This window comes from Sphaerisporangium melleum (genome assembly GCF_014646695.1).
Taxonomy (GTDB): Bacteria; Actinomycetota; Actinomycetes; order Streptosporangiales; family Streptosporangiaceae; genus Sphaerisporangium; species Sphaerisporangium melleum.
Window position 1 is genome coordinate 1 of record NZ_BMNT01000049.1, and the last position, 57,339, is coordinate 57,339.

The following is a 57,339-nucleotide window of genomic DNA, read 5'->3' on the forward strand; positions in this document are numbered from 1 at the left end:
CGGCCAGGGCACCGCCAACGGCACCCTGATCCAGCTGTACTCCTGCCACGGCGGCAACAACCAGAAGTGGACCTGGAACAGCGGATCCGGAAACCCCAGCCCGACACCCACCCCCACCCCGACGCCCACGCCCACTCCCACCTCGCCGGGCGGGCCCGTCATCAACAACAACTACGCGGTCACCCGTGAAGGGGCCTACGGCACCAACCGCTACACCGTGTACCGGCCGTCGAACCCCGCCGCCGTCGCGGGCACCATGCCCGTGCTGGCCTTCGGCAACGGCGCCTGCGCGCACACCGACGGGAGCGAGGTGGTCCAGGCGCTGACGTTCATCGCGGCCCGCGGATTCGTCGTGGTGGACACCGCGTCGGTCGACGGCTCCGCCAACGGAGTGGCCAGCGGAAACCCGATCCCGTCGCTGCTGACCGACGCGATCACCTGGGCCCAGCAGGAGAACGCCCGCAGCGGCTCGCCGCTCTACCAGCGCCTCGATCTGTCCAAGGTCGCCACCGCCGGCCACTCCTGCGGCGGACTGGAAGCCCTGATCGCCGGCCAGGACTCGCGGGTCAAGAGCGTCATCTCGCTGGACAGCGGGCTGTTCGCCGACGGCTCGTTCGGGTACTCGCGCTCGGAGCTCAACAAGCTGCACACCCCCGTGCTGTTCATGGACGGCGGGTCCTCCGACATCGCCTACGACAACACCCGGGCCAACTACGACCTCGTCCAGGTGCCCGCCGTGCTGGCCGAGCACCCGCAGGCCGGTCACACCGGCTTCATCACCGGCTCCCAGCGGACCGATGGCATGACGACGGTGGTCCAGTTCCTGGACATGACGCTCAACGGCAACGCCACGGCCCGCTCGTACATCCTGTCGGACCTGGCCGGCAAGTCCCCCTGGTACGTCCGCACCAAGAACTTCTGATCCCGGCCACCCCACCCCGCCGGCGAGCCGCCCCAAACGGCCCGCCGGCGGCCCACCTCCCAGAGAGCCCCCTGGACGCTTACGCCATCACCGGGTGCGCCAGGTACTCCATTGCAGGCCGCGCGCCCCTCGGCTGTCCTACGCTCACACCGTGAAGGCCGTGGTGTTCGACATCGGTGAAACGCTGGTCCGCGACGATCGGCACTGGGGCTCCTGGGCCGACTGGCTCGGTATCCCCCGCCACACCCTCTCGGCGATGGTCGGCGCTGTGACCGCGCTCGGTATGGACAACGCCGAAGCCCTGCGCCTCGCCCGGCCCGGCATCGATCTGAACGCCGAGCGACGAGCGCGCGAGGCGGCCGGTCAGGGCGAGCACCTCGACGAAAGCGACCTGTACGCCGATGTCCGGCCTGGCCTGCTGGCTCTGCGGGAGATGGGGCTGCGCGTGTGCGTCGCGGGGAACCAGACCAAACGGGCGGGTGATCTCCTACGCGCCATGGATCTCCCGGCCGACGCCATCGCCACCAGCCAGGAGTGGGGGGTGGCCAAACCCGAGTTGGGGTTCTTCGAGCAGGTGGTCCGCCTCGCCGATACACCCGCCGACGAGATCCTGTACGTCGGCGACCATCCGGCCAACGACATCGCCCCGGCCAGGACGTTCGGGCTGCGAGCCTGCCTTATCCGGCGCGGCCCGTGGGGACATCTGTGGAGCGACGACCCGGCGGTACGCGCCGCGGCCGACTGGCGGATCGACAGCATCGCCGAGTTGCCCGCCCTGCTGGCGCGCGGACGGAACGGCAGTGCGTTCGGCGCGTGACAGCGGCGGTCTAGGGAGGCGCATCGCCGCGATCCGCCGGGCACGCCGCATGTCACAGGCCGACCTGGCCCAGGCGTCCGCCGTCTCGCTGAGCATGATCAGGAAGATCGAGCAGGGCGGCCGCAACCCGAGCGACGCGATCATGGACGCGATCACCAGCGCGCTCGGTGTGGATCCCGCCCACCTCCTCGGCGGTGGCAACCGCCTGGACGGGCGCGTCCACCAGTCGATCCCCACGATTCGGATGCTGATCGCCGCCCACGAGTTCCCCGACGACGGCCCGGTGCGTCCCGTCCCTCTGTTGCGCACCGCTGTAGAGGAACTCGTCGTCCTGCGGCTGAATGCTCAGTACGTTCGGCTGTCCCACACCCTGCCCGACCTCCTCGCCGAACTCATCCGCGGCCTGCACAGCGGCGGTGACCTGCCTCGCGACCTCGCCCCGCTCCTCGTCGCCACATGCCGCTCGGCCGACGCGGTCGCCTACAAGTACCGCTACCTGGACCTGTCAGCACGTCTGATCGATCTGATGCGCGCCACCGCGACAGCGGCCGGAGATCCCCTCCTACGGGCATCGACGGCCTACGTACAGACCGAGACCTTCTTCGCGGCACGCGCCTACCAGGCCGGCCTACGTGCTCTCGAAGCAGAGATCGACCGTCTCGGCCCCGGTCGCTCTCCACGCCATCTCGGCGTCCTGGGTGCCCTCCACATGCGGGCCGCCGTCATCGCCGCCCGCACCGCGGCCCCCGACGCCGCCACGCGGCACCTGGCCGAAGCGCGTCGCCTCGGCGACCTCGTCCCGGAGGGCATCTACCACGGCACCGCGTTCGGGCCGTCCTCGGTACGGATCCACGAGGTGTCGGTCGCGGTCGGCCTGGGTCGGCTACAGCCCGCGCTGGAACTGGCCGCCACCTGGACACCTCCAGACGAGATGCCGGCCGAACGCCGCAGCGGCTTCCACATCGAGGTCGCCAGGGCGCAACTGTGGGCGGGCCGCCCGGCCGCCGCCTTCCAATCTCTGCGGATGGCCCGCCGCATCGCTCCGCTGCACACACGCGAGCATCAATGGGTACGCGAGGACGTCGAGTCCCTCCTGCGGCTCCATCGTTCCCCCGGCGAGGCGCTGATCGGCTTCGCCGAGTGGGTCGGCGTGACCTGACCTTGCGTCCCAGTGCCACAACCTGTGGCAGTTGGCATGGCGGAGCCGACACACCATGGTGACCGTCCGAATTCGAGTGCGGACGGAGCGTTGTTTCACGCCCTTCCCGTGCGCGGAGAGCGAGCCCGCCACGGTGCACGACCACCACGACGGGCCCTTGATCAGGAATCGAGGTCCTGACCCGATGACCAACCCTAGCCAGACCTCCGGACCACGCCGTGAGGAGAGCACGCCGCCGGTCTTGTGGACCTGGGATGCCGAGGCCCCGTGCGGGCGGGGCGTACGCGGCGTGACCCGGGTACGGGACACGGCGCAGCGAGGGCTGATGGCGGCGCTGGACACCATGCCGGCGCGCAGCCACGGCACCATCCGCACCGCCCAGCTCGACATCCTGGCCTTCCCGTACCCGGACTACGTCTACGGCCCGGTCCTGATGGACGCCTACCGCGACGACACCGGCCGGATCGTCGTACGAACAGCAGCCCTGCGACACCCCTGACCGGCCCGCTGGCGACGAGCAACCTCGCTCCCGCCACCCCGTACAATCCGGGATGGCGGACACGCCGGCACGTGGCCCGCGTCCCCAGCGGTACGCGGGCGCCCGCCAGATCATGCACAATTAGCCGAGAGCGCCCTTAGCTCAGCTGGATAGAGCACCGGACTTCTAATCCGACGGTCGCAGGTTCGAATCCTGCAGGGCGCGCCCTCCAGACTAGGTCACCCACCCGCTGACCTGGTCTTTTACGTTGATCGGCATGTGACACCACCCGCAGCCGGATGCCACCGAAAGCAGCCCTCAGCGGGTGCTCACGGGATATACGCGGGATGAAAACAGCGACGTTTGCCCAGGTCAGAGGCACAAAAACGGAGGGCCACGGGATGACCGCAACCCTCCGAGGGTAGATCATTTCCACGCCGACAGCGCCTCGGCGATCCGCTGTTGCGATCTCCCGCTGCCCGTCGATGCACGTGCGTAGACGCGGAGCAACACGTCCACGCTGTCATGCAGGTCACCGGTTGGCGGGATCAAAGCGAAGACCCCCATCAGTCGGCATGAGGTAACCCATCCAGCGTTCTTCGGGAGCCGCGCCATTGAGTTGGCATGCTTCAACGTCGCCATATGTCTCGAAGCCGATCAAGCCGAGTCGAAACTGCACCTCGTGGAAGATGCTTGTGCCGATGGAGGCCAGCCAGTTGTCCACGCTGTGCCGCCAAGTCAACGAGGCTTCTCCGCTGCTCTCATCGAAGGGGAACCCGCCGATGCGCTCGTCCACACGTTCCAAGGCACCCATGGGAAGGTAGAAGTCGAGCCAGTCTGCACCGTCATCCTCACGGATGGCCAAGCATCCGCACACCACTCGCTGGCCGGTCGGAAGCGTGACCGTGCCCCGCAGGTGACCGAATTCGGCCAGTGCTGAAACGGTACAGGGCACCTCGTCCTGCTCGTTGGGCTCAAGATCATTGCGACCATAGCAGCCCTCGATGGCGGCAGCTCGCCAGAGGGCCGACAGCGCTACTTGAAGACGTTCATCACTGGTGTCACCGATCTTGATGGCCAGTTCGTAGAATCCGCCGAACCAGTTTTCGCTGTCGCTAAACCGCGTCGGGTCTTGCATGCTAGGGCTCCAGGCGACGTGAGGAAGGTTGCAGGGATAACCCGCCTTCGAACGATCAAGGCGACGGCGCTCCGCGCCGCCGCACGGCCCGCCGCCCGCTCCGCCTGGCCGGGCGTGCGGCGTGGACGCCGGTCCCGGCCGGCGGCGGGAACGCGGGCCGCCCGCCGCACGGAGCACCCGCCGTACCAAGCCTCACCCGCCGACCAGGGACGCGCCGCCGCTGCACATATGCGGCACGACGATCGCCATGCTTTGGTTGGCCATCGCACGGGGTTTGGGGCGATCGAAGGGCTGCGACTTCGTTCCTCAGCCCCAGCCCACCGGAAACCTGGTCACGGTCCCGCTCGTGTCTTTGAAGGTCCGTCGAGCCCCTAAGACACCTTCGCTGCATAACAAGGCCCCGGCCCGTTGCCGAAAGGCTCGCCAGGCAGGTATGGCGGCCAACTAGATCACTGTGACCCGTGTGCCCCGTTACAGCACGGACCACTTATACGCATAGAGGCAAGAGCCTGGCCATCTCTCCGCGGGTCAGGCCGGGCATGTGGCTGGAGAACGGTCCCGTCTAGCGGCGGGACTCAGGCCGCGCTGCATCTAGCGACGCGCTAACTCCAGCACCACACCGCCGCAGTAATGCTGCCCGCAGGATCGCCCCTCAAAGGGTCTATGACGTCTCGTCACGTATGACGCTGGAGCCTCCCTCAAGCAGCTCCCCAGATACCAAGCGCGGTAGCAACCACTCATGTAGTCGCTCGCATTCCCGGATGAGCTGGCTGTGCGCGGCAATTTTCTCTTCCAAGGCACCAAGTATGTCCGAAACGGCGGACTGAACGCTGAGTGGAGCCGCCACAAAGGGAAGATCACCTAGCACCTGGGTGCTAAGGCTGGGGATGGTAGAAAATTTAGCGTTGCCCTTAATCCAAGCCCGGACCTGCGGATGACGGAGATATTGCAGAACATAGCCCGAATTCACGGAATTAACGAGTCGCAGTCTTAGGCAGGAAGTGCCTAAAACCCATCCGTCATTTTCGGGACCAACCAACGCTGCTCGTCCCAAGTCGCCCGTCCGCACACACACTAGGTCCCCAGCACGGACGCGATAGCGCTGAAGGCGCTTAGCTGCCTGAGGCGACACACTCCTGGCCGCTTCACGGGTGACCCTGAACCAGCTGATCTCGCTTGGTGTCAGCACGGGGACACCTGCCTCGCCGAGGGGTAGGAGATCTGACTTGATGTTCGCGGGCCCAGCTTGGATATTCGCAACCTCCCCGAACGGGAGTTGGCGCCAGCTATCTGGAACCGGTCCGATCACTGTTTCCATCCAGTAACCTTCTTTAGCTGCTCGTGGGCGTGCGCATCAGCGGCTTGGACAGCATGCTCCGCTTCGACCAGACTGCGGAAGCGCTCAGCAAGGGTTCCACCGTTGTACGGGGCTAGCGTCCTAGAGATGTAGCGGCCCGGGCTGAGGTTGTAATCCTGCTCATGGATCTCCGTGAGGGATACCAGACGTGCCCGCTTTCCAGGCTCCGCAGAAGCAAGAAGCTGGATATCGCGGCTGCTGAGCTTACGTTGGGGCCTGTCGGCCATGTACCCGAGGTCCGTACCGTCCACCATGAGTACGTTCTGCGGCCCGGATTTGCGCAGGACCCACAGCGTCACTGGGATCCCTGTATTGACAAACAAGCCCGAAGGTAGCGCAATAATCCGCTCAACCACTCCAGCCTTGACCATAGCTGCTCTGATGTTACGTTCGGCTCCATGAGAGAATGTCGATCCATTAGGCATAATCACGGCGGCTCGCCCGCCCTGTGCCAGACGTTCATAAGCGTCACACAGCCAGGCAAAGTTGGCGTTCCTCGGCGGCACGGTCCCAAAGCGGCTCTGCCATGGGCGTTCCCCAAGTTGCAGGTTGAAGGGCGGATTCGACATGATAACCCGGTATTGGCGTTCAACACCCTCGGGCGACGGCGCGGCGTCAGGGGTGATCTCGCCCCGCCTGCCCCGGAGGGCCAAGGTCAACGATGCCATCCGGGCTGACCGGTTCCACAGCGCATGCCCACGTACCGCTCCCTCTACAACTCCCGCGACGCTCGCCAGGAGACCCCCGTTACCGCAGCATGGATCGCAAACCTCGTCATCTTTTGCGGGAGAGGTAGCTCCTAGCATGAGATCAACGACGGAACGTGGCGTGTAGTGTTCTGCGCCTTTTACGAGCCACTCGGATGCCGTCTCGACAAAGCCATCCACAAGCGCAGACCACCCGTCATCACCGGTCGGCGGCGTGAGGGCATCGAGGCTATTCAATAGATCCAAGGCGATCTGTGCCTTTCTCTCCCTGGGACCTATATAGCTAAGCTCATAGTTCTTGCGCCACAGAAACTCGTTGAGGGCTTGGAGTGCCGAGACTTCAGTAGCCCGGTCTTTGAGCGCGGCCCAACCAGGCTCATCCCGAAGTCGAAGAAGCAAAAGTTCCAGCAGCATGTCTGGCTCGCTACTTAGTTCCTGGAAACAAGGCAGTCGCAGCAACCGTGCCCAAACTCCGCTCGCCTTCTCTGCGGACTCCGATTCCTTCGATATTTCACCAGTCGCCCGAAAACGATCACCATACGTACGACCCTCGTCCTCGTTTGGACGCAGGGAGCTCCTATCGATTCTGCGCCTATCAAGCCAGCTGGCGACTTCGTCAGCACGAAAGACCTCGCGACCCTCATGTTCGACCGGTGCAGGAAAACTGTCCCGATGTCGACGACGCCAGTTGCTAACGGCTCCCGGCTTGACCCCGGCACGGCGAGCGATGTCTCCGAGAGATACAAGTGTCATACCGTCTCCTAAAAGCGGGGTGCCATGGAACCGCTACAGACGCCGTTCTTGCGGCCGAGCACTTCGGCAACACGGTCCAGATGCGGAAGACGACGCGCGACCCCAGGCTCTAGATAGCCAAGCATTCTGCAGATCTTCGCGTAGTCCGCGGCAAGATCCCGGTGGTGGATCGGCTCGTGGTGCATGATCCGGTTGCGCAAGAGGACAAGCGACAGGAGTCCGTCGTGGAGTGCACGCCGAGTCTCACGGCAGTTACGGAAGACACCGTGGACGACGGGGACCCACAGGGTACGGTCGTAGCGCCGGCTCAGGAGCGAGACCCAGAAGCCGAACGAGAGCTCAGCTACTACGTCGTCCGGGCCAGGGATGCGGCCAGCATACTGCCCTGCATTCTCCCGGGCACGGGCAACCGCCTCCCGAATTTTCCGATCGTTGTGGTCCCCTAGGGCGGTGGCCTGCCACCAGTCGGAACGCGCGAAATGGCCTTTCAGCGTGTCATGGAGAACATTGCGAAGACAGACTTCGAGGAAGTGAAGGGGGCCGTAGAACGCGGCCGCCGCCTCCACGTTCCAGTAATACAAGCGTTCCGCGCGCTCCGCGTCTGCGCCAGAGGCGAGCAGATAGGGCGCCAGACGAGGGGCCGAGAGGGTGCGACGCATCCAAGCGGGCAGCTGCGGGTTCACAGTTCCTCCGGGCAGGGGGGAGCGACAGAACGTGTGGTAACCTAGCCGTGTAAGCCCCGGGTTCGCCTCTGCTCAGCACGCCACCCGGGGCACGGCCATATCTGGGCCCAGATCTCGAACCCGCCGTACTTGACGATACGCTTACCTGGCCGCAGTTGCAAGTGCATCAGAAATACTCGGAAGTGTGAACTCTCTCCGTGGGACGGACTGCTACGAGATCAAGTTCCGGTGGGCAGCCCAGTGATGGTCTCGACGCCGTCGAGACTGACCACCTCCGAGCCGTGGATCCCGTCAATAGCGCGATCCCCTCCATGCGCGAGGTTCCTGATGACAGCAGAGTTGCTGCGATCGACGTGCTGACCTCCATCCTCAGCCAAACTCAGCCGGGTGACGGGCCCGCAGCCCTCGCGGGATATGCGCGGGATGGAGCGCCCGGCCGGCCAGTTCCCGAAGGGTTGCGGTGCAGGTCGGGCCGGGGACCGGGGTGGTGGTTGGCGTTCCACTTCTAATCCGACGGTCGCAGGTTCGAATCCTGCAGGGCGCGCCCTGCAGGCCAGGTCGTATACCCATATGACCTGGTCTTTTATGTTGATCAGCGATCATCGCCTAGATGTACTGCCCCGGGAGGTTGGTGACGCGACTGATGGGGGGCTGGCCCTTCAGCGCGGTGTGTCCGCGGTGATGGTTGTACATGTGCAGCCAGGGATCAAGGGCGGCGCGGCGTTCGGCTTCTGAGGTGTACGGGCGGGCGTAGGCCCATTCGTCGGCCAGGGTGCGGTGGAAGCGTTCGACCTTGCCGTTGGTCTGCGGGCGGTAGGGGCGGGTGCGCTTGTGGGTGATGCCCAGGCAGGTGCAGGTCTCGGCCCATAGCCGGGAGCGGTAGCAGCTGCCGTTGTCGGTCAGCACGCGTTCTATGACGATGTTGCGGGCCGCGAACCAGGTCTGGGCGCGCAGGAGGAATGCGGCGGCGGTTTCCTTGGTCTCATCGGTCAGGATCTCGGTGTAGGCCAGGCGGGAGTGGTCGTCCAGTGCGGTGTGCAGGAAGCCGTGGCCCAGGCGGGGGTTGCCGTGGGCGTTGCGTTGGGCGGTGGTGGTGGCCTGGCGGTTGCGCCGGCCGGCGGCGCGGCCGAGGACGCGGTGACCGCCACCGTCGGGGATGTTGCCCAGCTTCTTGACGTCGATGTGGACAAGCTCGCCCGGGCGGTCACGCTCGTAGCGGCGGACGGGTGAACCGCTCGCGCGGTCCAGGTGAGTCAGAGGTGGCATGCCGTAGCGGACCAGTACCCGGTGCACGGTGGAAGGGGACAGGCCCAAGCGGGCGGCGATTCGGGCGGGTCCGAGGCGATGAGTGACGCGTAGCTTGCAGATGCGCCGCTCGGTCCGCTGCACGGTACGGGCTGGGCTGCAGCGTGGCCGGGACGACCGGTCGGCCATCCCGGCCACGCCCAGTTCTTGATAGCGGCGAGCCCAGCGGGCGGCGGTGGTGTGGGAGACCTGGAAGCGTTCGGCCGCGCGGCGGATGCTCCAGCCGTCTTCGACGATGCAACGCGCGAGCCGAAGTCTGCCGGTTTCGGTCAGCGGGGCATTACGGTGGGGCATGAGGGCCTCCGGGCAATGTGAATCTTGGTCGACTCACACCACGCCAGAAGGCCCTCACCCTTTTCAAGGTCATCGACAGCGTGTCGCCGATGCTCCTTCGCTGTCACCAACGTCCATGGACAGAACACCTAGAACAGGTCTAGCCAGCGGCGGTCGCAGGGCAGAACACCGACGCGAGGGCTTGGTCGATACGCTGCGCCACAGCACCGCGCTCGGCGTCATCCATGGCCACCGTCACGGAAACCGCGAACTGCAGCCGCCCGTCCGGGGAGGTGTAGGTCGCGGCGGCGAAGCCAGGGGCGCTGCCGCCACGTGGCTGGAAGGCGGGCTTGCCCATACACGGGCCGCCCTGCGGCGGCGACGGCTGGCCCGGCACCGGATCGCTGATCACTTTGCGCAGGGAGTCCGGCAGCAGCTTGCCTTGGCTGAACGCGCGTTGGAAGGCGCTGATGTCATGCGCGGTGGAGATCACGCCGCCGGCGCCCAGCATGGTGGTGGCGTTGAGCTTGTCGGCGTCGAGCAGCTTGCCCGTCTCATCCTTGCTATAGCCGTGCCCATGCGGGCCCTTGATTCCCTCGGCGGCCTTGATCGGCAGGTAGGTGGCCCGCATGCCGAGCGGGCTGAAGATCCTCTGCTTGAGCTCGGTCGCCAGCGAATGCCCGGTCACCTTCTCGATGATCATGCCGAGCAGGATGTAATTGGTGTTGGAGTAGTTGAAGGTCCCGATCTCCGATGGCCGTTGTCGCTTGCGCGAGGCGGCCAGCAGGTCGACGGGGCGATAGGTGATCGTGGAGCCGAGCGGGTCGATCTCGGGGGTGAGGAAGTCGGGGATGCCCGAGGAGAGCTGGATCAGGTTGCGTACCGTGATCTCGTCGGCCCGTTCCACCAGATCCCTCTCGGCCACCTCGGGGAGCACCTCGCTGAGCTTGTCGTCCAGTTTCAGCTTGCCGCTCTGGACGAGTTGCAGAGCCACGGTGGCGGTCATGTTCTTGGTCTGCGAACCGATCCGGTAGCGGGCGGTGGAGGGGATCACGCCGCCCCCGCCGTCGAGCAGCCGGGAGCCGGCCGATCCCTTCCCGGCCCGCTTGCCGTTCACGTACACCTCGCCGATGGCGCCCACCACATGGCCTGACTTCACCAAGGCCTCCATCGCCTTCTGCACGTCCCCTACCCTGACCGGGGCGTTGTCCGTCGACGCGATGGCGGGCGCGGACACGCTCAGAACCAACGCCGCGCATGCCGCCGAGACGACGCGTGCGCCTGCCGATTGAGGCGAAACCATGAAGCACTCCTCCTGGAAAGCCGAAGCTCCGATGTGAAGCTCCAGTCCTAGCCAGGGAGCTGCTAGGTAGGCATAAGTGATAACCCCTGAGGGTGGGGGAGCAATCAATACCTGTGGGTCACGAATCATCAAGCGGCGACGGGTGACCGGTCCTCGCAGGACTTCTCATCCGGCCCCTCGACGATTCGATGGGGTTGGTCGCGCGCAGATGCACACAGTGCTCGGCAGGGGCTCAAGGCCCAGCGCGCGCCACGCCTTCGGGGCAGGCGTGGCGCGCGAAATCCTAAGCGGGCAGGGTGCCGGTGGCGACCACGTCGCGGTACCAGTGGGCGCTGTTCTTCCAGGTACGCTCCATCGTCTCGCGGTCCACGCGCACGATGCCGAAGCGCTTGGCGTACCCGTGCGCCCACTCGAAGTTGTCCATCAGCGACCACACGAAGTACCCGCGCACGTCGGCGCCGCGCGCGATGGCCTCGCTGACGGCGGTCAGGTGGCGGTGCAGGTAGTCGATGCGGTCCGTGTCGTGGACGCGGCCGTCGGCGGCCACCGGGTCGGGGAACGCCGCGCCGTTCTCGGTGATCATCGTGGGCATGTCCGGGTAGTCGCGGTGCAGGCGCAGCAGCAGTTCGGTCAGGCCGGTCTCGTCGATGTTCCAGCCCATCTCGGTGTACGGGCCGGGCTGCTTGACGAACTCGACGTCCTCGCACGCGATCCACGGCGAGGCGGCGCCGTCCTGGTGCCCGTCGGCGGTCTCCCGGGGGCTCGCGCCGTCCCACTGGCGTACCAGGGTGGGGTTGTAGTAGTTGACCCCGAGCACGTCCAGCGGCTGGCAGGCCGTGGCCTCGTCGCCGTCCCGTACGAACGACCAGTCCGTCACCGCGGCGGTGTCGGCGATGAGGTCGCGCGGGTAGGCGCCCTCCAGCATCGGGCCGAGGAAGGCCCGGTTGGCCAGCGCGTCCGCGCGCCGTACCGCGTCGGCGTCCCGCTCGGACACCCCGCGCACGTGGTGCAGGTTGAGGGTGACGGACATCTGCGCGTCCTTGGCGGCGGTGGAGCGCAGCGCCTGTACGGCCAGGCCGTGCCCCAGGTTGAGGTGGTGCACGGCGGCCAGCGCGGCGGCCGGCTCGGTGCGCGCCGGGGCGTGCACGCCGGAGGCGTAGCCGAGGTAGGCCGAGCACCACGGCTCGTTCAGGGTGATCCAGGTGCGCACGCGGTCGCCGAGCGTCTCGCCCATCAGCCGCGCGTAGTCCGCGAAGCGCGAGGCGGTGTCCCGGTGCGGCCAGCCGCCCGCGTCCTCCAGTTCCTGCGGCAGGTCCCAGTGGTAGAGGGTGGCCACCGGGGCGATGTTCCTGGCCAGCAGGCCGTCCACCAGGCGGGAGTAGAAGTCCACGCCCGCCCGGTTCACCGGTCCCGTGCCGCCGGGCTGCACCCGCGGCCAGGAGATGGAGAACCGGTAGGCGCCCACGCCCAGCGCGGCCAGGAGGTCGAGATCCTCCTCAAGGCGGTGGTAGTGGTCGCACGCCACATCACCGGTGTCGCCGCCCGCCACCAGGCCGGGCGTGTGGGAGAAGGTGTCCCAGATGGACGGGCCGCGGCCGTCCTCGTTCCACGCGCCCTCCACCTGGTAGGCGGCGGTGGCGGTGCCCCACAGGAAATGCTCGGGGAAATTCGTCATGCGTAGCTGGTCCTTAGCTGCTGTGCCGGGCCGCTGGAGGCGGGCCTCAGAGGGTGATCTCGATCTCTTCCGTGCCGGGGGCGGCGGTGACCCGCACGCCGGCCGGCGTCGGCTGGGCCTGCGGATGGCGGGCGTCGTGCACTCCGGCGAGCAGCAGGCTCCACGCGGCGGGCGCGCCTTCCAGGCGGCGGGCGCGCACCCGGTCGCCGGTGCGGGACACCTCGAACACGGCCGCGGCCGTGCCGTCCTGGCCGGGCACGGTGACCTCGCGGCGGTCGCCGTCGGCCATCTGGTAGGCGTTCAGGGTGACGCCGTCGGCGTAGTCGTAGTCGGGGCGGTCCTCGCGGGCGCCGGTCGCGATCACCGCGCCCGGCCGCACCAGCAGCGGCAGGCTCTCGAACCCGTGCCGCTCGGTACGCCAGCCCGGCCCGGACACCGTCTCCCCGTCGAGCAGCCGCGTCCAGACGCCCTCGGGGACGTAGTACGAAATATCGCCTTCGGCCGACAGCACCGGTGCCACCAGCAGGTCCGGCCCCAGCATGTACTGGGCGTCCAGGTAGTCGCAGGCCCGGTCCCCGGGGAACTCCAACTGCATCGCCCGCATCACCGGGATGCCCTCGGCCGCGGCCTGCACGGCCGCCCCGTACAGGTACGGCATCAGCCGCGCCTTCAGCCGCGTGAACGAGCGCAGCACGTCCACCGACTCCTCGTCGAACAGCCACGGCACCCGGTAGGACCCGCTGCCGTGCAACCGGCTGTGCGACGACAGCAGCCCGAACGCCACCCACCGCTTGAACACCGCCGGGTCGGGCCGCCCCTCGAACCCGCCGATGTCGTGGCTCCAGAACCCGAACCCGGCCATGCCCAGCGACAACCCGCCCCGCAGCGACTCGGCCATCGCCTCGAACGTCGACTCGCAGTCGCCGCCCCAGTGCACCGGCAGCCGCTGCCCGCCGACCGTGGCCGAGCGCGCGAACAGCACCACGTCGCCGGCCCCGCGCCGCTCGGCGAGCACGTCGTGGACGGTCTGGTTGTAGATCAGGCTGTAGTAGTTGTGCATGCGCTCGGGGTCGGAGCCGTCGGCGTACACGACGTCGGTCGGGATGCGCTCGCCGAAGTCGGTCTTGAACGTGTCCACCCCCATGTCGAGCAGCCCGCGCAGTTTACCCGCGTACCACTCGCGGGCGGCCGGGGAGGTGAAGTCCACCAGTGCCCGGCCCGCCTGCCAGTGGTCGTCCTGCCAGATGGTGCCGTCCGGGCGGCGGAGCAGGTGACCGGCCGCCGCGCCCTCCTCGAACAGCGCCGACGCCTGCCCGATGTAGGGGTTGATCCACAGGCAGACCTTCAGCCCCCGCTCCTTGAGCCGCCGCAGCATGCCCTCGGGGTCGGGGAACACCTCCGGGTCCCACTCGAAGTCGCACCAGCGGAACTGCCGCATCCAGAAGCAGTCGAAATGGAACACGCTCAGCGGCAGGTCCCGCTCGGCCATCCCGTCCACGAACGACGTCACCGTCGCCTCGTCGTAGTCCGTGGTGAACGAGGTGGACAGCCACAACCCGAACGACCAGGCGGGCGGCAGCGCCGGACGGCCGGTCAGCGCGGTGTAGCGGCGCAGGATGTCGGCCGGTGTCGGCCCGTGGATGATCAGGTATTCCAGGTCGTGGCTCTCGACGCTGAACTGCACCCGTGAGACCGTCTCCGAGCCCACCTCGAACGACACCCGCCCGGGATGGTTGACGAACACCCCGTAACCGCGGTTGGTGAGGTAGAACGGCACGTTCTTGTAGGCGATCTCGCTGCTGGTGCCGCCGTCCTCGTTCCAGATGTCGACGGACTGGCCGTTGCGGACCAGGGCGCCGAAGCGCTCGCCCAGGCCGTAGACCAGCTCGCCGGCGCTCAGGCGCAGCTGCTCCACCATGAAGTGGCGGGCATCGGCGTCGTGCATGATGCCCAGGCTCTTGCCGCCGCTGCGGGTCAGCTCGCGCCCGCCCGCGCTGAACGTCATCTCCCACGGGGCGTCCCTGCGCACCCGTACGGTGAGCTCGCCGCTGGTCAGAACGGCCTCCTCGCCGTCCACGGCGATCTTCACCTCGGGGTCGTCGTCGCGTACCGCGAAGGCGGGCGCGTCCGGCACGGACCCGGCGAAGTGCACCGCGCGGACGCGGATCACGTCCGGCATCGGGGAGGACAGGTCCACGCGCAGGACCGGCCCGTCGAGGGTGTTGCCGCGCCGGGTGATCTCCCGCGTGGGGGCGAGGATGCGCAGCGAGCCGGCGTCCGCGGTCACGTCGTAGGCCGCGGTGGCGTAGTCGCCCCGCACCCCTGGACGCATCCGCCAGTAGCCGTTCTTGAACTTCATGTCCATCCGTTCTTCGAGGAGGTCAGCCCTTGACGCTGCCGGCCACGAGGTCGAGCCGCCAGAAGCGCTGCAGGAACAGGAACAGCGCGACGATCGGGATGATCGACAGCAGCGAGCCGCTGATCACCAGCGTGTACAGCGCGGGCTGGGAGGCGCCGCGGTTGAGCAGCGAGTAGAGCCCCACGGTGAGCGGGAACAGGTCGTCGTTGGCGAGCATGATGTACGGCAGCAGGAAGTTGTTCCAGATCCCGATGAACTGCAGCAGGAACACCGTCACCAGCCCCGGCGTCATGATCGGCACGCCGACCGACCACAGCAGCCGGAACTCCCCGGCCCCGTCCACCCGCCCGGCCTCCAGGATCTCGTCCGGCACGGCCGCCTCGGCGTAGATGCGGCACAGGTAGATGCTGTACGGGCTGATCACGCTGGGCAGGATGACCGACCAGTAGGTGCCGACCAGGTTCATCTGCGACAGCAGCAGGTACTGCGGGATGGCCAGGGTGATGCCGGGCACCAGCACGCCGGCCAGCAGCGAGGCGAAGATCAGCCGCTGCCCGGTGAAGCGGTACTTGGCCAGCGCGTACCCGCACGCGGCCGAGACGACCACGGTCAGGAACGCGCCGCCGCCGGCGTAGATGAGGCTGTTGAGCATCCACAGCCAGAACCGGCCGCCGCCGTAGGAGCTGAGCGCCGCGATGTTCTCGGTGAACCCGCCGTTGAAGCTGGGCCAGCCCGAGAACGTGGTGAACAGCTCGTCGGAGCTCTTCGTCGAGGCGAAGATCACCCACAGCAGGGGCAGCACCGCGTACACGCCGCCGAGGGCCAGGAGCAGCGTGGGAACGATCTTCGTACGCGTTCTCATCGTTCGCTCCTCGCGCTCCGGGACCTGAAGACGGCCAGTGCGGCCAGCGACAGCAGCACCGTCGCGCCGGCCAGCAGCACCGAGCTGGCCGCGCCCAGGTAGGTGTCGTTGTCCACGAACGCCTGCTGGTAGATCCGCATCAGCGGCACCCAGTCCTGGGTGATGGTGTTGCTCATCGGCCGTAGCGTGGCCGGCTCGCTGAACACCTGCAGCATGCCGATCAGTGTGAAAACCGAGGTCATGGTGAGCGCCGGGCGCAGCAGCGGCACCTTGATCCGCAACGCGATCCGCCACTCGCTCGCGCCGTCGAGGCGGGCGGCCTCGTACAGCTCCTTGGGGATGGCCCGCAGCGTCGTGTAGAGCACCACCATGTTGAACCCGACCGAGCCCCACACGGCGATGTTGGCCACCGAGAAGAAGACCGACACGTCGCCGAAGAAGTCCGGCGCGTCCAGCCCGACCGCCTTGAAGGCCGCGCCGATCGGACTGACCGCGGGCAGGTAGATGAAGCCCCACAGGAGGCTGGCGATCACGCCCGGCACCGCGTACGGCAGGAAGATCGTGATCCGCGACGCGCGCTTGCCGCCCACCCTGGGGGCGTCCAGCAGTAGCGCGAACAGCAGGGCCAGGCCCATGGTGACGGGCACCATGATCACACCGTAGGCGAGCATGCGCTGAATGGCCTCGTACAGCGCCGTGTCCTTCACCGCATCCAGATAGTTCCCCAGGCCGACGAACACCTCGGCCCGGATGCCGAGCCCGGCGCCGCTCACGCGCATGGCGTGCAGGCTGAGCCAGACCGCGTACCCGATCGGCACCACGATGAAGACCACGAACAGGATGACGGCCGGGGCCGCCATCACGTACGGCGCGCGGGTTCTCCTCCCGGTCATCCGCCGACGACCTGGTAGCCCTGCTTCTTCAGGTCAGCGACGCTGGCCTGCTGCACCTGGGTGGCCACGGCCGCGAGGTCGGCCTTGTTCTTCACCGCGGTCGGGAGCAGGTCCTCGAACTTGCCGTAGGTGACATTGGTGTTCGGGCCCCAGCTGCTGAAGCCGCGGGCGGTCTTCGAGATCTGCGAGGCGGACTCGTAGTAGTCCGGCTGGCTCGTCATGTACTCCGGCGCGGCGTCGAGCCCGCCCGAGGTCTGGCCGAGCGTGGCGGCCGGGTACAGGCCGATCTCGACCAGCACCTTCAGGGCCTCGGGGTCGGTGCTCAGCCAGCGGGCGAACTTGGCGGCCTGCGGCTTCTGCTTCGACGTCGCGCTGACGGCGGTGGACGAGCCACCCCAGAAGCCGGTGACGTTCTCGCCCGCGCTCCACTGCGGCAGCGGGGCCATCTTCCACTTGCCCTTGCCCTTGGGGGCGACGCCCGCCAGGACGCCGGTGCCCCAGACGGCGCTGGGCCAGGCGATGATCGTGCCGTCGTTCATCTGGGCGTTCCACTGCGGGGTGTACATCGGGTCGCCGAGCACCGCGCCCGAGTTGACCAGGCCGCTCCAGAAGCCCAGCACCTTGCGGGTGGCCTCGTCGTCGATGCCGACCTTCCAGGCGCCGTTCTCGTTGGTCCACCAGTCGGCGCCGGCCTGCTGGGCGAACCCGGCCAGCCAGCCGGCGTCGCCCGGAGAGAACGTGGTCAGGTAGCGCTTGGCGTTCTTCTTGCGCACGGTCTCGGCCAGCGCGCCGAACTCCTCCCAGGTCTTCGGCACCTCCAGACCCATCTCCTCGAACAGGTCGGCGCGGTAGAAGAGCATCATCGGGCCGACGTCGGCGGGCACGGCGTACGTGGTGCCGCCGAACGAGGTCAGGTTCCAGGTGCCGTCGGGGAAGGCCGACTTGACCGGCGCGACCGCGCTGGTCAGGTCCTGCAGGGCGTTGTTGGTGATCAGCGTCGGCAGTGACTGGTACTCCGCCTGCAGCACGTCGGGCGCGTTGCCGGCCTTGACCGCGGTCAGGAACTTGGCGATCAGCTCGTCGCTGGCGGCCTGGCCGCTCAGGGTGACCTTCTGCGTGGGGTTCTTCTGGTTCCACACGTCCACCACGCGCTGGATGTTCTCCGCCCAGCTCCAGAACACCAGGTTGGCCGGGGCGTTCTCGTCGCCGGCGATGGGAGAGGCGGCCGGGGCGGCGCCGCCGGAGGTGTCGGTACCGCAACCGGCCAGGAACAGCGTGGCCGCCGACGAAACGAGGAACGTTCTTCTACGCAAGGTGATCTCCAGGTTGTGCGTGAACGCGTGGCCGCACTGCGGCGACCGCGCGGGGAGCGAGGGTGACATGACCCTCGGCGGGGGACCCGGTCAGGAGGTCGTCGGACGGGCCGGGAAGGGGCACCCGCACGGTGGCGGCGCCGTGGTTGAGCAGGAACAGGACGTCGCCGCGGCGTACGGCCTCGACGCCGGCCGGCAGGTCGGGCAGGACGCCCTCGACGCCGGCGTCGGCCAGCACCCGGCCGGCCAGCGCGGCGAGCGCGCTCTCGTCGGGCATGGTCGCGACGTACCAGGCGGAGCCGTCACCGAAGGCGTGCCGCAGCACGGCGGGCCGCCCGGCCAGGTCGCCCTCGGCGAACTCGGCCACGGTCTCGGCGCCCTCGGCGGCGACCAGCTCGGTCCAGGTGTGCGCGGCGAACTCCGAGCCGCCGCTCCACCGGCAGCGCACGGGACCGTCGGGGGCGGGCCACCACTCCTCGCCGGCCACGCCGAGCACCTCGCGCAGCGGCGCGGGGAAGCGCCCGGTACGGATCTGGGCCCGCGGGTCCACGACCCCGGAGAACGGCCCGACCACCAGCACTCCCCCGCCCCGCGCGTACGCGGTCAGCGCGGCGGCGTCCTCGTCGGCGATCAGGAACAGGTTCGGCGCCACGACCAGCGCGTACGCCGACAGGTCCGCGCCCGGCGGCACCACGTCCACGGCGACACCGCGTTCCCAGAACGGCACGTAGTAGCTCAGCAGCTGGTCCACGGCGTTGATCCGGTCGCTGGGCCGGCCGCGCTCCTCCAGCGCCCACCAGCTGTCCCAGCCGAAGACCATCGCCACCCGCGCGGGCACCGGCGTGCCCGCCACGGAGGCGAGCCGGCGCAGCTCCTGCCCGTGGGCGCGCACCTCGGCGTGCAGCCGGGTGTCGGCGCCCGCGTGCGGCACCATCGCCGAGTGGAAGCGCTCCGCGCCGAAGCGGGAGGCCCGCCACTGGAAGTAGCACAGGCCGTCCGCGCCGCGCGCCAGCGCCTGCAGCGACTCCAGGCGCAGCCGTCCGGGCGGCTTGGGCAGGTTGTGCGGCCGCCAGTTGACGGCTCCGGTGGCCTGCTCCATCAGCAGCCACGGCCGGCCTCCCGCCAGGCCGCGCATGAGGTCGTGCGTCAGCGCCGTCCGCGCGGGAGAGAGCGGGTCGCCCGGGTCGGGGTACCAGTCGTTGGAGACGACGTCCTCCTCCCGCGCCCAGGCCCAGGAGTCGACCGGCTTGAACAAGCCCATGAAGTTCGTCGTCACCGGCGTGCCCGGGGTGCGCTCGCGCAGCACGTCGCGCTCGGCGCGGAAGTGGTCGAGCAGCGCGTCGGAGCAGAAGCGCCGCCAGTCCAGCAGCTGGGCGGGGTTGTGGAGGTAGGGGGCGCGGCGCGGGGTGACGATCTCGGCCCAGTCGGAGTAGTGCTGGCTCCAGAACGTGGTGCCCCACGCCTCGTTCAGCGTGGCCAGGTCTCCGTAGCGGGCCTGGAGCCAGGTCCTGAACGCGGCCACGGACTCGTCGCAGTGGCAGATCTGGCCGTACTCGTTGCCGACATGCCACAGCGCCAGCGCCGGATGGTTCGCGTAGCGGTCGGCGAGGTCGGTGACCAGGGCCAGGGCGCGTTCGCGGTAGATCGGCGAGGACGGGCAGAACTGGTTGCGGGAGCCGTACCAGAGGCGGTGACCCGACTCGTCGACCGGCAGCGTCTGCGGCCAGCGGTGGCCGAGCCACGGCGGGGGCGAGGCGGTCGGGGTGGCCAGGTCCACCGCGATGCCGTTCGCGGCCATGAGGTCGAGGACCTTGTCGAGCCAGGCGAAGTCGCGCGCGCCCGGCTCGGGCTCGATGCGCGCCCAGCTGAACACGCCGACCGTGACCAGGTTGACCCCGGCCGCCCGCATCAGCTCGGCGTCCTGCGCCCACACGTGCTCCGGCCACTGCTCGGGGTTGTAGTCCCCGCCGAACAGCAGGCCGCGGCCCTGCGTGAGCGTGTGCATGCCCAGTTCCATGTCAGACCTCCGCTCGCGGCGGCGCGGAGCTGTCCCCGGCCACCAGCCGGCAGGGCACCAGCCGCTGCTGCGGCGGGCCGTCGCCCCGCAATCGGTCGATGAGCATCCGCGCTCCGAGCCGTCCCAGTTCGGCGCTGGGCGGCTCCAGCGCCGTCAGCCTGGGGTGGAACATCTCCGCCACGCGCTCGGAGGAGAGCACCAGCATCAGCGTCAGGTCATCGGGGATCCGCCATCCGCGCCGGGCCACGGCGGCGATCACGCCGACGGCCGCGTGGTCGTCCATCACGGCCAGGGCCGTCACGTCGGGATGCGCGGCGAGGAGCCGCTCGAACGCCTCGCCGCCCTCCTCGGCCGAGCCGGCGCGGTGGTCGTCCACGTAGGCGATGCCGGCCTCCCGGGCGGCCGCCGCGAACTCCTCGCCGGCCCGGATGGTGGGGCCGTACTGGGCGGCGTACGTGCCGGTCGAGTAGTTGAAGAAGGCCAGCTTGCGATGGCCGAGCCCGGCCACGTGCGCGACGGCCTCGCGCGCGGTGGCGGCGAAGTCGATGTCGGCGTAGTCGATCGTGCCCGGGTCGCGGGTGCGCCCGATCATGCTGAACGGCACCCCGGCTTCGGACAGGAAGTCCGGCCGCTCGTCGTCCAGCCGCATCTCCATCAGCAGCACGCCGTCCACCAGCCCCAGGCCGGTGATGTGCCGCAGTTCCTCGATCGGGTCGGCGCTGTCGGGCGACAGCAGCAGGTGGTAGCCCAGCTCGCTGGCCGCCTCGGCGGCGCCGGTGGCGAACTGCATTTCGGTCACGCCGAAGCCGCTACGCGGAGCGGGGTAGAACAGCGCAAGGATCTTGGTTCGCTTGCTCTGCAGGCCGCGGGCCAGCAGGTTGGGCCGATAGCCGAGATCGACGGCCGCCTGCTCGATGCGCCGCTTGGTCGCCGCCGCGACCGGGCGGGTGCCGTTCAGCGCGGCGGACACGGTGCTGACGGCGACCTGTGCGCGCTCGGCGACGTCACGTAGCGAGGTCATAGAACTCCGGCCCTGGGGGCGATCGGCCCGGACCGGGCCGATACGGTGGTCGAAACGTTTCGCAAACCTAGAGTGCGTTTTGTGTAGATGTCAATGGTGTTAATTCGGACGTCCTAAATGCCCCGTCAGCGAGGGCGGCCGGGCCCCAGGACCCTCGGCGAGGGCATCCGGCCGTGTTCGCATCGTCCCGCCCCCCTGATCGGCCCGCCCGGAAGACGGGCCTGGCGGGGGCATCGCCCGCTCTGGCGGTGCGTGTCCGGCCGAGGGGGTGGGTACCGGCCGGCCTGAGACAACGGCGCGCCCGAGGCCTGCGATGACTTGGCGGTATGCCGGAGAATGTCCGCCATGAGCTCCGCCCTGATCTTGGCAGCCCCGCCTTTCGCCATCGGCGTGATCATGCTCGGCCTGGGCCTCAGTCTGACTCTGGACGACTTCCGGCGGGTGGGCCGCTATCCGAAGGCGGCCGTGGTAGCGCTGCTGTGCCAGATCGTGCTGCTTCCAGTGATCTGCTTCGTCCTGGTGCTCGCCTTCGGGCTTCCGCCGGAGCTCGCGGTCGGACTGTTGCTGGTCGCGGCATCGCCCGGTGGTCCCACGGCCAATCTGTTCAGCCACCTGTTCGGCGGGAACGTCGCGCTGAACATCACGCTCACGGCGATCAACTCGGTGCTCGCCGTGGTCGCGCTGCCGATCGTGGTGAACCTCTCGTCCGGGTACTTCCTGCCCGACGCGAGCGCCCTCCAGCTGCAGTTCGACAAGATCCTGCAGGTCTTCCTGATGGTGCTGGTGCCGGTCGCGATCGGGATGCTCGTGCGCGCGCGGGCGCCGGAGGCGGCGCGGCGGCTCAACATTCCCGTCCGGGTGCTGTCGATCGTGGTCCTGGTCGGGGTCATCTCCATCGTGCTGTACGCGCAGCGGGAGAGCCTCGTCGCCTCTTTCGCCGTGGTCGGGCCGGCCGCGTTGGCCTTCAACATCGTGAGCCTGCTGGTCGGCTACACCGTGCCGCGTCTGGCCGGTGTCGACCACCGCGCGGCCACCGCAGCGGGGTTCGAGATCGGCATCCACAACACCGGGCTCGCCGTCACGGTCGCGCTGACGCTGATGAACAGTGCCGAGATCGCCATCCCGGGCGCGGTGTACGGCATCATCATGTTCTTCACCGCGGCCGGGTTCGGCTGGTCGATCAGCCGTCGAGCGCGAAGGCCGATCGCGGAGACCTCCTGAACCAGGCGTACGAATCAGGGCGGCCCGTGGCGGCCAGGGTGGAACGGGCCGCGCGAATTCGTGCACACCCGCAGCTCAGCGCCGATCGGCCGACCTTTATGCGGCCGACCCTGGGCCCGTATACTCGGTGCCCCTGCGACCCGACATGGGTCGCAGGCTGACCGATCTGTCGTGTCCATCCGGGAGTCGACGTGACCGGGCCCCCTCATCCCGTTCGGCCCGACGGTGGAAAACTGCCGGTCGGCGCGGGTTCGCCGCGTCTGCAGGTCCTCGGCCCGTTGCGGCTGTGGCGCGACGGCGCCGAACTGGACGCCGGCCCACGGCAGCAGGCGCAACTGCTGGTCCTGCTCCTGGCACGCGTGGGCCATCCGGTCACCACGAGAGAACTGATCGACCTGATCTGGGCGGACGACGCCCCCGCCAGCGCGCTCAACCTCATCCAGAAGTACATCGGGGCATTGCGGCGGGTGCTCGAACCCGCGGTCCCCGCCCGGGCGGCCGGTACGTACCTGCAGCGCCGCGGCAACGCGTACGTGTTCAGCGCCGGCCCCGGCACGCTGGACCTGGTCACGTTCCGGGAACTCCTCGACACCGCCCAGGCCGCTCTCGCCCGGCAGGCTCACGAAGTGGCACTCGACCACTACGTCACGGCGCTCGGCCTCTGGCGTGGCCCCGCCGGGGACGGACTGTCCTTTGGACCGGCCGCGATGCCGGTCTTCGCCGCCCTGGACGACGAGTTCCACGCCGCCTGCGTGGCGGCGGCCGATCTGGCCGTGTCGTTACGCCGGCCGGAGCGGGTGATCCCGCCGTTGCAACTGGCCGCGTCGATGGCACCGTTCCACGAACCCGTACACGCCGGCCTCATCACCGCCCTCGGCGCCGCCGGCCGGCAGGCGGAGGCGCTGTCGGCGTTCCACGCGGTCCGTGACCGCCTCGCCGAGGAACTCGGCATCGACCCCGGCCCGGCCCTTACGGCCGCCCACCTGCGAGTGCTGACGCGGGCCCCGATGTCGCCGGTGGTGGCGAGCAAGCGGCGTGCGGGCGATCGCGCACCGGCGGCCGGCATGGTCGGCCGGGGCGAGGAGTTCGGCGTGCTGCGGCAGGCCGTCGAGGCGGCGCTCACCGGCCGTACCGGGCTCGCCATCGTCGAAGGCGAACCTGGCTCGGGCAAGACGCGCCTGCTGGAGGAGGCCGCCGACGCCGCGGATCGGCGCGGCGCGCTCGTCGTCTGGGCTTCCTGCCTGGAAGGTGACGGAACGCCATCGATGTGGCCATGGGAGCAGGCGCTCAAAATCGTCCTCGACAGCCTGCCCGCGGTGGCGCGCGAGAAGTGGCTGGCCGGTGAACCGGGTCGCCTCCTGCGAGCCCGGGACGACGACACCGCGCCGCCGCTCTCCGGCGGGCGGGCCCAGTTCCGGCTGTTCGAGCAGGTCGTCGGCTTCATCGGCCAGGCCTCGGCCGAACGGCCGATGCTGCTCGTCATGGACGATCTCCAATGGATCGACGCCACCTCGCTCCAGCTGTTCAACCACCTGGCGGGCCGGCTGCCCGCCGGCACCGCGATCATCAGCGCCCTTCGCGACCGCGCCCCGACGCTCGGCCCCGACCTTTCGCGGGTGCTGGCCGCCGCCAGCCGGCTGCCCCACCACCGCAGGATCCACCTCGGCCCGCTCGGCCTGACCGACGTGGCCGAACTGATCCGCCGCGAGACCGGCCACGAACCCGGCGCGGACCTCGCCCGCAACATCCACGTTCGCACCGCCGGCAACCCGTTCTTCGTCCGCGAACTGTCGCGGCTGCTCAGCGACCGCGGCGTGCTCGGCGGCGGCGACGCGTCGGCCCGGGCCGGCGTGCCGTCCACCGTGCGAGACGTCGTTCGCGATCGGATGGCGGGTCTCGACGAGAGCGCTCGCGACCTGCTGCGGGTCGCCGCGCTGATCGGACGCGAGGTCGAACTCGGCCTGCTCGCCCGCGCCGCCGGCATCGACGTCACGGAATGCCTCGAACACCTCGAACCGCTGCGCGCTCTCGGCCTGCTCGAAACCGGGCCGGAGAACCCGTTCTCGTGGCGATTCGCGCACGACCTGGTCCGCGAGTCGATCACGGAGACCACGGCGCAGCCGCAGGCCACCCGGCTGCACCTGCGCGTCGCGGACGCGCTCGAAGAGAGCAAGGCGGACGACGAGTCCATCACCGAACGCCTCGCCTTCCACCTGTACGCCGCCGGTCCGCTCGCCGACCCGGTTCGCACCGTGGAGGCGCTGAAGCGCGCCGGTCGTCGCGACACGGCCAAGCTCGCGTTCGCCGCCGCAGATCGGCACCTGCAGACGGCCGCCCAGATCGCGCGGCACGCCGGGCTCCCGGAGCTCGAACTCTCCGCCCTCTCGCTGCTCGCCATCGCCCCGCGCCGGCAGGCCGGGTTCGGCGGCACGACGTTCGACCTGCTGGAGCGTGCGGAACACCTGGCCCACGAGCTCGGCCGGGAGGTCGACGCCGCGGGCCTGCTCTTCGCTCGCCTGTTCGGCGCCTACACCTTCCTGGAGTGGGACCGCCTGCGTCTGGTCCGCCGGCTGTACGAGCAGGGGGAGGCGTCCTGCGATCCGGTGATCCGTGTGTACGGTCGGCAGGCCTGGGGCCTGCACCAGTGGGACATCGGCGACATCGGCGCGGCGTTCCGGTGCTTCAGCGAGAACGACCCCGCCCTGCTCGACGGGGTCGTCTCCTCGCACAGCGACACCCCGATCCGGCGTGACGTCTCGGGTGAGTGGCCCGGCTGGCATGCCATCGTGACGGCACTGCACGGTGACCTCACGACGGCGGAGACCATCATCGACAAGTGGAACGGCCCCGACGACTCGTACGCGGTCGCGACCTGGGCCTACTACACCGCGATCATCGCTTCGATGGCCGGTGACCCGGGCTGGGTGCTGCGCGCGATCGATCGGTGGATGACCGTGGGCACCGGCCGCGCCGCCGTCCAGCAGGAGCACTACATACGGCTGATCTGGTACTGGGCCCGTGCCCTCACCGGCGACGACCCGGCCGGCGTCGCGGCGGAGACCGACGAGATCCTGGCCGCGACGCTGGTCGACCCGCCGCGATGGGGCGTCGCGTACCACCACGCGCTGAGCGCCGAGATGTGGCTGGCGGCCGGGCGGCCGGAGGAGGCGGGCATCGCCCTCGACCGGGCGGAGCATGCCCTCGATGCGTACGGCCAGCGCTACGCCGAAGGACTCGTCCTGCTGCTGCGGGCTCGCCTGCTCCATGCCCGCGGCGCAGGCGCCGAAGTCGTACGGGCGGCCGCCGCAACGGCCCGCGACCGTTCCGGCGAACGCGGAGCCCACCTGTTCGCCCGCCGCGCCGGGGAGTTCCTCACCGAACTGTAGAACGACGGCGTCCGCGACGTTAAGGCGGCCCCGTTGACGATGAGTGCAGAAAAAGTGAATCAGAAAGGGCGGCGATCGGACGCCGCCACGTCCGACCGCGCCAGGAAGGCATCGGTGCGCTGGACGAACAGATGGGCCTCCTGCTCGGCCGACAGTCTTCGCGCCTTCTCCGCGGCGGCGCGCACCACGTCGCTCGGTTCCCCCTGTGCCCGCAGGAGCCGGGCGCGCAGGAGAAGCACCAGGCCCTCGGAGTAGCGCTGGCCGTACACGCGGAGGAAGTGGTCGGCCCGGTCCAGGGCCACCGCCGCCTTGTCCGGCTCCCCGGCCGCGAGCCGCATTTCGCCGACGAGCGCGTACCAGGTCGAGACGCAGGAGCGGACGGGGTCGAGGAGGTTCGTCTCGATGATTCGTTCGGCCTCGGCGGCGGCGCCGGCCGGGTCGTCGCCGGTGATCGCCCGTCCCCAGCACCGCGCGAGCCGCTGGTAGGTGCCGAGGAAGACATAGGAGAAGTCGGGGTCCACGGCGATACCCCGATCCGCTGCGCGTAGCGCCGAGTCCGGGTCTCCGACGATGATCGCGATCCTCGCGCAGATCGTGGCCCAGACCGTGACGGTGTAGCGGTCGTCGCCGGCGGCCTCCAGTCTGTCGAGAAGCGCGTGTGCCCCGGCGACGTCGCCGTGCAGTGCCGTGGTCTCGGCCAGCAATCCGGTCATGAGCAGCTGCAGGTCGTGCTGGACGGGGTCGTCCTCGCGACCCGCGGAGCCGGCGAGGAGCGTCGGCCCGGACCGGCTGAGGTAGCGGAACGCCTCTCCGATGTTGCCGACGTCCCACTGGTGGATGCCCCACGCCTGCAGGCCGTACGTACGCACGATCGGGTGCGGGGACGACTCGCCCTGCTTGAGCAGTTGCCGCGCCAGCGGACCGCTCCGGTCCAGCTCGATGCCCTGGGCGAGGGCCGACCAACGGGAGAAGAGGATCCCGGCGGCCTCCACCTCCCGGCCCAGGCCCCGGGCCAGGTGCTCCGCGCGCTCCAGCAGCGGCAGTTCCGCACCCGCGTACATCGAACGCATGCCGATGACCGCGGTGAGCTGGGACAGTGCCACGAGCTCGGGCTCGGCGAGGCCCGCGGTCCGGGCCACCTGCGCGGCCAGCCGCAGCTGCTGCTCGGCCGCCTCCAGGGCCGACTTGGCCGCGGCGCGGCGGCCCGAGCGCACCAGGGCCGCCGACGTGCGTGCCGGCTCGGCCAGCGGTCCTGCCGCCCACAGATGGTGCGCCACTCGCTCCGGCACGGACTCGCCGTCGGGCATGGTCTGCTCCAGCGCGTTCGCGACCCGCAGGTGCAGACGGGTCGCGCGCCGTGGTGCCGTCGTCTCGGTAACCGTCTCGCGCACCAGGTCGTGCACGAAGCGGAACGAGTACGGGTCCCCTGGCGTGGGCGCGAGAAGGCCGAGGGCCTCGACGGGTTCCAGGCGGGCGAGGCAGGTGCAGGCATCGACGTCGGCGACCCGGGCGAGCAGCCGCAGATCCACCTCCCGGCCGACCAGCGCGGCGATCTCGAGCAGGTCCTTGGCGCCATCGTCCAGACCGGCCATCCGGTCGCGTACGACGCCTCGCACGGTCGAGGGAACTCCGGTGCGCGCCGCGGCATCCTCGGGGAGTGAGCTGCCACCGACGAGCAGCCGGGCCAGCTCACGGACGAAGAACGGGTTGCCGGCGGTCCGGGCGTGGATGGTCCGGGCGGCGTCCGGATCGGGGGCCCGCCCGATCTCGCGGCGGACGAGCTCTGCCACGTCGAGCGAGCCGAGCGGGCCGAGCCTGAGGCGACGGTGATCCGATGACCGGCTCACCCCCGCGAGCATCCGCGCCAGCTCGGATCCGGGCACCGGCGCTCGATCACGCAGCGCGCCGAGCATCACGGTTCCGGCCGGCAGGCGAGAAGCCAGATGACCGAACACCTGCAGGGACGCGACGTCCGCCCACTGGAGGTCATCAACCACGATCATGACCGATCGCCGTGCCGAGACGTCGGCGACCAGTCCGACGATCTGCTCGAACAGGTGGAACCGGCCGCCGTCCCCCGGGAGCACCTGTCCGGTGAGGACGTCGTCGTGCGGTTCCAGGAGACGGCCGAGCGCACCGTTGAGGCGGCTCTCCCGTTCCGGAGCGGCCACACCGGAAAGAACGGTACGGACCACCTGCGTCCACGGCCACATCGACGGCGCGCCCCCACCTTCGACGCAGCCACCCCAGGCGACGAGAACGTCCCGGTCACCGGCCTCCCGGCCGGCCTCCTCCATCAGGCGGGTCTTGCCCACCCCGGGCTCACCCTCGATGACGACGAGCCCGGTCCCGCCGCCCGCGGCGCGCCGCACCGCGTCCCGCACGACCGCGAGCTCCTCTGATCGGCCTACCAGGCCATCGCCGGTCGCACTCGGCGCGGTCTCGAGATAAGGCCGGAGATCGTCGGCGGTGCTCGTCACGACCTGCGGGGTGAGGTCGCGTCGCAGCACCCTCTGATGGGCCTGCTCCAGCACGGGGCCCGGGTCGATGCCGACGTCTTCGGCGAGACGCGAGCGGACCGCGCGGAACACCGACAGCGCTTCGACCTGACGGCCGGCCGCTCCCAGGACGGAGATGAGCCCCGCCTGCACGGGCTCGTGCAACGGCCCCATCGATGCCGCCAGGTGCAACGGCGGCAGCACCCGCTCTGGCCGGCCCAGGGACACGGCGAGCTCGGCGGCCGCCGTGCACGCGTCGAAGAACTCACCGTTCAGGCCGGTGAAGATGGGCACGGCCTCGGGTCCAGGGGCCAGCCCGTCGCCCGCGAAGCCACGCCAGAGCCGGAGCGCCTGCTCGTAGCGGTCGAGCGCCTCCTCGTGCCGGCCTCGCGCGAGGGCGCTTCGCGCGGCCCCGGCCTGTTCCCGGAAGGTCGCCAGGTCCAGCGTTCCGGCACCGGTCGTGCACAGATAGCTGCCGCCCCGGCGTAACACGTACGAACTGGTCCCCCGGGCCGGCAGCGCGGGCTCCAGCAGGCGTCGCAGTGCGCCGACGTACTTGTGGATGAGGTTGACCGCGCTGTCCGGGGCCTGCTCCCCCCAGATCAGGTCGATCAGCTCGGCCTTCCTGATCGGCCGGCCCTCGTGGGCCAGGAGCAGGGCGAGCAGATAGGCCTGCTGCCGAGGCCCGGCGTCCAGCTCGACGTCGCCGCGCCAGAGCCGCAACGGGCCGAGGATCTGGATGCGCAGCGTGGTGCCGGGAGTCGAGTGCGTCTCGGCGTCTGCGGGCAGTACGGAGACGGTCACTTCATCAACACCCCTCGACCGAACCGACAGATGTTTCCCCGCACGACCGGGGCCACGCGATCTCACACACCCGCGTGCCCGTAGCCGCAATCTAGTCGCTGGAGCCTGACTCCAGGGGGCCCAGGATCCCACCAAAGGCTGATCCCGTCCCCAGCGCGTCACGCCAGAGCGCCCCGACCTGCCCTTCCGTCGGGCGAGCGCCCCTGGGGCGCGGGGCGCTGAGCCTTTCTAGGGCCGGCCGGCGCCGGGAACGTCGACCTGGGTCGAGAGCACTTGGCCGGTTCCGGGGGGCACCATCTCGGGCAGGCGCCACTCGGCCGCCACGATGAACAGCGTCTTGCCGTCCGGCCCGCCGAGAGCGCAGGCGAAGCATCCCCGGTCGGCTTCGACGGTCTGCAGGACCTCACCGCCCTCCCGGACCCGGACGCAGCGCCGGTTGCCGACGTCGGCGTACCAGACGGCGCCCTCGGCGTCGATGCAGATGCCGTCAGGGTGGTCCTCCCCGGTTTCCGCCCATACCCGGCGATTGGACAGGCCGCCGTCGGCGTCGATGTCGAAGGCGGTGAGCCGGTTGCCGTACGACTCGGCGACGATCAGCGTGGCGTCGTCCGGCGTCACGGCCATTCCGTTCGGGAAGGCCATGCCGCCGGCCACCTCACGCGCCGAACCATCGGGACCGACGTGCACGACGTATCCGGGAGCGGGCGCCTCACCCACCATCATGTCGAAGCCGATGTGATCGACGTAGATGTTGCCGCGACCGTCGACGGCGATGTCGTTCCAGCCGCGCCCGAGGCCGCTGAGCTCGGCCTGGGTCACCAGCGAGCCATCGGGTTCCAACCGCAGAAGCAACCCCCGCGCGGAGTCGACGAGCAACATCCGCCCGTCGGCCCGCCAGGCCGTGCACAGCGGAAGCGAGTCCACCCGGGCCACCACTTCGTGCTCACCGTCCAGATCAAGCGCGATCACCTCATGCGCCGACCAGTCGGAGAAGTACAGCCGGCCATCGTGCCACCGAGGCGACTCGACCAGACCCCGGCCGGTAAGCCATGTACGCAGTTCCGACATCCACCATTCCCTTCACAGCGCCGCGATCAGCGGACGTGGGTTGAACTCCACGGACAGTACGCGCCCCCTACGACGGTTTCCGCCCCATCGCCGACCATGATCGGCATGGCGTCCCGTGCGGCCCGACGAGTGGCGACATGCCGTGGTAATTCCGAATCGCCGGGCGAAGCAATGGTGACGAGGAAACACTCCCAATTCAGGCGGATCTACTGATAGGTCAGGTATATGCGGGATGAGGCGCTGGCTGCGGTCGCAGCGGCTGTGGATAGCGCTCGGGCCGAGGGGTCCCATGATGGACTGCTTTCGTGGCGGGTGAACCGGCAGGCCGCCCGGCTGGAGAAGTGGTTGCGGAAGCGGCCGGATGACGTGCCGGTGCGGGTGGCGCTCGCCTGGTTCCACTGGCTGCGGGCGGAGAGGCTGACAATCGCCCGGGGCATTGCGCTCTGGTACGCGATCCGGGCCGGGGAGCCGTTGTTCTTCGAGGACTTCGAGGCGCTCCCGGCCGGTCTCGCGACGGTGATCGCCGAGAAGCTACTGCCCGAGATAGATCGGCATACCGTCGAACTCATCGACAGCGAGAACGTGGCGCTGCTGACGAGATTCACCGCGATATGGAGCAGCATCGTCAAAGCCACGCCCGCTTCCCACCCCGAATACGCGGAGCGGTGCTTCGTGCTCACCGCCTATGCCAGCAGACTCGCCAGCCGCGACCCCGACCCGGCCCACTTGGAGACCGCGATCGCGAGCGCGCGGGCGGCGGCCGAAACGGGGGATGTAGAGGCACTGGTGGCATTGAACGCGCTCCTGCACCAGAGGTACATGCGGTTCGGTGATCCCGCCGACCTGGCGGAGGGCATCGCCCTGCTCCGCGGGAGTACCGACATCGAGCTCACGAGGCTGCCTCTCGGCGGTGCCCTCATGTTCATGTATATGCACACCGAGGATCCGGCCAACCTCCAGGAGGCGGTGGCCGTGCTCAGGGAGGCGGTCGCCGCGGACACCCCGAGTGTCTTGCAACTCGTCAACGCCCGGACGGCGCTCGCCGGCGTGCTCGGCCAACTCGCTGAAGCCACAGGGGACGACAGCGCGCTATCCGAGGCGATCGACCTGCTCGCCGCGTCCCTCGCGGAGCCGGATCTCACCGACGACCAGCGTTGGATGGCGACCGCCGAACTCGCACAAAGTCATCACCGCCGCTCGGAACTCACTGACGATCCGGAGGACCTCAACACGGCGATGGGCCTCTTCTGGCAGCTCGCAGACAAGATCCCTTCCTTCGTGGGCCTCTCCGCGCTCATTTACCACAACTTCGCCGTGGCCGCCTACAAGCGCTACGCCGTCCTTTCCGACGAGGGCGATCTCATCGCGGCCCTGGCCTGGGCGGAGGCCGCGCTGGAGGAAACCCCGCCGAGCGCGCAGGCCTACGCACAGCATCTGCACCTCGCCGGGCTCTGCCGATATCAGCGATTCATGCGCTATTTGGACATAGACGACGGTGAAGCCGCCGTGCGTTCACTCCGTGACAGCGTCGAGCGCTCCGGCCCTGGACACCCGGTGACGGCACCACGCCTGGACGCGCTGATAGCGGCTTCGCGGGCGCTCATGTTGGTGACGGGCCGGCGCGAGGAACTCACCCCGGTGCTGCACGCCCTGCGCACGGCCACGGCCGGACTACGCGAGGATTCGCCGGACCGCCCCCTGCAACTCGCGAATCTCGGTCATGTGACCCACGACCTGGGCAAAACGCGTACGGAACGGGACGAAGGGGTGCGGTACTGCCGCGAGGCCGTCGCCATGACCAACCCGGACGATCGTCACGGCGCCTATGTGCGCAATCTCCTCGGCGAGGTCCTGAGCGACCGCTACCTGGCCGAGGGTGCCACGGAGGACAAGGAGGAGGCGATTCGAACGCTGGAGGAGGTCGTCGCCTCCGAACCGGCCGTCCTGCTGCTGCGCATCGACGCGGCGGCGAAGCTCGGCATGCTTCTGGCCGCCGATGATCCGGGTCGCGCCGCCGACCTTCTGCGCGACGCCGTCGCGATGCTCGCACAGCGCGCTCCCCGGCAACTGCGGCAGGCCGACCAGTTCACCGCCATAGCCCACCACGACGGCCTGGCAGCCGACGCCGCCGCGCTGGCGCTGGCCGCTGGACGGTCGCCGGAGGAGGCACTGGCCGTGCTGGAGTCCGGCCGCGGTGTGCTCTTGGGCCAGGTGCTCGACCTGCGAGAAGACCTCTCCGCACTGCGGGCGTACGAGCCAGGGCTGGCGGACCGGCTGACGCGCCTGCGCTCCTACCTCGAATCGACCACGTCGGGCTGGGACGTCGACGGCGACGCCCGCGATGTCCATGCCCGCCACCAGGCCGCACGGGAACTCGAAGCGGTGCTGGGGAAGGTCAGAGCACTCCCCGGTTTCGAGGGCTTCGCCCGGCCGCCCGATCCGCGCACGCTGCTGACCGCCGGCGGCCATGGCCCGGTGGTGGTACTGACAACGAGCCGCCACCGCACCGATGCGCTGCTCGTCACCGCCGAGGACGTCACCTGTCTTCCGTTGCGTGAACTCACTCGTGACGCCGTCGAAAACCTCGCCGACCTGCATGAACAGGCCATATTCAAGATCACCGAAGGCCCCGGAAGCGAGGAACGCCAGGACGGGCAGCGCCGGCTCACCGATCTACTCGGCCGGCTGTGGGACGAGATCATGGAACCCGTCCTCACCGAACTCAGGGTGCCGGTGGCGTCTCGCCTGTGGCTCGTCCCGTGCGGCCCTTTCGCGCGCCTGCCGCTGCACGCGGCGGGCCATCACACCGACCGGAACCGGAACGTGCTCGACCGGGTGATCCCCTCCTACAGTCCGACGTTGCGGACGCTTCTGCGGGCTCGCGAACGGGAGTCGGCCGACGCCGCGCCGGCGGATTCGAACGCGGCCGTCGTGGTGGCGATGCCCTCCACGCCAGGACACGTCACACTCGGTTCGGTCGGCACCGAGATCACCGTGCTCCGCCGTCATCTGCCGGGTGCGCTCGTCCTCAATGCGGACGGCGCGGATCCGCCCGCCAAGGAGACCGTCCTGGCGGTGCTGCGTGACTGCTCTATCGCGCACTTCGCCTGCCATGCGGCGAGCGCCGCAGCGCACCCGTCCTTCAGCCATCTCGTCCTGCGGGACGATCCGTCCGACTGGCTGCGGGTGGCGGACCTCGCGGCCCTCGATCTCGGGCGGGCTCGTCTGGCATACCTGTCGGCGTGTGAGACGGCCTCACAGCCCTTCGGTAACGCCGATGAGGCGGTGCATCTCACCGGGGCGCTGCATCTCGCGGGATTCCCGCACGTCATCGGCACGCTCTGGCCGGTCGGCCCCGACACCGCCACGGTCACCGAGGGCTTCTACACCCGAGTGAGCACCGACCGCGGCCCGGACCCGGCGCGCTCGGCGGAGGCGCTGCACGCGGCGGTCCGGGCGATGCGGGACGGAGACGACCTTCCGGGCGGCATCACCCGGGTACAGCGCCCCTTCGTTTGGGCGACATATGTCCATGTCGGTCCGTAGACTCCAGGTGTGTCGCACGATCTCCGCGAGGACCTGCGGGCGGTGCTGCGTGAACTGTCCACCGCTGAACTGCCACCCGATCGCGCCAACCAGGTCGGTCCCGCGCTCCGTGCCGCGGGCGACGCTCTTGACCGGGACGATGCCGTCGGCCTGTTCGAGGCCATCGAGGACCTGAAGATCATCATTGGGCTGCGGGTGCGGCGCATCGGATCGAAGGAACCGTCCGACGAGCCGCAACCCGACTACCAGGAGGACCTGACCGATCTCACCATGCGGCTGGGCCTCGCCGAGGACGCCTCCGGCGGCAACTGATGGAGGGCTGGGACTTCGTCGTCCATCTGTTCGGCCTGCCCGGGGACGAACGCGATCTGCTCCGGATCCTCAACCTGTGGGACGCGTGCGCCCATCAACTCGGCATGACCGGCCCGATCACCGGCGTCGCGCTTCCCGCCGACCCCCCGCCCGGCAACCCCGGCCCAGCGGCCGACACGACGCTCGCCGCCCGGCAGGACCCGACCGGCTCGCGCCAGTGCGTCCTGCGGGTCATCGGCGGGTTCCCCAACCTGTCGCTCGCGTTCTCGGGAACGGAACCGCGGGCGTGGGAGGAGGCGACGCGGCTGTGGCAGGAGGTGTCCGCACGGGACGCCGGCGGTCTTCTCGGCTCCGTCCGCATCCACCTCGCGCGGCTCACCGGTCTCGGCGCCGCCCCGTCCGCCGAGACCGCCCGGGACCTCGCGGCGCTGTGCGGCCTTCCCGGCGCCGGCCGGCTGGGCCAGGGGACACGCACCGCCGACGGATTCCACCTGTGGGAACCGGCCGGCCGCCGGGGCGACGCCCACCGCGGCTTCCTCGTGGCCGCGAGAGCCGACCGCGACAGCGAGGTCAGTGCCTGGCTGTGGTCGGATGGCGATCCGCAGCCCCCGCCCTTCGCCCGCTACCTGCTGAACGCCGCGAAGATCCGCCAGCAGTTGCGGCTGTGGGAGTCGTCTCACCGCCCCCGCACCCGCGTCGAGCGCCTGACCGAGGATCTCGTCGGCGAGCCGCCGAGCGGCCCTAGGCTGGAACGTCTGCGGCGGGGCCGGGCGGATCTCATCGCCACCGCCGACGACCTCGCCGTGATGCGCACGGCGGTGCGCCGGTCGGCCGACAACATCATCGCCGCTCTGCCACGCGAAGCCTCGACCGGGCCGATCCAGGCCGATCTGAGACTCGCCGAGTGGTTCGTGCGGCATCTCGACGCCGACCTCGAGGCCATCAACTCCGGACGGGAACGGACCGAGCGCGTCATCGAGGAGCTCACCGGGACCACCCGCCGGCCTCCGGCCGAGCCGGGCGGCACTCGGGCGCACGATGACCCCGCGGCCGGAAGACAGCGCAACGTGTTCGTCGTGCACGGCAGGGACCGGCGCCTGCGTGATGCGTTCTTCGACTTCCTGCGCGCCCTCGACCTGCGCCCGCTGGAGTGGACCCAGCTGGTACGGCTCAGCGGCGGCGCGTCCCCTTTTCTCGGGGATGTCGTGGTGCGGGCGCCCGACCATACGCAGGCGGCGCTCGTCCTGCTCTCGCCCGACGACGTGGTGAGCCTGCACCCGGAGCTCCACAAGGCGAACGAGGACCCCTTCGAGGTACGGCCGACCTGCCAGCCCCGGCCGAACGTGCTGATCGAACTGGGCATCGCCCTCGGCTCCTACCCCGACCGTACGGTGATCGTGCATGTCGGGCGGCACAAGCCGATCGCCGACCTCAACGGCCGCACCTACCTGCGGTTCGATGGATCGGCGACGGCGCTAGGCAAGATCGCGGAGGCGTTGAAGGCCGCAGGGTGCGCGGTGGACGACACCGGGATGGACTGGCGGAACCCGGCCCGCTTCTCTTCGATCAGCGCCTATGACCGGGAGCCGCCGGATTCCTGACGGACGGGAGCCGTCCCACCGCCTTGGCGGGTGGGGACGGCTCCAGGTCAACCGTCCTGCGGGTCCCTGGCGAGGCGTTCCCGGATCACCCCGTTGAGGGAGTCCCGTTCGGCCTCGGAGACCTCTTCATCGCCGGGTGCGGCGGCGGGCCGTGCGGCGATGACGTTCGCCAGGGACCGGGCCAGATCGGCGTGGTCGATCTGACCGCGGCCCTCCCTGGCCACGGTCACGGCGGCATTGATGACCGCGCGTTTGACGTCCCGGCCGACGATGCCCTCGGTCTCGGCCAGCCGGTCCACGGAGACGTCCGCGGCGAGCGGTAGCCCGGGCGGGAGATGGGCCGCCCAGATCGCCCGCCGGGCGGCGTGGTCCGGTTCGGGAATGCGCACGTGGTGCAGGCGGCTGCTGATCGCCGGGTCGTAGCTGGTCACGAGGTTGGTGGCGAAGATGGCGATTCCCTCGAAGACGTCCAGATGCTGGATCAGCTCCGCACGAAGCGTGTTGACCGCGTGCTCGGATCCCTGGCTGACGCTCTCGAAACGGCGCGACAGCAGTGACTCGGCCTCGTCGATGAACAGCACCGCGCCGGCGCGACGGGCCGCCTCGAACAGGGCGGCCAGGTACTTGCCGCCCTCTCCGTGGTACTTGCTCTCCAGCTGGGACGTCCGCGCGAGCAGGATCGGACGTCCGAGCAGGTGGGCGAGCGCGTGCGCCGTCATCGTCTTGCCCGTGCCCGGCCCGCCGTGCAGGCTGATCGCCGAACGTGGATGCGGCTCGATCGTGCGCAGCCCCCAGGTGTCGAACACCAGGCCGCGCAGCCGGACGGTATCGACGGCAACGTGCAGTTCCTCGATCGTCGCGGCCGGCAGGACCAGCTGGGACATCTGGTACTGCGGCTTGACGGGAACGAAGAACGACATCCGGCCTTCGAGATCGAGCTCTCCGCCGCTCGCCGGGGCCGCCGCCCGCTGCTCTGCGGGCCCGGTGGGACCGTCGCGGCGCACCGCCAGGTCGAGGTTGTGCATTCCGGTCTCGTCGAACAGCTCCCGGGCGGCGTCGCCCAGCCGGACCCGGAACCGTTCGGCCGCCGGCCCGCCAGGGAGGCCGTCGACCCACAGGCGGTACCTACCCGCCGATGGTGATCTTGTCACTGGTGCCGAACCTCCGCTTCAGGTCGTCGTCGAGCCGGCCTTCCCAGCTCTTCGAGTGCTTGAGGGTGCCGTCGCGGGCGTCGCGGATCTCGCCCCTGAGGGAGGTCTTCGCATAGTCGCCGCTAGCGATCTTGGTTTTGATCAGCTCACCGATGTCGCCGTCGGTCAGCCTCGGCTGGAACCAGGCCAGGATGTCCCGCCAGGCGATCACCGCGAGTACGGCCGCGACCGCGGCTCCGGCGACGAGTCCTCCGACGATCAGGCTGCCGACCGAAGGGGCTTTGCGCTTCGGCCGGGCGGGGGGCGTGAGAAAGAAGACGATCAGAGCGAGAACGACCGCGCCGATGAGGATTTCCATGGATGTTCTCTCTATTCGTAGATGGCGAGCTCGTCGCGGTTGTGCAGCTCGCGCAGCCGCTCGTCCAGGCGCTTGGCACTGATCTTGCGGGCTTTCCGCACTTCGTTGCCGGCGGCGTCGAACAGGCCCTGGTAGACGGTGTACTCACCGTTGTCCAGCTGCTGGCGAACGGTGAAGGCCAACGTCGCATCGTCGAGCTCCTGCTCGAACTTCAGAAACCAGTCGAGGATCTCCGCCATGACCAGCACGACGAACGTCACGAAGGCCTCGTAAGCGATTACCGCGAGACCGAGCAAGATGAGCTCCAGCATCGGGGATTCCTTTCCGGTTCAGTCGAAGAGGATCATTTCTTTGCCGGCGAACATCCGGCGTAGTTCGTCGTCACAGTCGTCGGCGCGAACGACCCGGCCCAAGGGCCGGCCGGTCGCGGGGTCCACCACGGGTTCGTTGGTGTCGTCCAGGAAGACGATGCGGAACGTCCAGCCACCCGAACGGGGACGGCGCACCAGCGCGGCCCGCGCCGCCTGTGCCCGCTTCGCGTTCTCCCTGAGGTAGGCCGCGACCTCCTCGAACGTGAGGATGTCCTTGCGCGTCAGATGCCGGACGGCCGCCTGGTAGAGGGAGACCAGCTGGGCGCTCAGCCATTTCCAGAGCGCCAGAAGGTAACCAGGGTGCGGTTTCTCGGATGAATCGGTCATGCACCCCAGAACAACAGGGATAGCGCTGAAGATGAGAGCATGGAAATGATTCAGATTTGATATGGAAGCTCGCTTGTTAACCGCGTCGCGGCGTCCCTTCAATAGGCTGCATGGCGATCACATTGACGCTGATGAGCCGAGCCGCGTTGCTGCGCGACGGGACTCCGGTCAAGCTGGAACCGCGGGTCATGGCCGTTCTCATCCGTCTCGCCCTGAACCTCGGCAGCAGCGTCCGCCTCGAGGACCTGACCAGGGAGGCGATGAGCGACGCACCCGGCACAGGCATGCGTCGCGGGAAGCTGTCGCGGGAAAGCCGGGTGGCCGTCTACCAGTGCGTCTCGACACTGCGGACGGCCCTGGACCCTGATCGTCCGGGCGACGCCTCGGTCCTCCTGGTTCGTGATCCGGGCCACAACTCCGGATATCGGCTGGAGCTCCCACCCGACTCCATCGATCTTCTCCGCTTCGAACGGCTCGTCTCGGCGGGAGCGGACGACTCGCCGCTGCGTACGACCCTCCTGCTCCGGCAGGCTCTGGACCTGTGGCAGGGCCGGCCGCTCATCGATGTCGAGCATCTCGCCTGGGCACAGCCGCGCATCGCCGCGCTCACCAAGGCATGGCACGAGGCCCGTCTGCGGCTCCTCGACCTGTACGAGGTGATCGGCCATCCCGCCGAGGCGATGAAGATCGGCCGTGCTCTGGTCGCCGACCACCCTGGCGACACCGCGCTACGCGAGCGCGTCGACGGTCTCGCCGCCCAGATCCGCGGGGCACCCGCGATCTCACATCCGACCGGCTGGTCGGGAGGCCGGCTCACCGTCCGCATCGGCGACCTGTACGACCAGGACGACACCCACCTGGTCATCGGTTTCAGCGACACCTTCGAGACCAACACCAAGGACGACTTCCTGGTCGCCCGCCGCAGCATCCAAGGGCAACTCGTCCAGCGCCTCTACGCCGGCGATCACCGGACGCTGGACCGCGCTCTCCGCACGGCCCTCAACGGCAGGCCGTACACGGCCGAGACCCGCGCGACAAAGCGCTACGGCAAGCTCCGCCGGTACCCGATCGGCACCGTCGCCGTCATCCCGCACTCCGGCCGCCGCCTGTTCGCCGTGGCCTACAGCATGGTCAACGAGCACGGCGTGCACGCGACGTCGAGCCTCCCGGCTCTTCGCGAATCCCTGGAGCACCTTTGGGCAGCGGTCCGGGAGAAGGCCCAGCACCGCCCGGTGTCCATCGCCGTCGTCGGCTCAGGCCTGGCCCGCATCAGGAACGTCGATCACGTGTCGCTCATCATGCTCATCACCGAGACCTTCATGTCCGCCCAGTCCTCCGGCCGCATCACCGACGAACTGCGCATCATCGTTCACCCGAACAACGCATCCGCCCTGGACCTCCCTGCCGTCGACAACATGATCGCCGCCACCATCGCCCACTACTCAGAGTCACGACTCGGCCTCTCGGAGCGAGGCTGACGGGTGCATGTCGTCGCGCGGCCATGGCCCCGGTTCGCCGCATCAGGTGGGGAAAACGTCAAAAAACCCTGTACGGGGTCCACGTGGCGGCGAACACGGCGACCAGCAGGAGTGCGAACGCCTGCACCCACACGATGTCCCTTCGGCGATGCCGCCACGCCACGGCGGCGACCGCCAGCAGAATCAACGCCACGACCGCCGCTAACGCGTACACGACACCGGCACGGAAATTCATCACCGCCAGCCATTCCGCGTAGGTCAAATCTCGGCCGTCGCACCACACCGTGGCTCCGTCACAGAGCCCCTCCTCCAGCAAGTGCACATTGTCAGCAAGAGACTTCGCCAGGAACAGCAGAAGCAGGTCCCCGGCCAGAACCGCGCTGACGGTCACCACTCGCCTCGTCACGGAAACCCGCCCGGCTTCTTGATCCGTCATTCTCGGATCGTACGGAGAGATGCCCCCTCCAGTGCGGCCTTCGGCCCCGCGGCGCCCGCTGCGAGCGGGAGTCGGATGGCAGGGACCATCCGTACCCCTGCTCTTCTGCGATGATCAGGCGTGCCGGCGCGTGTACGCCTCCTCGACCAGCGTGGCGACCAGTGGATCGCACCGGCTGGTAGCAGAGCGGAGGTGGCCAGCCGGTGTTCGACGGCGATGGACGCGGCCGCTTCTCCTCGGGGGACGCCCCTGTCCCCTCCTCGATGAGGCGGATCCGCCGCGCTTCAGCTATCAGCCGATCTGGACATGGCCGATCGTGCCTCCCAGGCGTACCCGTCGGGGTCGGTGAAGGGGCCGGTGGCGCCGGTGATCGCGAGGCGGTGCGATCCCGTGCCCTCCTCGGGGACGCCGGTGTCCTTGGCGAGGGCGCGGCGCGGGTAGAGCGCCAGGGTGACGGCCGACGACGGGGTGGCGAACTCCACGTACTTGCCGCCGAAGCTCTTGGCCACGGCCAGGCCGCGTTCGACGTAGAACCGCTTGCTCGCCTTGACGTCCGCCACGCCCAGCAGCAGCGCGACCTGGTCGATCTGCCGGGCGACGGGGCCGGTGTCCTTCTTCGCCGAGGACGCGATCTTGCAGATGGTCCCGTCCGGGGCCCGGACGACGCCGCCGTAGCCCCAGAAGCTCTTCGTGGCCGGCTTCAGCGTCGTGGCGCCGGCGTCGAGGGCGGCGCCGATGAGGGCGTCGACGTTCCCTGGCTGGGCGGCCACCAGGGACAGCGCGAACCCGCGGAAGCCCGTCGTCGGCGCGTCGCAGGCGCGTACGTCCACGTAGGGGCTCAGGCCGACGGCCTGGTAGAAGGCGTCGGCGGCCGTGGGGTCGGAGACTTCGAGGGTGATGGATTCGAAGGAGGTCATTGCCAGGTCCTTTGCGCGGGAGAGGTCGATCGTCCGGCCGGTGGAGGGCGTGGTCACCGGTCCTGCAGCAGGCCGAGGACGTTGCCGTCGGGGTCGGTGACGGTGGCCACCAGGCGGCCGCCGCCGACGTCGTGCGCGGCCTCCTTGACGGTGGCCCCGGCGGCGGTCAGCTCGGCGATCTTCGCCTCGATGTCCGGTACGTGCCAGTAGGCCACCGGCGAGGTCATGCCCTGCGGTCCGCCGCCCGGCACCAGCCCGATGTGCTGGCCGCCGGCCTCGAAGCCGGCGTAGTACGACGAGTCGTGCTGCGGCGCGATGCCGAGCAGCGCCGCGTACACGGCCTTGGCCGTGGCCAGGTCGGACACGGGGTGCAGCACGGTCTTGATCACCGGGGTGGCAGAGCCGGTCATGGTCAACTCCTGTGGTCGTGGGCCAGATCGTTCGCGTGGGTCAGGCTGTTCGCGTGTCTGCTTGTTCGCGTGGTCACAGCCTGTCTCGCGGCCCGGTCTGCCCACATCCGTGGTGACCACGGGACCGCAACACGGATCGACGCCACGGATCCGCCGCGGCGGGAATGCGGCAAACTGGGACGGTGGTGGCGGAAGTGGAGATCTCCCCTCGGGAATCCGAGGTGCTGGAGCTCGTCGGGGCCCATCTCAGCAACGCCGAGATCGCGGCCCGGCTCTTCATCTCGGTACGCACCGTGGAGAGTCACGTCTCCTCGCTGCTGCGCAAGCTGGAGGCCCCCGACCGGCGAGCGCTCGCCCGGCGCGCCCCCGAGCCGGCGAGCACCCGGCCATCACGTCCGGCCTCGGTCCTGCCCGCCCCGCTGACCTCGTTCATCGGACGCGTGCGCGAGCGCGCCGAGCTGATCGAGCTGGTCAAGACATCCCGCCAGGTCACCGCCGTCGGTCCCGGCGGAGTGGGCAAGACCCGGCTCGCGTCGGCGGTGGCCGCCGAGGCGGCCGGCGCGTACGCCGACGGGGTGTGGTTCGTCGACCTGGTCCCGGTCACCGACGCGGGCATGATCGCGACCGCGGTCGCCGGGGCGCTCGGCCTCGGCGAGCAGCCCGGCCGCGACATGACCGCCTCCGTGGTCGCCGCGCTGGCCGACCGTCACGCGCTGCTGGTCCTGGACAACTGCGAGCAGGTCGTGGACGGCGTGGCGCTGTTCCTCGAACGGCTGCTCGCGGCCTGCCCCCGGGTGACGGTGCTGGCGACCAGCCGGTCCCGGCTGATGGTGCCGTTCGAACGGGTCTATCCGGTCCCTCCCCTGTCGCTGGACGGCGAGTCGGACGCGGTCGCGTTGTTCCTGGAGCGGGCGGCCTCGGTCGGCCTGCCGCTGGACCTCGCGCCGCGCGGCCAGATCGCCGCGATCTGCGAGCGGCTGGACGGGATGGCGCTGGCGATCGAGCTGGCCGCCGCCCGCTGTCCCACGCTCGGGCTGGACGGCATCACCGCCGCCCTGTCCCACCCGCTGCGGATGCTCACCGGCGGCTCCCGCGCCGACGAGCGGCACCGTTCGGTACGCGCGGCGCTCGACTGGAGCCACGCCCTGCTGGAGCCGGCCGACCGGGCGCTGCTGCGCCGGGTGTCGGTGTTCGTGGCGCCGTTCACCGCCGCCGCGGCCGCGCAGGTGACCGGAGGCCAGGAGGGCATCGTCGCCGACGGGCTGGCCCGGCTCGCCGAACAGAGCCTGCTGGTGGTGACCGCGTCGCCGGGCGGCACCGAGTACCGCGCGCTGGAGACCATCCGCCAGTACGGCACCGAGCGGCTCGACGAGGCCGGCGAACTGGACGGCGCCCGGTCCCGGCACCTGCGCTGGTGCCTGGCCCAGGCAGCCGGCCTGGCGGTGACCGGACCGGACTGGCGGGCCCGGTTCGACCTGGTGGCCGACGACCTGCGCGCCGCCCTGGCGTGGGCGGCCGACCGGCCCGAGCAGCGCGCGGACGCCTACGAGCTCGCCGGACACCTGGCGGAGCTGACCTTCACCCGCAATCTGACCGGCGAGTCCCAGCGGCGCTACGAGCAGGCCGCCGTGCTCGCGCCCGACCCCGCCGCCGGCGCGTCGATGCTCCGGCAGGCCGCGGCCGTGGCCGGCTGCCGGACCATCGGCGATGACATGTACCGGCTGCGCCGCGCCGCCGCCGACGCCGCCCGCGCGTCCGGCGACAGCGCCGGTGCCGCCACCGACCTGGCGAGCGCCGCCACCATCGCGTTCCGGTTCTCCACCATGTTCGTCAGGCTTCCGTCCCGCGAGGAGGCGCTCGCGCTGCTCTTCGAGGCACGCGAACCGGCCCGCGACGAACCGATCGGCGACGAACCGGCCAACGCCGATCCGACCCATGACGATCCGGCCGCGCGGGCCGCGGTGGCGCTGGCCGAGGCCGCGGTGCTCACCGATGCGTTCGGCGCCGCCCAGGGCCCGCCCGGCAACGCCGTACCCGAGACGATCGCGCGCGCCGAGCACGCGGTCGAGCTCGCCCGCCGGACCGGCGACCCGCTCGCCGAGTCGGCTGCCCTCGACGCGCTGACCGGCGCGCAGAGCTGGGCCGGCGACACGTTCGCCACCGCGGCCACAGCCCGGCGCCGCATCACCCTCCTGTCATCCCTGCCGAACACACCGGCCGGCACCCACGAGCTGATCGACGCGCTCGCCATCGCCACCGAGGCAGCCCTCGGCGCGGGCGACGTACCGGCCGCCCGCCGCTGGGCCCGTCAACTGGCCGACCACCCATCGCTGGCGGAGGTCGGCCACCGCGCCACCTGCCGGCTGCTGATGGTCGACGCGCTCGCGGGCGACGTCGAGGAGGTGCTCACCGGCAGCGTCCGGTTCCTCGACGCGTGGCGGCGGGCCGGCAGCCCTTCCCGGACGCTCCTGCGCCCGGCGGTGGCCGCGGTCGCGATGATCCACGGCCTGCGCGGCGACCGTTCCGCGCGGCGCGAATGGCTGGGAATCCTGGACGAACTCGACACTCCGCCCGAGCACACCTACGGCTACGGGGCCGTCTTCGACGCCATCCTCCTGCTGCACCGCGGCCAGGCGGCGCAGGCGCTGGAGCGGACGGCCCCCGAGCCCCGGCAGGTGTGGAAGTGGGTCACCTGGATCTGGCACCACTGGTACGTCGCCCTGCGCACCGAGGCCGCCGTCCTCGCCGGCAGCCCCGACGCCCGCGACCGCGTGGCCGAAGCCCGCGACCGCGTGGCCGGCAACCCGGTCGCCGAAGCCCTGGTGGAACGGGCCCAGGCGCTGCTCGACCACGACCGGGAACGGCTGCTCGCCACCGTGGCCGCCTTCGACACCGCCGGCTGCCCCTACCAGTCCGCCCGAACCCTGGCACTCGCCGGCGACCCCCGGGGAACCGCCGCCCTGTCCAACCTCGGCCTCGCCCCCACGGCCCTCCCTGCCCTCCGAGGCACCTCGGCCGGCACTTGACGCGGACCCGCCGCATCAGGCCCGGCGGCCGGCCGGTGTCCCGCGCGGGCCATCCGCCGAGTAAGTCATGCCGGCTCCCACCAGGCGGGATGCATGAGGACCGCTCGCCTACCTGGTCACTTGGGCCCGTCGACTTAGAGGACGAACTTCTGGCGCGGCACACTGGTGCGGTGACCACGTACGTTCACCGGGCGCGCGGCACTTCCACCCCGGCCACGTGCCGGAGGTGATCGGCGCCGGGCCGGCGAGCCGTGGTACGGCGATGCCGGCGCCTGCTACGGCGCCCGAGCCGGTGAACGTTCCTGGACAGCGCAATAGGGAGCGGGACCGCCTTTGGCGATGCGGCGCGCTCACTTCTCGCGTCCGATGGCGGCTGCGGCGGCCAGGACGTTGACGTAGTCACGCAGGTGGGCGATCTGCCCGTCGCGGGCGGTCAGCACCACGATGTTGGGCAGCACGAATGCGCCGGTGGACGCGCTGGTCCCGATGGCCTCCTGCTCGACGATGATCGTCCCCGGGTCCTTGGTGTCGTGGAGGGCGAGGGTGCGGTACCGCTCGTACTTCAGCGGCAGAGCCTTCCACCCTTCGGCGATCCAGTTCACGATCTCGTCCCGGCCCTCGAGCCGGGACGGCACACCTGGGCGGGTGAACGGGAACTCGTGGACCGCGTCGACCGCGTACAGGCGGCGCATCTCCTCGGCGGACTGGTCGATGGCGGCTTGCCGGAAGCGCTCCAGAAGCTCACGCGCACCGGCTTCTCGCCTGCCGAGTGCCGCTCGCCTGGCGCTCACCTTGCGGTAGCCGAGCTTCCAGCCGTCGGGCCGCCGCAGGACGATGTCGTCGTAGACGACGCTGCCGGCCGTTCCGTCGGCCAGGATGCCGATCCCCTTGGACCGGACCCGCGCCTGGCCGTCGTCGATCCCGGTGATCACGATGTTGGTGACGTGATGGCCGACCGGGTTGGCGTCGCCCAGCGCGAGCGCGGCCGCGCGGATGGCGGCGATCCCGTGCAGCGAGTCGCGGCCGAAGTCCGCCATGTCGTACGTGACGTCCGGGGTGAGCAGTTCGAACGCCCGGTCCAGCTCGCCTGCGTCCACCAGGTGGCCGTGCAGGTTGATCAGGTCGTTGATGTCGATCCGGTCCTGTTCCGACAGCGCCATGGGGATGCCCCTCTGCGAGTTGGGCGCCATGCCGATAAGGTGAGGCATGGTCCGGTTAGATGGGCACCGTAACGGACTGTGTCCCCGGTTAGCAAGGGTGTGGTGATCGCACTGCCAGGTCACGAGACGCGGTCGCGCGCCGGGCGTCCGATGCGCGCGGACGCCCGGCGCAACTACGAGCAACTGGTCGAGCAGGCGAAACTCGCGTTCGCCGAGTACGGCGTGGACGCCTCCCTGGACGACATCGCCCGGCGGGCAGGGGTGGCCAGCGGAACCCTGTACCGGCATTTCCCCACCCGGCTCGACCTCATCGAGACCGTGCTCGCCGAACAGATAGCCGAACTGGTCGACCTCGGCCGCACGCTGCTGACGGCCGAGGACGAACTCGACGCGTTGTCCACCTGGCTGCGTGCCGTGGTCACCCACGCCCTGACCTACCGAGGCCTGGCCGCCGCGGTGATGAACTCGGCCCTCAACCGCGACAAGAACTTGGTGTCGACCTGGCACGCGGAGCTGTTCGAGGCAGGCGTCGCCTTGCTGACATGGGCACGGCGATCAGGGGCGATCGTCGCCGACGCGGACGACGATGACGTGCTGAAGATGACCGGCGCCATCGCCTGGGCCGCCCAAGACGCCCCAGACCCGTCGGCTCAAGCCGACCGCCTGCTCGCCCTCCTCCTGAACGGCCTCCGCAACGGCGCTCATCCGCAGCGAACCGGCGATTGATCCGAACGCCTGCGACCGTCGGATGTGTGTGAACTGGCTGCACAACCACCCGACCGCCAGCGGTCTCTGACCCAGGCGAGGATGTCGTCCATCGCGCCATCGTCGATCCCGGTCACGGCACCATAGGTGTCGTGCTCCAAGCCGTCGTAGACGCGGTAGGTGACGTGGGAGCCATTCCTGCGGAGTTCGGCGGCCACCTTGGCATTGATCGCTTGGGGGGTGACGGTGTCCGCGCCGCCCTGCAGGAACAGCACCGGGCCTGCGACGCGCTGCCGGCCGAGGCTGTTGTCGCGCAGGTACCGGGTGAAGCGGGGGTCGCTGGAGTAGCCCGGCCTGGTCAGGGCCGGCCCGGTCAGATCTCCGTACACTGCGGTGGCCACGCCCAGGCAGCCGTTCCCGGCCGAGTCCAGGCGGGCTTGGGCGACCGGGGTCAGCAGCCGCGTGACGTCGATCTTCGGGTCGCTGTACGCGGCGCCCTGGGCCAGCAGCGGGGCGAATCCGCCGTACGGGACGGTGGTGGCGACGTGCGCGGCCAGTGCGGGCAGATCGGCGGCGGGCGACGTGACGACCGTACCCCGGTAGCCCGGCACCGGACGCGTCAGCTGACGTTCGGCGAAGCCGAGTGCGGCCCCGCCGCCCTGGGAATGGCCCCACAACACCCAATGGCCCGACAATCCCGGCACCGCCTGGTGTGCGGACCGCACCGCCCCGGCGATGTCCTCCGCCTCGGCGGTCTTGTTCACCAGTTCAGGACGGCCGGTCGTGCCGAGGCCCGCGTAGTCCGGGGCGACGACCGCGTACCCCTGCTCCAGGAATCGGACCATCTGGTCGCCGTGGTACAGATCCCGCATCAGTGACGGGGCGCAGCCGGTCGCGATGCCGCTGGCGCCGTGCGCGTCCACGACCACCTTCCAGCCACCCGCCGGGCGCGGGCGGTCCTGCGGCACCAGGACGACGCCGGAGGCCGCCACGTCCCCGCCCCGGGAGGTACGGGAGTGGTACAGCACGCGGACGGCCTTGACCGGCTTGTCCCGCACCACGTACTCGGAGGTGGCCTCCGCGCGGATCAAGGTCCCACTCGGCGCCCACGGCAGCGGGTCGGGTGCATCGTAGAAGGCGGTGCGAGGCAGGGCGTTCTGTCGCTGGGCGCTCCAGGCCCAGTCGATCTGGCAGGCTTGATCGCAATCGTCGGCATCCGCGCCGGTGACAGGCGCGGTGATCAGAACGGCACCGGCCGCGGTGGCCGCCGACAGCCGGCGGACTCCGGTCAGGAGGGCATGACGAACAGACCTCATGTGAGGCTCCTCTGCATTGTGGATCGGTCAGTGGGAACGAGCGGAACCCGGCGTCCCTGCCAGGTCCTGCGTCACGTTCATCCGACCGGGCGGCCGTCGACGCGGTTTCCGCTGGCCCCGTAGACGAAGTCCGTGGTGTTCAGGATGAACTCCATCGGGAAACCCAGCTCGATCGCGGCGGCCTCCTCCAGCCGGGTCACCGCCTCTTCGGGCAGCTCCAGGCCGATCGCGGCGAGGTTGTCGGTCAACTGGTCCAGATCGCGGGCCCCGAGGATCGGGTGGATCCAGGGCCGGTGCGCCCGCGTCCAGGCGATGGCGACCTGCGAGGAGGAAACGCCGAGCTCGTCGGCCACCTCGTCCACCGTACGGGCGATGGCCAGATCGCGTTCGGAGACGGTGGCCCGGTCGACCCGGGAGGGACCGCCGGCGCTGGACCGGGTGAACTTGCCCGACAGGACGCCTCCGGCCAGCGGCGACCACGCGGCCACCGACAGCTCCAGGGCCGCGGCCATCGGCAGCAGTTCCCGCTCGATGTCACGCTGGAGGAGGCTGTAGGGCAGTTGGAGGCCGGCGAACGGCGTCCACCCGCGGAACTCGGCGATGGTGTTCGCGCGGGCGATCAGCCAGGCGGGCGCGTCGGACATCCCGACGTACAGCACCTTGCCGGCCCGTACGAGATCGTCGAGGGCCCGCATGGTCTCCTCGACGGGCGTATTGGGATCCCAGATGTGCACCCACAAGAGGTCGATGTAGTCGGTGCCCAGCCGTCCCAGGCTGGCCTCGACCGAACGGACCAGGTTCTTCCGGTGGTTGCCCGCGGCGTTGGGATCGGTGCCGTCCATGGTCAGGGTGTACTTCGTGGCCAGTACGAAGCGGTCGCGGTCGGAGCCGAGCAGTTCTTTGACGATCCGCTCGCTGCTGCCCTCGGTGTACCGGTTGGCGGTGTCGATCACGTTCCCGCCCGCTTCGGCGTAGGCGGTGAACATCTTGCGGCACTCCTCGACGGAGGCGCCCCAACCCCATTCCTGCCCGAAGGTCATCGTTCCCAGGAACATCTCCGACACCCGCAGCCCGGTACGGCCGAGCAGCCGATATCGCATCACAGGCTCCGGTCGAAGAACGAAACGGTCCAGTCAATCGCAGGAACTACGAAGCGGTCATCGTCGTACAACTCGATGTGGTTCCCGGTGTCGAGCAGGAAGAGTTCCTTGGGCTCGGGCGCGGCGGCGAAGGCGGCCTGCGCGTCGGCCACCGGAACGGCCTGGTCGCCGCGGCCGTGCACGATCAGCAGGGGAGCGGAGACCAGCGGCAGATAGGAGTCGACGTCCAGCGTGAGCTCCTGCAGCACCGAGAGCGCGGTGCAGCGGTTCTCCCAGCCTGGACGGGCCCCGCGTTCGGTCCCGTAATACTCGAACGGCTCCGGTCCTGGATTCCCCGCGGGCATGCCGCCGGGGTTGACGGCGGGCCAGTACTCGAGCTCACCGGTGTCGGACTGCCGCTGCGCTATCCGCGCGAACTCGGTCATCAGCGCCGCGAAGTTCTCGGCGCCGAACCGATCACGGATCAGCACCGGGTTGTTGTAGGCGGCCGCGATCAACGCCACGGCCTTGACCCGGGGATCGAAGGCGGCGAGTTGCACCGAGTAGATCCCGCCCAGGCACACCCCGCACAGCGCGATCTTGCCGGCGTCGACCTCCGGCCGGGCGGCCAGGAAGCCGACCGCGTTGCGCAGATCCGAGACCTTCGCGGAGGCGTCCTCGTGCCGGCGGGGCTCACCCTCGCTGTCACCCCAGTTACGGTGGTCGAAGGACAGGGCCACATAGCCGCGCCGCGCGAACCGCTCCGCGTAGTAACCGGTGACCTGATCCCGCACCCCGGAAAACGGGCCGGTCAGCACCACCGCACCGCGGCCGGTCCCCGGTTCGGGCAGATGCAGGTCACCGGTCAGCCGATACCCATCACTACTGAACTCGACCTTCTCGACTGATGTCACGAAATCTCCTTTACGATCGCGCAGGCGGCAACCTGCGGAGCACCGGCCCGGATGTCGTTCCAGGACCCGGAGAGAAGATTTCCAAATGCGACATATAGCCAGATAGCGCGTGTGTCACCGGTTGAGAGGTGAATTTTTCCTAGGGATCGGCGCGCCTTTCCCGCCCGGTCACCGTCTGCCGGGGATGTCTTCCGGCCCTCAGATCCAGCCCGCCTCAGTGGCGATCCTGATGGCGTCGACGCGGTTCCGGGCGTCCAGCTTCACCGTCGCGGACGTGAGGTAGTTGCGGACGGTCCCCGGCCTGAGAAAGAGATTCTCGGCGATCTCCCCGGGTGAGGCGCCCGTGGCCGACATGCGGAGCACCAGGGTCTCCCGGTGCGACAGGGGGCTCGCCGACGCGTCCAGCGCCGCAGCGGTGAGTGCGGGGTCCAGCACCCGTCCACCCGATGCGACGATCCTGATCGCACCGGTCAACTCGGCGTGCTGTACATCCTTGGGCAGGAACCCCGCCACCTGAGCGGCGAGCGCCCGGCGAAGCTGGCCCGGCTGATTCAGGCCGGTCAGGATCAGCACCCGGCAGCCGGGCAGCCGCTCGTGGAGCCGTTCAGCGGCGGTCAGACCATCCAGGTCAGGCAGGTCGATGTCGAGCACGGCCACGTCGGGCTGGACTTCCAGCGCGGTCGGCACGATGAGCGCGCCCGAGGCGAGCTCCGCGACCACCTGGAGGTCGTCTTCCAAGGACAGCAGTCCCACCAGCGCCGAACGCAGCAGTGCCACGTCCTCGGCGAGCAGAATCCTGATCACGCCGAACAGTACCACCGGACCTCTCGGCCACCCGTCCGTCTGAGGTGAAGCAGGTGGTAGCCGATGATCGACCCCACTATTGTCCGTCTTGCCGGTAATCCGGCGACGTCAGGCGGCCTGGAGGAAGTAAGTGCTCGGGATCTCCGCCGCCCCAGCGGCGAAGAACGATCCGGTGGACGACGGGTCGGACGGCACCCGGGATACGCAGCTGCGGCTGGTGCGGGCGATGATGTGGGCCGCCCTCGGCCTGATCATGGCCCTCCGCCTGATGGCGGCGTTGGAGCTGGGGCTGACGTGGCCGGTCGGGCTCCTCACGATGGCCCCCTATCCGCCGCTGGTGGCGCTGCTGGCCGGGCGGCATCGCCGCCGGGTCCGCGACGGCCTGCTGGTGGCCCTGCTGATGCTGTACGCGGTGCCGTTCGCCGTCGTCGGCACGCGGTGGGAGTGGCTGCCGTGGCCACTGGCGGTCGCCGTGCTGTGCTCCTTCCGGGGACGGACGGCCTGGCCGCTGTTCGGGCTCATCCTGGTCGCCACGGGCGCGACCGGACTGCTGATCGGCGAGGACGCGCTGACGGCGGTCATCAGAGCGGAGAAGACGGCCACCAACGGACTGATCATCTTCGGCCTGTACGCCCTGGCGGTCATGGCGGCCAGGGTGGACGCGGCGCGCGGGGATCTGGCGCGTCTGGAGCTGCTGCGGGAACGGCGGCGGCTCGGCGGGGAGCTGGGCGCGGCCGTTGGCACGCAGCTGCGGGTGGCCTCGGAACGGCTCGCGCAAGCCGTCGACGCCGAACCGAGGATCGCACGTGACCGGCTCCGCGTGGCGGTCGCCACCGCCCGGCAGGCGCTGGCCGGCATCCGTGCGACGGCCGCCGGCTACCGCGTCTCGCCCCCTCTGCCCGCGCCGATCGAGTCGCCGAAAGTGGCGCGCCTCACCCTGGTCGCGCTGTTCGCCTGCCAGGCCTCGCTCCAGTCGATCGTCTCCGTCGCGACCTACCACCGGCCGTGGACCCTGCTCCTGACGGTGCCGCTGATGTGCGCGGCCGGAGCGATCCAGCTGCTGATGGAGCCGTCACGCAAGCAGATCATCCTGCTCGGGCTGCTGCTGGGTGTCGCCGTCGTACCGTTCGGTTACCTGGTCTGGGAGCTCGTCTTCCTCGCCGGCCTGTGGCCCTTCTTCCTCGGGCTGGTGCTCACCCGGATGCGGCCGCCCCGCTCCCTGGTCATCACCGGGGTGGCGGTAGCGCTGTACATCGCGCTTCTCTTCTACCCCCCGCCGGTGCCCGGCCTGGCGGGGATGGCGGTGAGCCTGATCTCCATGGCCATCGTCACGTGGGTCTCCTACGGTCTGATCCGGCTGGCGAACCTGGTGGTCCTGCTGCACCAGGCCCAGCGGGACCTGACTCGCGAAGCCCTCATCCAGGAGCGCACCCGGATCGCCCGCGACCTGCACGACCTGTTGTCCTTCAGCCTGTCGGCGGTGGCGCTCAAAGGAGAGCTGTGCGAGCGGTTGCTGGAAGTCGACCCGGTACGCGCCCGCGCCGAACTGGCCGAGCTGCCCGGATTGATCGAGCGAGCACTGGCCGAGCTGGAATCGGTGGCCTATGCGACCGTAGGGCTGCGCCTGGACCAGGAGCTGGCCGCAGCGCACACCGTTCTGGAGGCCGCCGGGATACGGGCCGTCGTCACCTTCGAGACCGGCCCTCTGCCGCCGGAGGTGGACACCGCGATGGCCGCGGTGTTGCGCGAGGCGGTCACCAATGTCGTACGACACAGCACCGCCCGGACCTGCGCCATCACCATCACCCCGGCAGACCACACCGTACGGCTGCGCGTCGTCAACGACGGAGCCACCGAGCCCTCGGCTCCACGAACAGGCCCCGGCGGATCAGGGCTGACCGGCTTGGCGGAACGCACCGGAGGCCGGCTCACCGCCGGATCACAGGCGGGCGGCCGCTTCGAACTCGTCGCGGAGTTCGCCACCGGCCCCCATCGCCACCCTCCTCATTCCGCCGCCAAGGCCCCTGAGGTGAACCCCGACTGATCGGCCAGTGCAGCGCTGGGGGACTTCTCGATGCGCAGCCACTCATTGCGCACCGCCTCCGGGCCAGATTCCTCCTCGCCCCCGGCTCGGCCGATGGCCGGCTGGTCAGGTCGTATGTGACCAGTGCCCTGGTCAAACGACCAGAGGCGTTACAGTGCGTAAGCGTTCTGATTCTTTCGATGGTTTCTCGACCCAGACCTATAGGAACGACCGGCGAACCAGAGACCGGTCGTGGTCTGATCGCGCGGGCCCTGCGGAACCCTCGTGCGGGGGCTTCAGAGCTTGACGAGCTTGGTGTAGGGGGCGTTGATGCGATACGTCTCCGTCCCGAAGTCGACGAGGACAGCGACATCGTCATCGACCCCGACGACCCGGCCGAGGCCGTACCTGTCGTGGCTCACGAGGTCCTGGACGACGAAGGATTCGAGAGGAGGCGGAGGGGGCACAGGAACGTTGAAGGGACTTCCAGGCAGGACTCGCCGGACCGCGGCTTGGTTACGTCTCATTTGTGCCAGTATGCGCCCTCGAGCTGCATAAATCGAGCGGAACGCTACAACCGAGACCCTACTTGCCGGCGACCACGACCTCTTCGGCCCGCACCCTGCGGAACGTACGGCCGCCCTGCGCGACATCCCGGCCCGGCCCGAGACCCGCCGTGTCACATACGTGAGGCGCGGACGGTCAAGCTGCCATAGGGAAGATTACCGGTGATGTGGACGTCGAGGTGGCCCAGGCGGGAACGGGCCGGGATCTTGCAGGTCACGCGACCCCAGGCGGCGTGTACCCCGTCGGTGTTCGCGCCGGCGCCCGGAGGCACGATGATCGTGGCGTGGCCGTAGGTGAGGCGGAGTTCGATGTCGACACGCCGGTGCGGGATGTGCGCGCGGGACAGGTCGAGGCGCACCCTGCCGTACTCGGACTCGACCCGCAGCCGGCGCGGGACCTGCCAGTGGCCCGTCCGGGTGAGGCGCCCACCGACGGACCACAGCCGCACCGTCTCGTCCGGCAGGTCGGCGACGACCGGCCGCAGATCGTCCACGCAGGTGGCGGTGAGCGCCCGTTCGAGCCGGAGCTCCAGCTCGGTGGCGCCGAGCCGGCCCTCCGCGTAGGCCTGCTGGACCAGCTCCACCGCCCGGTCCCGATCGGCCTCGTTCACCGGCTCACGGCGCCGTTGGCGCGCAGATCGTCAGGAAGGCGGTCACGTCTTCGCGGACGTCGAGTTGTCCGCTGCGAGTTGGGTTCGCACGCCGCGAGGCACATGCACGCCGTGCTTGCGCAGGTTGCGGATGAATCGTGCGGCAAGTGGATCCGGTTCTGCGGACGTCACCGCCACCAACTGTCTGACCCATCGTGGCGAGAACGATCGCACTGCGCCAGGAAAACCATCGCTGACCGCACTCACGGGGCACACTGCGATTCCGAGACCGGCGGCAGCGAGCTGCGGTGCCGCGGTGGTCACCGCTGTCCTCATGACGGGCTCCGGGCGGACCCCGGCGCGGGCGAACGAGCGATCGAGCCAGGCGCTGAGGCCGTTCTCCGGTGCGAAGTGAACCAGCGGCGCACCTTCAAGATCCTCCAAGGGCACAGCCGGCCGTGCGGCCAGTGGATGGCCGGTGGGTGCCGTCAGCACGATCTCTTCCTCGGCGACGGCGGTGGTCGTGAAGCGGCCGGGCACGGGAGCGGGCATCAGGGCCAGGTCGGCCTCGTCGGAGTCGATGAAGCCGTGGAGCTCGTCCGGCGACGTGGATTCACGCAGGGTGATCGCCACCTCCGGGTGGCGGCGATGCCACTCGCGAATGACCGGGGCGAGCACGGAGACCAGGCTCTGCGCACAAGCCAGCCGCAGCGACCCTCCGGTCGCTTCGCCGGCGGCACGAGCCGACCTCACCGCAGAGGCAGCCGCTGCAATCGCCCGTCTGGCATCCGCTAAGGCGGCCCGCCCGGCGGGAGTGAGCCTGACCCCTCGGGGCTCGCGGCGGAGCAGGGTCGTTCCTGTCTCGCGCTCCAGCGTCGCGAGCTGATGAGAGACGGCGGGCTGCGACGAATGCAGCAGCCGCGCGGCCTGGGTGATCGACCCGGAGTCCGCGACCGCGACAAGACACTCCAGCGCCCGAAGAGAAGCCATTCAAGAATTTTATGGCATGGGCGCAAAACATGAATATTTCCGAGGGAATGCCTTCAGGGCCATCGAGTGCTCCACCTCACGACACCTTCTCGTCCAAGACGAGCGAGGGGGCCCGCACTCGGCGAAGGAGAGTTTCATGGCGCAGGCGTTCGTCACGGGCGGTTCTGGGTTCATCGGCCAGGTGCTGGTACGGCGGCTCCTCGACGAGGGGCACTCGGTTCGTGTTCTGGTCAGAAGTGAGGCGTCGGCCGCAAGGGTGGCGGCGCTGGGCGGGGTGCCCGTCCGGGGCGAGTTGACCGACCCGGCCACGTGGCGCGACAGGGTGACGGACAGTGACGTGGTGTTTCACCTCGCTGCCGAGACGGACGTCGCGGCCGACCGTGAGCGTCATGAGCTCGTGTCGGTTCGCGGCACCCAGGCAGCCGTCGATGCGTCCCGCTTCGCACGGGTTCCTTGGTTCGTCCACTGCGGGAGCGAGGCTGCGCTCCTCGCCGGCGACCCGCTGGTGGACATCGACGAGACCGCGCCGCTGCGGCCGGATTCGGAAGCCGCCTACTGTGCGGTGAAGGCCATTGCCGAGAAGATCGTGCTCGACGCGAACGCCCCGGATTTCGCCACGGTGTCGATCCGTCCGAGGTTCGTCTGGGGTCCCGGCAGCATCCTCATCGAAGGGCTGGTCGCGGCGGCGAAGGCGGGGCAGTTCGCCTGGATCGACGGAGGCCGGCACACGACCGACGTCACGTTCGTGGACAACGCCGTCGAGGGGCTCATGCTCGGATGGCAGCGGGGCCAGCCAGGCCAGGCCTACTTCATCACCGACCGGCGCCGCGTCACCCTGCGCGAGTTCCTGGAGACCTTGTTCGCGATCTATGGCGTCGATGCGCCGATCCCCGACCTCGATGCGGAGACGGCGGAGCGCGAGGTTCCGGTTCCCGTTCGATGGTTCCTCGGGCAGCCGTGCATCCTGCGGACGGACAAGGCCGCAGCCGAGCTCGGATACGAGCCCATTGTTTCGCATGCCGCCGGTCTCGACGCTGTCAGGGATTCGATGGCACTCAGCGGTGTGTGAAGGTCCACACCCGTTCAATCAGAAGGAGACTGAAATGAAGATTGTCACGATCGGAAGAGGAACGATCGGTGACGGGCTGGCCGGCCTGTGGCGGGCCGCAGGACACGATGCATGACATATTCGCTGAAGGACAAGGACGTTCTGATCGTGGGAGGCGGCTCGGACATCGCTGCCGCGCTGGCCGCCGATCTCCTCCAGGAGGGTGCGCGAGTCACGCTCGCGGGCCGGGACGCCGGGAGGACGGCCGCCGCGGCGAAGGCCATCGGTGACACCGTCCGGGCCATCGCCCTCGACCTCTCAGATGAGGAGTCGATCCGGGCGGCCGCGGATCAGGCCGGGACCGCCGGAGGGCTCGACCCTCTCGTCAGCGTGGCCACGGAGCGGGCCTCCGCATCTCCCCCGGCGTGATCACCACCGGCGCCTGGGACGCCGCGGTACCCGACAAACAACGACTGTTCCAGCACGTCGCGGCCACCACACCGGCCCGCCGCGTCGGACAGCCCTCCGATATCTCAAGCGCCGCCCGCGCGCTGCTGACCAACCCCTTCATCACCGGCGAGACCCTCCATGTCGACGGCGGCGGGCGCTGGGCCCGACCTCGGCACACACGATGAACAAGGAGAAGTGGATTATGTACGACAAAGTGAATTGGCCCAAGCAGTACGACCCGAAAGCTTCGGCCATCTACGCGCTCAACGACATTGACGTGCAGGCGCCGCCTGAAGTGGTGTGGAAGCTGCTCGTCGACGCCGAGAACTGGTCGAGCTACTTTCCCTCCGAAGATCAGGTCAAGATCCTGAGCGGTGAGTCTGAACTGGCGCTCGGAACCAGGTACAGCCGGGTGACGGTTGGATTCCCGATGAGTCTCAACGTGACGGAGTGCGAGCCCTTCAGCAGGCTCGCGTGGGAGACGGTGGTCGACGGCGACGAGACCGGTTCGAGCGCGTACCACGGCTGGGTGATCACACCCACGAATGACGGGTGTCACGTGCTGACCGAGGAAACGCAGCAGGGCCCCTTCTTCCTTGAGGAGCTCGGGCGCAAGCAGCCCGGTGCGCTCTACCGCTATCACCAGGACTGGGTCGAACGCCTCGCCCGCGCCGCAGAGGCGGAGGTGACGAATCCTGCGGGCTGACCCGGGTTCCACCCCGGCTCCTACCGGTCTTCCTTCCGTAGCGGCGCACGCGGGTCGTGCGCCAGGCGCCGGTGACGACCAGGTCGGCCGGGCGCCCTTGGTGCGGGACCGTCCGGACCTGCCGGTTCTGGGCGGGGGCCGGGCGTGCAGGAGGCGAGGTGACCTTCAACCGGCCGGTCCAGGTGATCGCATCGTCCAGGTCGCGCAGATGCTCACCGGCGTAGGCGGCATCGCCGACGGCGTGCACCATCCGGGTGGGGTGGCGGGCGGCGATCGCCTCGACCGTCTCCCGGGCGAACGCGATCTTGCCGGTGCGTCCGGGGCGCAACAGCCGGGCCAGTACCGGCAGGCAGAGCGGCCGGGACAGGAACGGCAGCCGGCGCGATGATCCCGGCGACGACCCAGCAGTTGCCGAGCCCGATCGGCTTGGGCCCCTTGGCCGCGCCGTCATGATGCCAGGCCGTGCCGAACACCTTCTTGCCCGACCGTCGCCGCCGCGTCTGCGCGATCAACCCCGTCGCAAGAGCGACGAACGAAGCCCAACCAGATCGTCCCGGCGGTAGTCGACCAGCCAGCACAGCAGCGTCCGGTACGGCCGACCGTCGGCGGCGGCGACGCGGGCCAATGGCACGCCGTCCTCCAGGTTCGGGCGCAGGATGCTATAGCGCTTCAGCGCCTGCTCGCATTGCGCCGGGCCCAGGTCGGTCAGCTGCCGCTGTGGCTCGCTCACCTTTCACGCTCGTCCCGGCACGAGCCCTCGTACAGACCTGCGGCCGAGAAGGGACAGCGGAGCCGGTTACTCAGCCGCAGGCAAGGCGGCCTGGGTACTCGCCGAGACTGCGGGCCGCGAGTCGGTGGCCAGCTAGGGGACGTGCTTGTAGATGGTGGAGCGGCTGACGCCGAGCAGGCGGGCGATGCCGACAGCCCGTCCTGCATCTTCATCAGGCTGCGCCAGGCCCGCTGTTCTCTCGCTCGTCCAACCAGCGCGGCTCGGTCATGCACGTCACTTTACCGTCTGGTTGACATGGGAACCAAGTGCCACG

General features: G+C 69.6%; 48 protein-coding genes and 1 tRNA gene. 18 read left to right on the top strand and 31 right to left on the bottom strand.

Annotated features, from left to right (window positions below):
• From IEY93_RS32300 to IEY93_RS32320, 5 genes are all read left to right on the top strand, one after another.
• Positions 1-922: poly(ethylene terephthalate) hydrolase family protein (locus IEY93_RS32300; RefSeq protein ID WP_189166960.1), on the top strand; the 922-nt coding region annotated here is incomplete at its 5' end.
• A gap of 151 nt (positions 923-1,073) precedes the next feature.
• Complete coding sequence (locus IEY93_RS32305; protein WP_189166961.1) at positions 1,074-1,739, top strand: HAD family hydrolase; 666 nt, start codon at positions 1,074-1,076, stop codon at positions 1,737-1,739.
• Positions 1,723-2,898: a helix-turn-helix domain-containing protein gene (locus IEY93_RS32310; protein ID WP_229691661.1), complete on the top strand. Its 1,176-nt coding sequence runs from the start codon at positions 1,723-1,725 to the stop codon at positions 2,896-2,898. Before IEY93_RS32305 ends, IEY93_RS32310 begins: the two co-directional genes overlap by 17 nt.
• Positions 2,899-3,082: 184 nt before the next feature.
• Positions 3,083-3,397 carry a hypothetical protein gene (locus tag IEY93_RS32315; RefSeq protein ID WP_189166962.1) on the top strand — a complete coding sequence of 105 codons (315 nt, stop codon included), beginning with the start codon at positions 3,083-3,085 and terminating at the stop codon, positions 3,395-3,397.
• Between the two features lie 130 nt (positions 3,398-3,527).
• Positions 3,528-3,601: transfer RNA gene (locus tag IEY93_RS32320), tRNA-Arg, on the top strand.
• 307 nt (positions 3,602-3,908) lie between these two features.
• Here IEY93_RS32320 and IEY93_RS32325 read toward each other — a convergent pair.
• From IEY93_RS32325 to IEY93_RS32385, 13 genes are all read right to left on the bottom strand, one after another.
• On the bottom strand, positions 3,909-4,514 hold the full coding sequence (locus tag IEY93_RS32325; RefSeq protein ID WP_203968072.1) for a hypothetical protein: 606 nt from the start codon (positions 4,512-4,514) through the stop codon (positions 3,909-3,911).
• Between the two features lie 661 nt (positions 4,515-5,175).
• On the bottom strand, positions 5,176-5,832 hold the full coding sequence (locus IEY93_RS39850; RefSeq protein ID WP_189166963.1) for a restriction endonuclease subunit S: 657 nt from the start codon (positions 5,830-5,832) through the stop codon (positions 5,176-5,178).
• The gene (locus IEY93_RS32335; RefSeq protein WP_189166964.1) at positions 5,820-6,992 is read right to left on the bottom strand and encodes an N-6 DNA methylase; all 1,173 of its coding nucleotides are present in this window, start codon (positions 6,990-6,992) and stop codon (positions 5,820-5,822) included. The genes IEY93_RS39850 and IEY93_RS32335 overlap by 13 nt, the downstream gene beginning before the upstream one ends.
• A gap of 347 nt (positions 6,993-7,339) precedes the next feature.
• Positions 7,340-8,014: a hypothetical protein gene (locus IEY93_RS32340; protein ID WP_229691662.1), complete on the bottom strand. Its 675-nt coding sequence runs from the start codon at positions 8,012-8,014 to the stop codon at positions 7,340-7,342.
• Positions 8,015-8,620: 606 nt separating this feature from the next.
• Positions 8,621-9,613, bottom strand: coding sequence for an IS481 family transposase (locus tag IEY93_RS32345; protein ID WP_189166965.1), 993 nt, complete (start codon positions 9,611-9,613; stop codon positions 8,621-8,623).
• A 139-nt stretch (positions 9,614-9,752) separates the two neighbouring features.
• Positions 9,753-10,895: a serine hydrolase domain-containing protein gene (locus IEY93_RS32350; protein ID WP_189166966.1), complete on the bottom strand. Its 1,143-nt coding sequence runs from the start codon at positions 10,893-10,895 to the stop codon at positions 9,753-9,755.
• Positions 10,896-11,178: 283 nt separating this feature from the next.
• Positions 11,179-12,570, bottom strand: coding sequence for a GH1 family beta-glucosidase (locus IEY93_RS32355; RefSeq protein WP_189166967.1), 1,392 nt, complete (start codon positions 12,568-12,570; stop codon positions 11,179-11,181).
• Between the two features lie 46 nt (positions 12,571-12,616).
• Entirely contained in the window at positions 12,617-14,929 is a 2,313-nt protein-coding gene (gene yicI / locus IEY93_RS32360; protein WP_189166968.1) for an alpha-xylosidase, read from the bottom strand.
• Positions 14,930-14,951: 22 nt separating this feature from the next.
• Positions 14,952-15,791: a carbohydrate ABC transporter permease gene (locus tag IEY93_RS32365; RefSeq protein WP_189166969.1), complete on the bottom strand. Its 840-nt coding sequence runs from the start codon at positions 15,789-15,791 to the stop codon at positions 14,952-14,954.
• Complete coding sequence (locus IEY93_RS32370; RefSeq protein ID WP_189166970.1) at positions 15,788-16,684, bottom strand: carbohydrate ABC transporter permease; 897 nt, start codon at positions 16,682-16,684, stop codon at positions 15,788-15,790. The genes IEY93_RS32365 and IEY93_RS32370 overlap by 4 nt, the downstream gene beginning before the upstream one ends.
• Complete coding sequence (locus IEY93_RS32375) at positions 16,681-17,997, bottom strand: ABC transporter substrate-binding protein (RefSeq protein ID WP_189166971.1); 1,317 nt, start codon at positions 17,995-17,997, stop codon at positions 16,681-16,683. Before IEY93_RS32375 ends, IEY93_RS32370 begins: the two co-directional genes overlap by 4 nt.
• On the bottom strand, positions 17,990-20,014 hold the full coding sequence (locus IEY93_RS32380) for a beta-galactosidase (protein ID WP_189166972.1): 2,025 nt from the start codon (positions 20,012-20,014) through the stop codon (positions 17,990-17,992). The genes IEY93_RS32375 and IEY93_RS32380 overlap by 8 nt, the downstream gene beginning before the upstream one ends.
• Position 20,015: 1 nt before the next feature.
• Positions 20,016-21,035, bottom strand: coding sequence for a LacI family DNA-binding transcriptional regulator (locus IEY93_RS32385; RefSeq protein WP_189166973.1), 1,020 nt, complete (start codon positions 21,033-21,035; stop codon positions 20,016-20,018).
• 345 nt (positions 21,036-21,380) lie between these two features.
• Here IEY93_RS32385 and IEY93_RS32390 point away from each other — a divergent pair, with 345 nt between their 5' ends.
• Positions 21,381-22,256 (top strand): bile acid:sodium symporter family protein, encoded by an 876-nt coding sequence (locus IEY93_RS32390; RefSeq protein ID WP_189166974.1) that lies wholly within the window; start codon positions 21,381-21,383, stop codon positions 22,254-22,256.
• Between the two features lie 191 nt (positions 22,257-22,447).
• On the top strand, positions 22,448-25,642 hold the full coding sequence (locus IEY93_RS32395) for an ATP-binding protein (RefSeq protein WP_203968075.1): 3,195 nt from the start codon (positions 22,448-22,450) through the stop codon (positions 25,640-25,642).
• 59 nt (positions 25,643-25,701) lie between these two features.
• Here the strand turns inward: IEY93_RS32395 and IEY93_RS32400 are convergent, their stop codons facing one another.
• Complete coding sequence (locus IEY93_RS32400) at positions 25,702-28,944, bottom strand: ATP-binding protein (protein WP_203968077.1); 3,243 nt, start codon at positions 28,942-28,944, stop codon at positions 25,702-25,704.
• Positions 28,945-29,172: 228 nt separating this feature from the next.
• Entirely contained in the window at positions 29,173-30,012 is an 840-nt protein-coding gene (locus IEY93_RS32405; protein WP_189166975.1) for an SMP-30/gluconolactonase/LRE family protein, read from the bottom strand.
• A gap of 312 nt (positions 30,013-30,324) precedes the next feature.
• Here IEY93_RS32405 and IEY93_RS32410 point away from each other — a divergent pair, with 312 nt between their 5' ends.
• Genes IEY93_RS32410 through IEY93_RS38825 form a run of 3 tightly spaced genes read left to right on the top strand, consistent with a single transcriptional unit; the run spans position 30,325 to position 35,471 of the window.
• Positions 30,325-33,558, top strand: a complete 3,234-nt coding sequence (locus IEY93_RS32410; protein ID WP_189166976.1) for a CHAT domain-containing protein — start codon at positions 30,325-30,327, stop codon at positions 33,556-33,558.
• Between the two features lie 9 nt (positions 33,559-33,567).
• Positions 33,568-33,870: a CATRA system-associated protein gene (locus tag IEY93_RS32415; protein ID WP_189166977.1), complete on the top strand. Its 303-nt coding sequence runs from the start codon at positions 33,568-33,570 to the stop codon at positions 33,868-33,870.
• Positions 33,870-35,471: a CATRA conflict system CASPASE/TPR repeat-associated protein gene (locus IEY93_RS38825; protein WP_203968079.1), complete on the top strand. Its 1,602-nt coding sequence runs from the start codon at positions 33,870-33,872 to the stop codon at positions 35,469-35,471. Before IEY93_RS32415 ends, IEY93_RS38825 begins: the two co-directional genes overlap by 1 nt.
• Before the next feature lie 47 nt (positions 35,472-35,518).
• Here the strand turns inward: IEY93_RS38825 and IEY93_RS32425 are convergent, their stop codons facing one another.
• From IEY93_RS32425 to IEY93_RS32440, 4 genes are read right to left on the bottom strand one after another with little or no spacing between them, the layout of a single operon-like run.
• Positions 35,519-36,622 (bottom strand): ATP-binding protein, encoded by a 1,104-nt coding sequence (locus IEY93_RS32425; protein WP_189166978.1) that lies wholly within the window; start codon positions 36,620-36,622, stop codon positions 35,519-35,521.
• Positions 36,597-36,980 carry a hypothetical protein gene (locus tag IEY93_RS32430; RefSeq protein ID WP_189166979.1) on the bottom strand — a complete coding sequence of 128 codons (384 nt, stop codon included), beginning with the start codon at positions 36,978-36,980 and terminating at the stop codon, positions 36,597-36,599. Before IEY93_RS32430 ends, IEY93_RS32425 begins: the two co-directional genes overlap by 26 nt.
• An 11-nt stretch (positions 36,981-36,991) precedes the next feature.
• Positions 36,992-37,291 (bottom strand): hypothetical protein, encoded by a 300-nt coding sequence (locus tag IEY93_RS32435; protein ID WP_189166980.1) that lies wholly within the window; start codon positions 37,289-37,291, stop codon positions 36,992-36,994.
• 18 nt (positions 37,292-37,309) lie between these two features.
• Positions 37,310-37,678, bottom strand: coding sequence for a hypothetical protein (locus IEY93_RS32440; protein WP_189166981.1), 369 nt, complete (start codon positions 37,676-37,678; stop codon positions 37,310-37,312).
• Positions 37,679-37,788: 110 nt separating this feature from the next.
• On the opposite strand from IEY93_RS32440, the gene IEY93_RS32445 reads away from it, so the two are divergent.
• Positions 37,789-39,156: an AfsR/SARP family transcriptional regulator gene (locus IEY93_RS32445; protein ID WP_189166982.1), complete on the top strand. Its 1,368-nt coding sequence runs from the start codon at positions 37,789-37,791 to the stop codon at positions 39,154-39,156.
• Between the two features lie 58 nt (positions 39,157-39,214).
• Here IEY93_RS32445 and IEY93_RS32450 read toward each other — a convergent pair whose 3' ends face one another.
• From IEY93_RS32450 to IEY93_RS32460, 3 genes are all read right to left on the bottom strand, one after another.
• Positions 39,215-39,592: a hypothetical protein gene (locus tag IEY93_RS32450; protein WP_189166983.1), complete on the bottom strand. Its 378-nt coding sequence runs from the start codon at positions 39,590-39,592 to the stop codon at positions 39,215-39,217.
• 284 nt (positions 39,593-39,876) lie between these two features.
• The gene (locus IEY93_RS32455; protein ID WP_189166984.1) at positions 39,877-40,509 is read right to left on the bottom strand and encodes a VOC family protein; all 633 of its coding nucleotides are present in this window, start codon (positions 40,507-40,509) and stop codon (positions 39,877-39,879) included.
• A gap of 53 nt (positions 40,510-40,562) precedes the next feature.
• Positions 40,563-40,919: a VOC family protein gene (locus IEY93_RS32460; protein WP_189166985.1), complete on the bottom strand. Its 357-nt coding sequence runs from the start codon at positions 40,917-40,919 to the stop codon at positions 40,563-40,565.
• 182 nt (positions 40,920-41,101) lie between these two features.
• Here IEY93_RS32460 and IEY93_RS32465 point away from each other — a divergent pair, with 182 nt between their 5' ends.
• Positions 41,102-43,945 (top strand): ATP-binding protein, encoded by a 2,844-nt coding sequence (locus tag IEY93_RS32465; RefSeq protein ID WP_229691663.1) that lies wholly within the window; start codon positions 41,102-41,104, stop codon positions 43,943-43,945.
• Positions 43,946-44,295: 350 nt separating this feature from the next.
• Here the strand turns inward: IEY93_RS32465 and IEY93_RS38830 are convergent, their stop codons facing one another.
• Entirely contained in the window at positions 44,296-45,135 is an 840-nt protein-coding gene (locus IEY93_RS38830) for a nuclear transport factor 2 family protein (protein WP_203968081.1), read from the bottom strand.
• 72 nt (positions 45,136-45,207) lie between these two features.
• On the opposite strand from IEY93_RS38830, the gene IEY93_RS32480 reads away from it, so the two are divergent.
• Entirely contained in the window at positions 45,208-45,831 is a 624-nt protein-coding gene (locus tag IEY93_RS32480; protein ID WP_229691664.1) for a TetR/AcrR family transcriptional regulator, read from the top strand.
• On the opposite strand, the gene IEY93_RS32485 is transcribed toward IEY93_RS32480, so the two are convergent.
• The 4 genes from IEY93_RS32485 to IEY93_RS32500 form a co-directional block, all read right to left on the bottom strand.
• On the bottom strand, positions 45,807-47,126 hold the full coding sequence (locus tag IEY93_RS32485) for an alpha/beta hydrolase (RefSeq protein WP_189166987.1): 1,320 nt from the start codon (positions 47,124-47,126) through the stop codon (positions 45,807-45,809). The two genes, IEY93_RS32480 and IEY93_RS32485, sit on opposite strands and share 25 nt — an antisense overlap.
• Positions 47,127-47,203: 77 nt before the next feature.
• Positions 47,204-48,226: an aldo/keto reductase gene (locus tag IEY93_RS32490; RefSeq protein WP_189166988.1), complete on the bottom strand. Its 1,023-nt coding sequence runs from the start codon at positions 48,224-48,226 to the stop codon at positions 47,204-47,206.
• Positions 48,226-49,119, bottom strand: coding sequence for an alpha/beta hydrolase (locus tag IEY93_RS32495; protein ID WP_189166989.1), 894 nt, complete (start codon positions 49,117-49,119; stop codon positions 48,226-48,228). The genes IEY93_RS32490 and IEY93_RS32495 overlap by 1 nt, the downstream gene beginning before the upstream one ends.
• Before the next feature lie 198 nt (positions 49,120-49,317).
• Entirely contained in the window at positions 49,318-49,923 is a 606-nt protein-coding gene (locus IEY93_RS32500) for a response regulator transcription factor (protein ID WP_189166990.1), read from the bottom strand.
• A gap of 130 nt (positions 49,924-50,053) precedes the next feature.
• Between IEY93_RS32500 and IEY93_RS32505 the strand changes: the two genes are divergently transcribed.
• Positions 50,054-51,967, top strand: a complete 1,914-nt coding sequence (locus IEY93_RS32505) for a sensor histidine kinase (RefSeq protein WP_189166991.1) — start codon at positions 50,054-50,056, stop codon at positions 51,965-51,967.
• 275 nt (positions 51,968-52,242) lie between these two features.
• Here IEY93_RS32505 and IEY93_RS39450 read toward each other — a convergent pair whose 3' ends face one another.
• From IEY93_RS39450 to IEY93_RS32520, 3 genes are all read right to left on the bottom strand, one after another.
• Positions 52,243-52,368, bottom strand: coding sequence for a hypothetical protein (locus IEY93_RS39450; protein WP_268241595.1), 126 nt, complete (start codon positions 52,366-52,368; stop codon positions 52,243-52,245).
• 257 nt (positions 52,369-52,625) lie between these two features.
• Entirely contained in the window at positions 52,626-53,123 is a 498-nt protein-coding gene (locus IEY93_RS32515; RefSeq protein ID WP_189166993.1) for a DUF1707 SHOCT-like domain-containing protein, read from the bottom strand.
• 42 nt (positions 53,124-53,165) lie between these two features.
• Positions 53,166-54,092, bottom strand: a complete 927-nt coding sequence (locus IEY93_RS32520; RefSeq protein ID WP_189166994.1) for a LysR family transcriptional regulator — start codon at positions 54,090-54,092, stop codon at positions 53,166-53,168.
• 136 nt (positions 54,093-54,228) lie between these two features.
• Here IEY93_RS32520 and IEY93_RS32525 point away from each other — a divergent pair, with 136 nt between their 5' ends.
• From IEY93_RS32525 to IEY93_RS32540, 4 genes are all read left to right on the top strand, one after another.
• Positions 54,229-55,161, top strand: coding sequence for an NAD-dependent epimerase/dehydratase family protein (locus IEY93_RS32525; RefSeq protein WP_189166995.1), 933 nt, complete (start codon positions 54,229-54,231; stop codon positions 55,159-55,161).
• Positions 55,162-55,272: 111 nt separating this feature from the next.
• Positions 55,273-55,569: an SDR family NAD(P)-dependent oxidoreductase gene (locus tag IEY93_RS32530; protein ID WP_189166996.1), complete on the top strand. Its 297-nt coding sequence runs from the start codon at positions 55,273-55,275 to the stop codon at positions 55,567-55,569.
• The gene (locus tag IEY93_RS32535; RefSeq protein WP_189166997.1) at positions 55,566-55,775 is read left to right on the top strand and encodes an SDR family oxidoreductase; all 210 of its coding nucleotides are present in this window, start codon (positions 55,566-55,568) and stop codon (positions 55,773-55,775) included. Before IEY93_RS32530 ends, IEY93_RS32535 begins: the two co-directional genes overlap by 4 nt.
• 17 nt (positions 55,776-55,792) lie before the next feature.
• The gene (locus tag IEY93_RS32540; protein WP_189167007.1) at positions 55,793-56,296 is read left to right on the top strand and encodes an SRPBCC domain-containing protein; all 504 of its coding nucleotides are present in this window, start codon (positions 55,793-55,795) and stop codon (positions 56,294-56,296) included.
• A 508-nt stretch (positions 56,297-56,804) separates the two neighbouring features.
• Here the strand turns inward: IEY93_RS32540 and IEY93_RS32545 are convergent.
• Positions 56,805-57,026 carry a hypothetical protein gene (locus tag IEY93_RS32545; protein WP_189166998.1) on the bottom strand — a complete coding sequence of 74 codons (222 nt, stop codon included), beginning with the start codon at positions 57,024-57,026 and terminating at the stop codon, positions 56,805-56,807.
• Positions 57,027-57,339 lie beyond the last annotated feature (313 nt).

Excerpts from the sequence above, each read along its gene's own strand:
- IEY93_RS32315 (WP_189166962.1), top strand. The coding sequence starts at position 3,083 with ATGACCAACCCTAGCCAGACCTCCGGACCACGCCGTGAGGAGAGCACG.
- IEY93_RS32325 (WP_203968072.1), bottom strand. The coding sequence starts at position 4,514 with ATGCAAGACCCGACGCGGTTTAGCGACAGCGAAAACTGGTTCGGCGGA.
- IEY93_RS39850 (WP_189166963.1), bottom strand. The coding sequence starts at position 5,832 with ATGGAAACAGTGATCGGACCGGTTCCAGATAGCTGGCGCCAACTCCCG.
- IEY93_RS32335 (WP_189166964.1), bottom strand. The coding sequence starts at position 6,992 with ATGCTGCTGGAACTTTTGCTTCTTCGACTTCGGGATGAGCCTGGTTGG.
- IEY93_RS32345 (WP_189166965.1), bottom strand. The coding sequence starts at position 9,613 with ATGCCCCACCGTAATGCCCCGCTGACCGAAACCGGCAGACTTCGGCTC.
- IEY93_RS32350 (WP_189166966.1), bottom strand. The coding sequence starts at position 10,895 with ATGGTTTCGCCTCAATCGGCAGGCGCACGCGTCGTCTCGGCGGCATGC.
- IEY93_RS32355 (WP_189166967.1), bottom strand. The coding sequence starts at position 12,570 with ATGACGAATTTCCCCGAGCATTTCCTGTGGGGCACCGCCACCGCCGCC.
- yicI (WP_189166968.1), bottom strand. The coding sequence starts at position 14,929 with ATGAAGTTCAAGAACGGCTACTGGCGGATGCGTCCAGGGGTGCGGGGC.
- IEY93_RS32365 (WP_189166969.1), bottom strand. The coding sequence starts at position 15,791 with ATGAGAACGCGTACGAAGATCGTTCCCACGCTGCTCCTGGCCCTCGGC.
- IEY93_RS32370 (WP_189166970.1), bottom strand. The coding sequence starts at position 16,684 with ATGACCGGGAGGAGAACCCGCGCGCCGTACGTGATGGCGGCCCCGGCC.
- IEY93_RS32380 (WP_189166972.1), bottom strand. The coding sequence starts at position 20,014 with ATGGAACTGGGCATGCACACGCTCACGCAGGGCCGCGGCCTGCTGTTC.
- IEY93_RS32385 (WP_189166973.1), bottom strand. The coding sequence starts at position 21,035 with ATGACCTCGCTACGTGACGTCGCCGAGCGCGCACAGGTCGCCGTCAGC.
- IEY93_RS32390 (WP_189166974.1), top strand. The coding sequence starts at position 21,381 with ATGAGCTCCGCCCTGATCTTGGCAGCCCCGCCTTTCGCCATCGGCGTG.
- IEY93_RS32405 (WP_189166975.1), bottom strand. The coding sequence starts at position 30,012 with ATGTCGGAACTGCGTACATGGCTTACCGGCCGGGGTCTGGTCGAGTCG.
- IEY93_RS38825 (WP_203968079.1), top strand. The coding sequence starts at position 33,870 with ATGGAGGGCTGGGACTTCGTCGTCCATCTGTTCGGCCTGCCCGGGGAC.
- IEY93_RS32430 (WP_189166979.1), bottom strand. The coding sequence starts at position 36,980 with ATGGAAATCCTCATCGGCGCGGTCGTTCTCGCTCTGATCGTCTTCTTT.
- IEY93_RS32435 (WP_189166980.1), bottom strand. The coding sequence starts at position 37,291 with ATGCTGGAGCTCATCTTGCTCGGTCTCGCGGTAATCGCTTACGAGGCC.
- IEY93_RS32440 (WP_189166981.1), bottom strand. The coding sequence starts at position 37,678 with ATGACCGATTCATCCGAGAAACCGCACCCTGGTTACCTTCTGGCGCTC.
- IEY93_RS32445 (WP_189166982.1), top strand. The coding sequence starts at position 37,789 with ATGGCGATCACATTGACGCTGATGAGCCGAGCCGCGTTGCTGCGCGAC.
- IEY93_RS32450 (WP_189166983.1), bottom strand. The coding sequence starts at position 39,592 with ATGACGGATCAAGAAGCCGGGCGGGTTTCCGTGACGAGGCGAGTGGTG.
- IEY93_RS32455 (WP_189166984.1), bottom strand. The coding sequence starts at position 40,509 with ATGACCTCCTTCGAATCCATCACCCTCGAAGTCTCCGACCCCACGGCC.
- IEY93_RS32460 (WP_189166985.1), bottom strand. The coding sequence starts at position 40,919 with ATGACCGGCTCTGCCACCCCGGTGATCAAGACCGTGCTGCACCCCGTG.
- IEY93_RS38830 (WP_203968081.1), bottom strand. The coding sequence starts at position 45,135 with ATGGCGCCCAACTCGCAGAGGGGCATCCCCATGGCGCTGTCGGAACAG.
- IEY93_RS32485 (WP_189166987.1), bottom strand. The coding sequence starts at position 47,126 with ATGAGGTCTGTTCGTCATGCCCTCCTGACCGGAGTCCGCCGGCTGTCG.
- IEY93_RS32490 (WP_189166988.1), bottom strand. The coding sequence starts at position 48,226 with ATGCGATATCGGCTGCTCGGCCGTACCGGGCTGCGGGTGTCGGAGATG.
- IEY93_RS32520 (WP_189166994.1), bottom strand. The coding sequence starts at position 54,092 with ATGGCTTCTCTTCGGGCGCTGGAGTGTCTTGTCGCGGTCGCGGACTCC.
- IEY93_RS32525 (WP_189166995.1), top strand. The coding sequence starts at position 54,229 with ATGGCGCAGGCGTTCGTCACGGGCGGTTCTGGGTTCATCGGCCAGGTG.
- IEY93_RS32530 (WP_189166996.1), top strand. The coding sequence starts at position 55,273 with ATGACATATTCGCTGAAGGACAAGGACGTTCTGATCGTGGGAGGCGGC.
- IEY93_RS32540 (WP_189167007.1), top strand. The coding sequence starts at position 55,793 with ATGTACGACAAAGTGAATTGGCCCAAGCAGTACGACCCGAAAGCTTCG.